Origin of the sequence: Oceanobacillus kimchii X50 (genome assembly GCF_000340475.1) — a bacterium.
Taxonomy (GTDB): Bacteria; Bacillota; Bacilli; order Bacillales; family Amphibacillaceae; genus Oceanobacillus; species Oceanobacillus kimchii.
Genome location: NZ_CM001792.1, coordinates 2,344,611 through 2,402,281 on the forward strand (window position 1 = coordinate 2,344,611; position 57,671 = coordinate 2,402,281).

Here is a 57,671-nt window from a genome sequence, read left to right on the forward strand (position 1 = left end):
AATTTACCACGCATAAAAAGATGTGTCAACAACTTTTTTCGAGGAATTTCGCAAGGTTTATAGTTAATCTTGTCCTCAATTGGTGGATAACCATTGTAGCATCTATACTTAAAGAAGTCAACCCTGTTTATTTAAAATGTATCACTTAAATAAGCGAACTTTTATACTTTACTATAAATATTATTTTTTTACAAGCTTTTTTTAAAAAAACTATTAAAAACGTTAAATACTACAGTTTTTGCTATTGAGGTAGAAATATAAATATGTTTTCTAAAACTCGAATTTGTTCTAAATATAAAAAGATCCCAATTCTGTTTGGGATCTTTTTATATTAGAACAACACTCATTTGTAAAAACAAACGTTTCTAAAGTTATTTAGAAATTGTTTCACCTTTCCATTCTAGCATTCCACCGCTCATATTTTTCACATTAAAGCCTTGCTCTTGTAAAAATTCAGAAGCGTTATAACTTCTTCTTCCAGAGCGACAAATCATTATATATTCTTTATCTTTACTTAAATTCCCATATTCTTGTGTAATATCACCCAGTTTAATATGCTTAGCATTTTCAATGATTCCTTGCGCAACTTCATCATCTTCACGCACATCAACTAGTACTACATTATTTTCATTTTTTATCTTTTCTACTTCTTCCGGAGAAATTTCTTTAATTTCAGCCATGTTAATCCCATCCTTCTTAAAGTCAAGATTTTCTAATTTTAATATTACTTGGTTTAAGAATAGGATGCAATATCTTTGATTAAAATAAGCCTACTTAATAATTAATAAAAGGCGGTGACCACATGCTGTACTTTTTTTCACTTCTATTAACTCTTTCTATGATAAGTCCTGTAGTTGAACAGCCGACAGATCCGATTTCTATTCATTCATATCATGAAGATGTAACCGGTGATGGTCAGAGCGATACAATTGATTTAAAAGGCGAACTATTTGCTCCTGATGGCCAATATTATCAGCATATATGGGCTGATATTACCGATGTAAATAATCATTCTTGGACAATCCCTTATGGCGGAGGTTATGAACCTTCTTTACAATTCGTTGATTTAAACCATGATAACCAAAATGATATTTTTTATCAGAGTGCTACAGGTGGTAGTGGTGGTTTATATACAAGTAAACTCCATACAATCGAAAATAATCAGTTGATAGAAATTCCATTACCAAACAATCAGTCAATAGAAGGAAAGTTTATTGATAATTTCAAGGCATCAATATCTTTACTTCCTGGAGAAGATCCAATTATTATTGATTTATCTGATCGCAAAAAAGAATATATCCGACTCAATATTTATGATGACAAAGGAAATTTATTAGAACCTACTTCATTAATGATAGACCCAGTTGCTATGTTTGAACCTGTAGATCTCAGTGAAAGAAATGGATATGGTTTAAAAAGTTATCAACAAATTAGTGGAGCTTATCATGCAGATGGAATCGGTGTTGTAGAATCACTATGGTATTACGAAAAAGGAAAATGGAAATTATTAAAAACCACATGGAAATCAGATAACGCAACGGAAGAAATACCAGAGGAAAATAAAAATGAATAATCATTAAGAAAAGAAGCATTGGCCAATTACATGCCAATGCTTCTTTTCTTAATTTGCTACTACATTTACAAGCTTTCCTGGCACAACGATAACTTTACGAATAGTTTTTCCTTCTAACCATTTTTGCATGCTTTCGTCATCTAGTGCTGCTTTCTCAAGAGCGTCCTTGCTAATATCAACAGGAACGTGAATCTTAGATCGAACTTTACCCATAATTTGTAGAACAACTTCCACTTCATCTTCCACTAACTTTGATTCATCATATGCTGGCCATGTAGCCTTACTAATCGATTCAGAATGCCCAAGTTTTTGCCAGATTTCTTCACTTAAATGAGGTGCAACTGGCGATAACAATTTAACAAAGCCTTCCGCATAATTTTTAGGGATTTTATTCGCTTTATAGCACTCATTTATAAATACCATCATTTGCGAAATACCTGTGTTGAAATGCATATTCTCAAAGTCATCTGTCACTTTTTTCACAGTCTCATGATAAATCTTATCTAATTCCGTTGATTCATCATCAATAATTTTATCTGTAAGGGCACCATCATCACCTACATACAATCTCCATACACGATCTAAAAATCTACGTGATCCATCTAATCCATTTGTGGACCAAGCAACCGAAGCATCTAGTGGTCCCATAAACATCTCATATAGACGTAGTGTGTCTGCACCATGAGAATCGATTATATCATCAGGATTTACTACATTTCCTTTTGATTTACTCATTTTCTCGTTGCCTTCACCAAGAATCATTCCTTGATTATATAGCTTCTGGAACGGTTCTTTTGTGGAAACAACACCAATGTCAAATAAGAATTTATGCCAGAAACGAGCATACAGCAGATGGAGTACCGCATGTTCTGCTCCCCCAACATAAATATCAATAGGAAGCCATTCCTCTAATGCTTTTGGATCTGCCAATTGCTCTGTATTATTTGGATCAATGTAGCGTAAGAAATACCAGCAGCTCCCTGCCCATTGTGGCATTGTATTTGTTTCACGGCGACCTTTCATACCAGTCTCCGGGTCAACTACATTCACCCAATCAATATTATTTGCTAATGGCGATTCTCCCGTTCCTGAAGGTTTAATCTCAGAAACCTGAGGAAGTGTCAGTGGCAATTCCTCATCCGGAACTGCCGTCATTGTACCGTCTTCCCAATGAATAATCGGAATCGGTTCCCCCCAATAACGTTGACGAGCAAACAACCAGTCACGTAGACGATAAGTTATTTTCTTCTCGCCACTACCTTCAGTTTCAAGCCAATTAATCATTTTTGTAATTGCTTCTTCTTTGCCCAAGCCATTTAAGAAATCAGAATTAACATGTTCACCATCACCAGTATAAGCTTCTTCATCTACATTACCACCAGCAACTACTTCTTTAATAGGTAAAGCAAATGTATTTGCAAATTCATAATCGCGTTCATCATGTGCAGGAACAGCCATAATTGCACCCGTCCCATAACTCATTAATACATAATCCGCCACCCAGATTGGCATTTCTTCTCCATTTACCGGATTAATTGCATAAGCACCGGTAAATACACCTGTCTTATCTTTAGCTAAGTCTGTTCTTTCCAAATCTGATTTGGTCTGTATTTCATCTAAATAGTTGTGAACTGCTTCTTTTTGATCTGTCGTTGTAATTTCTTTTACTAATGGATGTTCCGGTGCGACAACAGCATATGTTGCTCCAAATAATGTATCAGGACGAGTAGTAAATACAGTAAACGTACCTTCATTTCCTTTAATAGAGAAAGTAACTTCTGCACCTTCTGAACGTCCAATCCAATTTCGTTGCATTTCTTTTAGACTATCTGGCCAATCTAATTCATCCAAATCTTCTAGTAAACGATCTGCGTATGCAGTAATTTTTAGCATCCATTGTTTCATTGGCTTACGGATTACAGGGTGCCCGCCTCGTTCACTCTTGCCATCAATCACTTCTTCATTTGCAAGAACAGTACCAAGGGCTGGACACCAATTCACCGCTACTTCATCCATATAGGCTAGATCGTTTTCATATAATTTTTTAAAGATCCATTGCGTCCATTTATAGTAATTTGGATCAGTTGTATTTATTTCTCTATCCCAGTCGTAAGAGAAACCTAATTCTTTTATCTGACGTTTAAACGTATTGATATTTTGATTTGTAAATTCTGCAGGACTATTACCAGTGTCAATTGCATATTGCTCGGCCGGGAGACCAAATGCATCCCAACCCATTGGGTGCATTACTTCATATCCTTGCATACGTTTCATACGGGCTAAAATATCTGTAGCGGTGTATCCCTCCGGATGTCCTACATGTAATCCTTGCCCTGATGGATAAGGAAACATATCTAATGCATAAAACTTTTCCTTATTGGAGAACGTATCAGTTTTAAATGTTTTATTATCTTCCCAATAATTTTGCCATTTCTTTTCTATTTGACGATGTTGAAAACTCATGTGAACCCTTCCTTTCATAGTTAAACTGTGTACACTATAATCGTAAGTAAACTAAAAAAAGCTACTCATCCCTCATAAATAGGGACGAGAAGCTTTTATTTCCCGCGGTACCACCCAAATTAGTGTCTTATTGGACACTCACTTGACATCGATAACGTTGATGAAACGGCAATAGTTACTTAAGTTCACTACTGCAACATCCAAGGTGAGTTCGTATGATTATCATCAACAGTTTTCACCAACCACTGTCTCTCTTTTCCGATGAGTTACACACTACTAGTCCTTATCATAGTCGTTAATTGATTTAATGGAATTATAATTAAAATAATTTACAATGTCAAGAAACGATCGAAATATAATCATAGTATATACATTTTTCTCAAATTGGAAACCTACTTTTATTTATTTATCAATATTAGGCATGCTAAAATATAAGTATTATCAAAGTAAATGGAGGATAATCTTCTTATGTTAAAAGGGATATTACATTTCGCCCATTATTTATTAGAGGAATCGATCGACGAAGGTGAAGTTGTTATCGATGCTACATGTGGTAATGGTAATGACACGTTATTTTTGAGTCGAGTAGTTGGAAAAAGCGGTCATGTTTATGCATTTGATATTCAACAGCAAGCAATTCAGAATACAAAACAAGAATTGGAGAAATATCATAGAGAGAATGTTACTTTAATACACGGTAGTCACTCGCTAATTGATGATAATGTACAGCAAGATGTTATCGGAGGAGCCATTTTTAATTTGGGGTACTTGCCACGTAGTGACAAATCAATTATAACAAAACCCGATTCAACAATAGAAGCTATACAAAAAATATTAGCAAAGCTGAAGAAGGATGGACTCATTGTAATTGTTGTATATTATGGTCATGATGGTGGTGCTAATGAGAAAGAGGCAGTTTTAAAACATGTGGCTAATTTAGATCAAAAATTATATAACGTCTTACAATATGGATTTGTGAACCAAAAAAACAATCCTCCTTTTATTTTAGCTATACAAAAAAGGTGAGATATCACTTTTTCTTAAGGCAGCTGATGATCTCCTCAGGTTCATAAACTGGAGTCCCAGCTTGCCCTTTTTACTATAGAGGTTCTAACCAAACTTATAATAATTATTATGTTAATCTCTTTATCTTCTAACTTGTCGTCCCATAAAATAGTAATATAAACAGCAGGTTCATAAAATGACCAACGGTTAGAATTATAAAAAGAAACAAACCAGAAATTAGAACTTTTTTTAGTTGGTTTTTAATTTGTAATACGATACGTAACAATATATAAAATGAAATCAACATAAAGGGTATCGAAAATAAATATCCAAATACAGTTACCCAACTAAATAAAGGATTTTCTGCCACTTTAATAATCGTTTCGCTTTGCTCTATAAACGCTAAGCGCTGATTATATCCTATAATAAAAATGATAGATAATATGCTGTAGTAAGCAAATGAAACTATCTTTAACCATTTCGCTTCATCATTTGTTAATATATATAAACCTATAAAAAATAATATGCCAATAATCAATTGGATCATCATCCAATACCGCTCCACTTCTATATCTTGAATTTCAACTTTTTTATTGTATCATAAAATAAAATTCAAGAAAGAGGAATTTTTCACTACCAAGTCGTTTTTACTTCCTCTAATTCTTCTAAAGTGATGGCTGAACGTTGCATTGAAGGTGGACAAACCGTATTATATTCTTTAATGCGCTTATTAATTTTTTTTAATTCCTTTTCATTACTGACGTTATGAAGTTGTATGGCAATATCTTTTTGAAGCTTTAACCAATAAGGAAGATAACCAGCATCCTTTGCGATCTTCTGGAAGTTCTGAAATAAATTACGTTTCACATAATCCTTCGGCAAAGGTTTCCCCATTCCCTTTAAATCTTTTCTATCCATTTCACCAGAATCCTTTAAAATATCGCCTATCAAGTCATTATATTTTCTATCCATCTCTTAACTCCTTTTTTCGAATTGGCCAATCGAACCATTCACCATGGGGATGAGTATCAATTTTAAGTTCTTCATTCCTGCTACCATTGATATAACTCTCTACATGCAACTGCCCATCCCAAATATTATTATAAATATGAAAAACATCTCGTCTTTTCCCAATTTTAGAAACACTCTCTAATAAAGTGTGACGTTGTTCAATAGTAAGTTGATTCGCAACATGTGTATGAAAGATACAAAGTAAAGATTCAGTATCACATTCTATCGCAAGTTCTTCTAGACAACTCAAGGCATCCGCTTCTATTAACCTTATTGACTCATCCGACTTATTAAATTGAGCAATAGCTTTATCCAACACTTCTATTCTATGCAGATTCTCTGGCCAAACTAATGATTTTAACCATCTTACATCATCTTCTTCTAATAGATTCAATACATGTAAATCAATACCTACCCTATCCTTGATTGGCAATTCTTTCGATAAAAAAGATGGGATATCTCCTTCTCTTACAAGTGATCTTAGTGTCAATTCAGAATTAATATTTCCAACTTTGTTTTTACTATTATTATATGCATATGCATACTGATCACATAATAGTTGCAATCCAGCACTTGTACCAATTTCAATTAAAGACAATCGGGTGCCTATTTTTTCATAAATATAATGCAATACAGGAAATAAATAAGCGCATCTGTTCACTTCATTTGTTTGTACGTAATTTGTAGTTAGCCGTTGGATGACATCTTGTTTATTATTTATTACAAAATCCTTAAAATAAGGGTAAGAATCATGAGGAACTTTCACCTCTTTTGTAAATTCTGGGTAATAGTTTTTTAGTGGATGATTATTTTGTATATAAAGTAAATCTTTAACTGAAGCAAATAATAAATTCGCTACAGGCTGACCCTCGGGGATAACTGAACAGATATCGATCATTTCAGGATCTTCGGCAATTTGTAAAGATAAAATTGAATAAAGTGGGCTTTTATCTTTTACTTCAATTTCACCAAAATGCTTGAATCTATCCTCTAAATTCATTATTCCATACCTCCAATGTGTAAGTTCGATACATTTATATATTCGTCAATAATTCTTTAACACCTCTATTTAACTTTTTTCGTTACATTTTAAATTTGATATACTTTAAAATATTGCTAGTACACAGGAGGTTTTATTGTGATTGAACAGTATAATAATATCTACCCAACGATTCATCCCACAGCATTCATTGCAAAAGATGCTGTAGTTAATGGAGATGTAATGATTGAAGAAAATGTAAGTATTTGGTTCCATACAGTAATACGTGGTGATGTATCAAAAACAACCATTGGAAAGCGTACGAATATTCAAGACCTCTGCATGCTTCATCAGAGTCCAGGGCAACCACTTGTCATTGAAGATGATGTAACAGTAGGACATCAAGTAACACTTCACTCTGCAATTGTTAGAAAAAAAGCTTTAATCGGAATGGGATCAATCGTACTAGATGGAGCAGAAATTGGCGAGAATGCTTTTTTAGGTGCTGGTAGTCTTGTTCCTCCGGGTAAGAAAATTCCTGCCCATACCCTTGCAATGGGAAGACCTGCTAAGTTTGTACGTGAATTGACAGAAGATGATTATAAAGAGATGGCACGTGTCAGAAACTCTTACGTAGAGAAAGGTCAATACTATAAAAAAAATACAAATATGGGGAAATAATAGGCTTTATTCACTAACGAAATAACTGACACTCTTAAGGATACACTCAAAAAACCAAATATCCTTAAGGAGTGTCGCCTATTTTAATCATTCATGATATCTTTTCTCTTATTTTCTCTTCTATTGTAATTCCTGTTTACTCGCAAAGTATTTTAATTTCTTTAAAGCACGGTAAGATAACGACTTTGTGGTACCATATGGAATGTCTAATTGTTCTGAAATTTCCTTGAAACTGAAAGCGTAATAAAATCGGAGCATAATAATGGTTCTTTCTTTTTCATTTAGACGATCTAATAATTGCTCCACTGTTATCTTTAAGGGAATATCCAAATCATAATAAGCTTTAGTAGACACTTTTTCTGGTTCCATCATGATCATTTTTTTATTTTTCCTGATCGTATCAAGTGCACAATTTATGGTTATTTTCGTTATCCAAGTCTTGAAATATTTTGGGTTTCTTAACTCTGGTAATTTTTCATACGTTCGATAGGCAGTCTCTTGGATTACATCATATGTATCATTAGAGTTCTTAACATATGTATTTGCAATCCGGTATAAATTTTTCTCACAACTATGAAATAAAGTCATAAATGATTCTTGGTTACCTTTCTGTGCTTCTTCTACAAGTTCAATGATACTACCACCTGCTTTGCAATATATAATATAATATTTGTCATAATATCATATTAAGCAGTTATGAATTTTCATAAATCAGTAAACTTACCAGAAGAATTTAACATAATTTCATATTTTTCAGATAAACATATGAAAATTTTCCTCTATATTAAGACAATATTATAAAATTCTATTAAAAATTGACGTTTAGTTGAAAATTAATTATTTATGACAAATGAACGTCACAATGTTACTCGGTTTGATTGCTAATAAAAAAACTACCATCCTACAAAGAGATGATAGTTTTTTAAATCAATAAATCAATTAATTATTTATTTAGTTAATGCAATAAGCTCTTCCGTTTTATCTGTTTTTTCCCATGGGAATAAAATATCTTTTCGACCAAAGTGACCATATGCTGCAGTATTTTTAAAGATAGGTTTTCTTAAATCGAGCATTCGGATAATTCCCGCTGGACGGAGATCAAACAATTCTCGAACAGCTTCTACTAAACGATCTTCACTAACTTTCCCAGTTCCAAATGTATTAACTGCAATGGATACTGGTTGTGCCACACCTATAGCATAAGCTAACTGAACTTCACAAGATTTAGCAAGTCCTGCGGCAACAATATTCTTAGCAACATAGCGCGCAGCATATGCTGCCGAGCGGTCTACTTTTGTAGCATCTTTACCACTAAAAGCACCCCCACCATGTCTAGCGTAACCACCGTATGTGTCTACAATAATTTTTCTTCCGGTTAGCCCTACATCACCTTGTGGACCTCCAATTACAAATCGACCAGTTGGATTAATAAAGTATTTTGTTTTATCATCTAACAATTCATTAGGAACAACTGCTTGAATTACTTTTTCAATCATATCTCTTTCAATTTGTTCATTTTGAATCTCTGAATGATGTTGTGTAGATATAACGATAGTATCAATACGTACAGGTTTGTCATTCTCATCATATTCAACGGTTACTTGTGTCTTACCATCTGGACGAAGGTAATCCACAATCCCTTCTTTTCTTACATCCGCTAATCTTTTAGATAATTGATGTGCTAATGAGATTGGTAATGGCATTAATTCTTCAGTTTCATCACAAGCATATCCAAACATAAGTCCTTGGTCACCAGCACCAATAGCATCAATTTCTTCTTCACTCATTTTACCTTGTCGAGCTTCAAGTGCCTGATTTACTCCCCCTGCAATATCTGCAGACTGTTCATCAATAGCAGTTAATACCGCACAAGTTTCAAAATCAAAGCCATATTTAGCACGTGTATACCCAATATTTTTTACTGTTTCACGAACAAGTGCAGGTATATCTACATAAGTAGAAGTGGAAATTTCTCCTGATACAAGAACAAGTCCTGTAGTTACTGTTGTTTCACATGCAACCCTTGCATTCGGATCTTTTTTTAAAATTTCATCTAAGATAGCATCTGATATTTGGTCAGACATTTTATCTGGATGTCCCTCAGTTACTGACTCTGAAGTAAATAAACGTCGATTTGCAGCCATAAGGCTAAACTCTCCTTTAATATGTTGTTACGGATCTCTTTATAACTTCTATCCTATTCAAAGTGCCAATAAAAGCACCTCGTCCTTTCAAAAACGTGGTACCAAAAAATATATATTGAAAACAAAAAAAACTTCCCTTCAAAACATGAGGAAAGGAAGAATTATGGCCTTTCGCTCTTATTGTTCAAGGAATTATTATCCTTGCATCAGGTTAGCACCTTTTCACCGTAGTGATGGTTGCTGGGCTTCATCGGGGCTGTCCCTCCACCAACTCTGAATAAGAGTATCCGTTCAAGGTTAAGATTAACGAAAGGTGAGTTATCTGTCAACTAATATAGACCCTGTCACATCGAAAAAAATAATGCATAAAATAAATCTCAATAATAGTATGGACTATTAATTTTAATGTGTTATACTAATAATCAGATTTAGGTATATAAAGACCGTTATGAGTTACAAATTAAAACTACTATCACTAACAATAAGGAGATTATACCATGAAAACCGTTGATAAGTCTTATATGAAAGAACTTCAAACAAACCATATCCACCATAATTTATCGGTAGCACAACTTGTTGAAAAAATTCTTTATAGACAAGAAGGAGTACTTACATCTACAGGAGCAATTCGTGCCACTACAGGAACATACACTGGTCGATCTCCGGAAGATAAGTTTATAGTGAAAGATAAGGTTTCTGATCTACATGTCAATTGGGGTAAAGTAAATAAACCAATTCAAGAAGAAGTGTTTAATCAATTATTATCAAAAGTAATCAATTATTTAAATGAAAAACAAGAAATATTTAAATTTCAAGGGTTTGCTGGATCTGATCACACTTATCGGCTTCCTATTCAGGTTATCAATGAATATGCCTGGCACAATTTATTTTCTAGACAGTTATTCATTACTCCAACAGAAGAGGAATTATCCAAACACCAAGCAGAATTTACAGTTATTTCAGCTCCCGGATTTAAGGCCGACCCAGCTATTGATGGAACAAATTCAGAAACATTTATATTAATTTCTTTTAAAAAACGAATTGTACTTATTGGGGGCACCGAATATGCTGGAGAGATTAAAAAGTCAATCTTTTCTGTGATGAATTATTTATTACCACAGCAAGATGTGCTTTCTATGCATTGTTCTGCTAATGTTGGTCAAGAAGGAGACGTTGCATTATTTTTTGGTTTGTCCGGTACTGGTAAAACAACATTGTCTGCAGACCCTTACCGTAAACTAATTGGTGATGACGAACATGGTTGGAGTCCTAATGGCGTATTCAATATTGAGGGCGGATGTTATGCAAAATGTATCAATCTCTCGCAAGAAAAGGAGCCACAAATTTATAATGCGATCCGATACGGTTCGGTCTTAGAGAACGTAATTTTAGATGATAATAGTAGAGAACCTGATTACGATGATACATCATTAACGGAAAACACACGTGCTGCTTATCCGTTAGAGAATATTGATAACATTATTAACCCTAGTGTTGCAGGACATCCAAATACAATTATTTTCTTAACTGCCGATGCATCTGGCACGTTACCTCCAATTAGTAAGCTAACGAAAGAACAAGCGATGTACCATTTTCTAAGCGGATATACAAGCAAGTTAGCAGGAACAGAACGCGGGGTCACAGAACCAACAGCAACTTTCTCTGCTTGTTTCGGCTCTCCATTCTTACCATTAGCTCCATCTAAATATGCAGAAATGCTTGGTAAGAAAATAGATATGTTTGATACAAACGTATTTTTGATTAATACCGGATGGACTGGAGGATCATATGGAGTAGGTGACCGGATAAAACTTTCTTTCACCAGAGCAATGGTCCACTCTGCTTTAGAAGGAGAATTAAATTCAATAGAAACAATTACCGATGAAATTTTCGGGTTACAGATTCCTGCCCATGTCCCTGGAGTTCCTGATGAATTGTTAGTACCTAAACAGACATGGGGTAACAAGGAAGCATACGTGAAAGAAGCACAATCGCTAGCATTAAAATTTCATGAAAACTTTAAGAAATTCACACTAGCTAGTGACACAATCAAGCAAGCTGGTCCTTTCTATAAAGGATAAGCTAAAAGTGTTTACTCATCCCATTTAAGGATTTATATAATGAGTGAAATATTTGTTCGATACATGCGAACAAACCAGTCTCCACATGAGGCTGGTTTTTTTTGATTCGTTTATCTCCGAAGGCTCTGTCCAGTCGGTGTCGCTTATCTGTGAGAAATGCTTTTGACACGGCTAGCATTTCTCACCAGCGACTTCGCAACTTCCCTCCCCTTCCTTCGATAACTCATCATCCTCTATTCTTTCGGTGATTCGTTTATCTTCGAAGGCTCTGTCCAGTTCGGTGTCGCTTATCGGTGAGAAATGCTTTTGACACATATTTATATTTGGGCGCATACACTATTTTGATAAATTTTTTCACATTAGTTGAAGGGAACGGTGGGAATGCGTAAGAAGGGTTTTATAGTTAGTTTTATCGCTGTTCTAATCCTCTTGTCCGCTTGTAATCAAGAAACAACCACAAAAATAAAATTAGCAGAAGTAACAAGATCTATATTCTATGCTCCACAATACGTAGCTTTAGAAAAAGGTTTTTTTCAAGAAGAAGGTTTAGAGGTAGATCTACAAACCACTTGGGGTGGAGATACAACAATGACTGCATTGTTGTCGGATGGGGCTGATATTGCTTTAGTTGGTTCCGAAACATCAATGTATGTATACGCACAAGATTCAAAGGATTATGCAATAAACTTTGCTCAACTTACACAAACAGATGGAACGTTTCTTGTTGCAAAAGAAGCAGATGAAGATTTCTCTTGGGAAGATATAAAGGATAGTACATTTCTTGGCCAACGTGTCGGCGGAATGCCGCAAATGGTAGGAGAATATGTATTAAAAGAGAATGGAATTGATCCTCATGGAGATTTAAGCTTAGAACAAAATATTGACTTTGCAAATATTGCTGGAGCATTTGCATCTGGAGATTATGATTATGTACAGTTATTTGAACCTACTGCTAGCGTATTTGAAGCAGAAGGTCAGGGGCACATAGTTGCTTCATTCGGCGAAGAATCTGGAGTTGTACCGTATACCGTATTTATGACCAAACAAAGTTTTATGGAGGAAGAAGATGATGCGATTGAAGCATTTACTAGAGCAATTTATAAGGCACAACAATGGGTAGATGAACATAGCGCTGAAGAAATAGCAGATGTAGTCGCTCCGTATTTTGAAGAAACCGATATTGAAATGTTAGCTTCATCAATCGATCGCTATAAATCACAAGGTTCTTTTGCCACAGATCCAATTCTTGATGAAAAAGAGTGGAATAATTTACAAGAAATTATGGAAAAATCTGGTGAACTACCAGAAAATGTTCCGTATGAAGATCTTGTGAATACAGATTATGCAGAGCGTGTCATGTCAGAATAAAGAGGAGGAACTATCTTGTCATTTCTGACACTTGAGCATGTAACCCATTATTATTTTTCAAAAGAATCGTATGTAAAGGCATTAGATAATATCTCTTTTACTATGAAAGAAGGAGAATTTGTATCGTTATTAGGTCCTAGTGGTTGTGGAAAATCAACACTGTTATCCATTATTGCAGGCATTATACCTCAGACACAAGGCCAGGTACGCTTGCAGCAAGAAGAATTAATAAAACAAAACCAAGCGATTGGTTATATGCTTCAACAAGATTATCTTTTTCCTTGGAAAACAATAATTGAAAATGTACTAATCGGACCAAAGATTCACAATAATATAACAGATGAAATAAAACAATATGCAAGCACATTACTAAGTGAAGTAGGACTTAAGGATATTGAATCAAAGTACCCTTCTGAATTATCTGGTGGAATGAGGCAACGTGTAGCTTTGGTTCGGACCTTGATTAATGATCCAAAAATCTTATTATTAGATGAACCTTTCTCAGCTTTAGATTATCAAACCAAATTAAAACTAGAAGATCTTGTTTCCAACTTGCTAAAAACCTATAAGAAAACTGCAGTACTCGTTACACATGATATTGGAGAAGCAATCGCAATGAGTGACAGAATCATCTTATTAGATTCCCATCCTGGTTCCATCGCTAAAATATATGATGTTCCATTAGAACTTAGGGATGAAACTCCTTTTAACGTAAGAAAACATCCAAAATACCAATTACTTTTCGATAAAGTTTGGGAGCAACTAGAACAAAAAGATGATTCTTCAACAATAAGGGATGATAATCATGAATGATAAACAACTGTTTTTTAATTACCAACGAGGCTTAAAACGGGAGAGTAAAATCGTATTGACTTGGCAACTATCCATTCTCATTATTTTTATTAGTTTATGGGAAGTTTCAAGCCGATTGTACTGGATAGATCCTTTATTATTTAGTTCCCCTAGTAGAGTTTTTCAATTAATTATTCAACGATTCGCTAATGGTTCACTATTATCTCATATTCAAGTTACCCTGTTAGAAACAATCTTAGGATTTCTAATTGGAACCATAGGAGGAATAGTAATCGCAACCTTATTATGGGCTTCTAGACGCTTTGCAAGAATAATGGATCCTTATCTTGTTATCATGAATGCAATGCCAAAGGTTGCGTTAGGCCCAATTCTCATTGTTGCATTAGGTCCTGGTTACCTTTCCATTATTGCCATGGGATTCATTATTTCCGTTATCGTTACAACACTAGTAGTGTATTCTGCTTTTAATGAGGTCGATCCGAATTATCAAAAAGTAATGCTTAGTTTTGGAGCAACCAGGTGGCAATGCTTTAAAGAAGCTATTTTTCCTTCTGCATTACCCGCAATTATCTCAACGCTTAAAGTAAATGTTGGATTGTCTTGGGTAGGTGTGATTGTAGGGGAATACCTTGTTTCAAAACAAGGGTTAGGTTACCTCATCATCTATGGTTTCCAAGTGTTTGATTTTACTCTAGTGATGTCTAGCTTAGTAATTATCGCTATACTTGCGACGATTATGTATAAATTTGTAGAAAAAATTGAACAGTTACTCATACGAAATAGAAGCGTGTAAGCCATTATGACTTACACGCTTCTATTTATAAAAAGATTGATTTTATCCGCCTCATACAAGTATGAAGTACATCGTCTTTCATAATAAAACTATATCCCTTTCGTTTACGTACATTCTTTGGTATTACTGATAATAAAACTGGACCTTTCGTTTCATAATAAGTCTCCTGTTCAGTTAGCTTATGAATAATAGCAAAATATACATTTTTTATCACTGTATCATTTCTTCCATCCACTTTATATTGGCCAATATAATGTAGTGTTCCTACAGAACCGCCAGTTTCTTCCATAACTTCTCGAACCGCCGCTTGTTCTGCTGTTTCTCCAGGCTCTACCTTTCCACCAGGAAATTCAATCCCTCGTTCCTTATGTGCGGTTAGTAACCACTTATCTTTATAACGACAGATAACCCATACGTGCTTTGGCTCTCTCGAAAATGGATGATCCAAAAATGATAATTGTACTGTATTATTATAGAAATCCTTAAATCTATTCAAATCTTCCACTACTTTCTTTGATTGAAAATTACTGATATGTTACCTTAGAAATTTTCCAATCATGTTGAAACGTGAAATCCACTACCAATGTATATTCTCCCACCATTTCATTATAATTTCGTTGAGTTAATTGGATAGTATTTTCATCTTTTTTAATCATATCATAATCGTTTTCCTCTTGAAACCAAGATGGTGCATCCATGGGAATAATGTACATACCGTCTTGCTTTTCTTCAAAGTAATACGATACAAATTCTGAAGCCAATGTTTCTGTGGTATATTGTTCAAATGCGTGAATAAGTTCATCTTTCGTTTGATAAGCTTGTACTTTATAATTGCTGTCGACTTCTTGTATTAACGTATCCATAAAACCATTCATTTTTTCTGTTATAGTAGAATGATCGAATATTGATGATTCTTTCTCTAATTGAACAGAATTACTATTACTATGATTTTCAGCATTAACTACTTCTTCATGATTAAATGCGGAGAGTATAATTATACCTAAAAATGCAACTACACTAATTGGTAATATATAATACGTTTTTTTGTTCATTTTTTAAATACTCCTCCCATAAGTTAAGTATAAGCACTTAGTAGTCTATACCTTTCTTTCAGATAAGTTAAACCTACAGATTGTTTTTACTGTAGCCCAACTATACGTGGACTACAGTAAAATTTTTTTCTACAAAGTTTTTTGCACATTATAAATGTTTATCTGATAATATTCCCATAGATTGAATATGATTCTTGGTTTTTTCATCACCTAGATCGTATAAAATTTGAAAAGTTTCTGTCATTGTATCGTCGTATATATCATTTGCTTCATCGTTGTGATATGGCATAAAGGGAATATGCGCTCGTTTAAAAGAATCAAAACTTGATTCATGCATATCTTCAAACTTCGATCGTAGTAATGTAATCTCATCTTCTGTTGCATAAATAACAAAATCATCATTATTTTGATAACGAACTTGAGATATTTCACCTTCACCCACACTTATAAAGTATTTTTGTTTATCCAACTCTAACACCTCCTAGTATATAATCTGTGTCTTTTTTGTTTATTCATCCAAATAAAAAAGAGTATCTTACTTATTTAAAGTAAATACTCTCTCACCACTATATATTTCCTAACATTGTCTGGAACTTATTTTCCTAATCTATGGCGTACAAGCTTATTGGTAGCATTTCTAGGAAGTTCATTAATTACATGAATTTCTTTCGGATGTTTATACTTTGCTAAATACTTCTCTAGATGTGTATTAATCACTTTCATATCTATGGGTTTACTACATACAATAAATGCAGCAGGAACCATTCCCCATTCTTCATTCGGAATACCCTTAACCCCTGCTTCTTCAATTCCGTCAATTTGTACTAACACATTTTCTATTTCAGAAGGATAGATATTTTCTCCACCAGAAATAATTAAATCATTTCGCCGATCAACCACATATAAATAACCTTGTTCATCCAAATATCCCATATCTCCAGTGTGCAGCCAATTATTTTCAAATACTTCCTTATTCGTCTCTGTTCGTTTATAGTATCCCTTTGTAACCATTGGACCTTTTACCATAATTTCTCCAATTTGATTTGGTTCGTTTTTATTGTGATCAATTTTAAGCTGAGCGGGAAAAAGTGGTTTGCCCGAAGAACCAATCTTATTTAATGCTTCTTCGGGAGTCAATGTAACGATTTGTGACGATGTTTCTGTCATACCATAGGACTGAAAAACTGGTATGTTTCTTTTCTTTGCTTCTTCTAATAATGACTTAGGAGCTGGACCACCGCCTAGAAGCATACAACGAAAACAATTCGGATAATGATTGTTTCCGAGTCGCTTAACTAAGTGTTGCACCATTACAGTAACAACGGACACAATCGTAACATTGCGATTCATTATGGCATCATGAACCTTTTCTACATCGAACTTTTCTAGTACATAGATTGGCATTCCATAAATCACACTCTTTAACATGGTGGACAAACCACTTACATGAAATAGAGGCAAGGGTATTAACCATTTATCATTCTCATGCAGTCCTAAATTTAGTACAGAACTAGTTGCACTCCACCAATGATTGCCATAAGTTTGCTGAACAGCTTTGGGGAATCCAGTAGTACCAGATGTATACATCATTGTAAATATATCATCTAAACAAATTTCTTCGTTTAAGGTTATACCAATTTGTTTTTCCGATACAGATTCTAAATCTCTATAATTAATTTGTTGAATTGCAAATTCTTTGGACTTGAAAGAACCGGAACTAATAATCATCTTAGCATCAGAATCAAGTAGCTGTTGATTTAGTTCGTTCAATGTCAGCTTAGTATTTAACAAAACGACTACTGTACCCAAGTAACTACATGCATAAACAGCTTGAATCATTTCGACACTATTCGTAGAAAGAATAGCAATGTGATCACCTTTTTGTAAGCCAAGTTTTGCTAACTTTTTCGCATAGGATTGACTTCGATGAAATAATTCAAGGTACGTAATAGAACTCCCATCCTCAAACTCAATCGCCTTTTTATTTGGGGATAGATCTGCTCGTTTTGTTAACCAATGTGGAGTTGTTTCACTCATAACATTCTCTCCAATCTTGTACACTATACGATAAAGAAACCTTTGCTCACAAGGAACAAAGGTTCTTCTAGATACTATTACCTCTTAAGGGAAACGAGGGAATTGTTTAAAGTTAGGTTTTCTTTTTTCTTTAAACGCATCGCGCCCCTCTTTAGCTTCATCCGTTGTATAATACAATAATGTAGCGTCTCCTCCTAGTTGCTGCAGTCCAGCTAGGCCATCTGTATCCGCATTAAATGAAGCTTTTAAGAAACGTAAGGCTGTTGGAGATTTTTCTAGAATTTCCTCACACCATTGGATAGTTTCTTCCTCAAGTTTTTCTAGTGGAACAACCGTATTTACAAGCCCCATTTCATAAGCTTCTTCAGCATTATATTGACGACATAAGTACCAGATTTCACGTGCGCGTTTATGACCAACTAGACGTGCTAAATAACCTGCTCCATATCCCGCATCGAAACTACCCACTTTTGGACCAGTTTGGCCAAAAATAGCATTGTCTGCAGCAATTGTTAAGTCACAAACTACATGTAGTACATGCCCTCCGCCAATAGCGTAACCAGATACCATTGCAATTACAGGTTTTGGTATAGTACGAATTAGTCTTTGTAAATCTAAAACATTCAATCGCGGAATCTCGTCCGTACCAACATAACCTCCATGTCCACGTACAGATTGATCTCCACCTGAACAGAAAGCTTTTTCACCTTCACCAGCTAATACAATAACACCGATAGTAGAATCATCACGCGCATCAATAAATGCATCAATCATCTCTTTTACCGTTAATGGTGTAAATGCATTTCGTTTTTCAGGACGATTAATGGTTACTTTTGCAATACCATTATATTTTTCATAAATTATTTCTTCATAGCTATTTACTTTTTGCCATTCTACAGACATATATATGCTCCTTTCAAGCAACAAAATTATGTAGCAATTGGGTTTCTATTTAGAAACTCTTCTACTATTTTACCAAAGATTTGTGGATTTTCCACATGAACTGCATGACCAACATTTTTACATACTGTTAACTCCGCATTTGGAAGTTTTTCTCTCATTTTATTATTAATTTTTACAAATTTAGAATCTTTTTCTCCTACTACTAACAATACCCTCATAATCATTTGTTCTAAATCGTTCCAAAATGAAGGTTGTGCCCCTGTCCCCATAGAATGAAGTGAATGTACTAACCCTTCTCGTTGATGAGAAAGACGTTCATTTCTAATTTGTTGCTGCTTTTCTTCAGAAAGTTCCTTTTGTGATAAAAATAAGGGAATATCTTGCCAATAATTAACAAATTCTTCTATACCATTTTGTAATATATAGTTTGCCAAATTCTTATCATTTTGCTGTCGCTGGCTTTGCTCTAATTCAGAGGATAAACCAGGGGAAGCACTTTCTAAAATTAATGATTGTACCATATGAGGAAATTCATTAGCAAAATGAATTGCAGTACGTCCTCCCATAGAATAGCCGACTAAGTGGAATTTCATTATATTCATTTTATTTAGCTGTTTTCTAAGTTGCTTACAACATGCCTTCATCGAGGTCAGAGAATACCCCTTCGAACAACCATGCCCTGGAAGATCAAATAAAATTAATTGATAGTCGCTTAAAAAAGTCTTTAATGATCCCCAAGTATGACGTGTTCCTGTAAACCCATGTAACATCACAATCGGTTCACCATCTCCAACTATTTCATAGTACAATTCATTATCTTCCAAACTCATCTAACCATCCTTTAAAATAGCTTTCTTAATCGATTGCCATTTTGCTTGGTGCCATAGAACATTTTGTTCGCGATCTGTTTTTACCTCAATAATTGATAGACCATCAAGTCGATAACTTTCATATAAAGCTACTTTTAATTCTTCCTCTGTATTCACATGATTGTAATTTGCATCATACAGTCTCGCCACCTGTTCAAAGGACAAGTTCATTGGAGTACCAAACAAAGCTTCAAAATGTCGCTTATCCTTAGCTTGAGGCAAGAAGGAAAATATCCCACCACCATTATTATTGATTAACACAATTGTAATTGGTAATGTATAATGTTTTGCAGCAAATAACCCATTCATATCGTGAAATAAAGATAAGTCACCAAGTAATAATGTTACCCTTTCATTATCTGCAGAAGCTCCTACTCCACTTGAAACCATACCATCAATACCGTTAGCGCCACGATTCGCTAATATATTTATTGATTTAGGTGAAGTCATATAAAACGTATCTACATCTCGAATTGCCATGCTATTCCCAACATACAAAGTGCTTCCATCTGGGATTACTTCAGCTAAACCTCGAACAGCCTCTCCTTCAGTTATTTGCTCTTCGTTACCCTCTAAAAGATAATGCTTAGCAATTTGATTCATCTCTTGCCAAGTCTTTAGCCATTCAATAGATACATCTTGATTCTCAGTCATTTGATTAAGTTGTTCACAAAATATAGTTGGTTCTGCAAATAAAAATGTTCCTTGATTAGACGAATGATCTCGTATTCCCTCCGAAGGCTCGATTACGTACTGCGGTATATCCACATTTTCCATAACATAAAATAAATACGCTTTAGAAACTGGCATAGCTCCAAACCGGATAATATAATCGGGCTTTAGTTTATCTCTAATTTCCGGTTCTCTTAAGAACGCATCGTACCCATCAATTACATTGTCCTTATGATGCTTTCCCGTTCTTATCTGTGATAAAGGGTCAGCAACTACAGGAATTCCCCACTTCCCAGCTAATGAAGTGACTGCATCCGCAAACTTAGCATCTGTCTGTGGTCCACATACAAACAATCCTTTTTTGTTTGGACCGAGCTCCTCTAGTAAACTTTGCAATTGCTTTGTAGTTAATTGTTTTGTTCCTTCTTGCATAATATTTTGTCTAGTATAGCTGTTTGTACTCCAAATAGAATCCAAAGAAAAATTAGGTGTTAGCGGTTCGCGTAATGGGAAGTTTAAATGGACAACTCCAGGATTCCCTTCCTCTGCAACGTGTTTCGCATGAGATGCTTTATTACGAACATAATGCAACATCCTATCTGTTGCTTCCGGCAAAGCCATTTCATGAAACCATTTTGTATAGTCACCATACATTTTAATTTGTTCAATTGTTTGAGGAGCTCCGATATGTCTCAGCTCATGCGGACGATCAGCAGTTAATACAAGAAGTGGTACACGACTATAATGCGCTTCCACAATTGCAGGATAATAGTTTGCTGCTGCTGTTCCTGAAGTACATACTACTACCACTGCACGATTTGATTTCTTCGCTAATCCTAAAGCGAAAAAAGCAGCAGAACGCTCATCGACGATAATCCACTCTTTTATGGATGGATGCTCTGTAAATACAAGAGCAAGTGGTGTAGAACGAGATCCAGGAGAAATCACCACATCCGTCACACCACTTTTTGCTAATTCATCTACAAAATTCGCGACATAGCGCGTTAACTTTTCTGTATAATCCATCGTCTATCCTCCTAAAACAGAGAGCATTGGCATCAATTTAATATTTGTTTCTTCATATTCACTCACTGGATCTGAATCTGATACAATTCCGCAGCCTGCAAAAAGTGACGCCTCAGTTCCTTGAATCATGGCAGAACGTATAGCTACGGCAAACTCACCATTATTATTACTATCTAGCCATCCAATAGGAGCACCGTACCAACCTCTGTCTAACCGTTCATTATTTCTAATAAAAGACATGGATTCTTCCCTAGGTGTTCCACCTAAAGCTGGAGTTGGATGAAGTTCCTCTATAATAGAGAAGATACTATTGCTATTCATTAATTTAGCAGTTACAGGTGTATAAAGATGTTGTAATGTCTTATAGATATACACTTGTGGTTCACTAGGAATATCTACATTAGTACAGTATCTTTCAACTGCTTTTCTAATCATTTGAACAACATAGTCATGCTCTTTTCGATTCTTTGGATCTGTAAAAAGATCCTCAGCAATTTTTTGGTCTTCTTTAGTTGTCTTTCCTCTTGGTGCAGTACCTGCGAGACAAGTAGAAAATAATTTATTTCCTTCCACTTTAACAAGTCGTTCAGGAGTAGCCCCTACAAAACAATCGCCGTCAATCTCATATGCAAAAATATAACTATTCGATTGCGTTTCTAATAGTTTTCTTATAATCGAGGGAATATCTGCTCGTTTATCAAAACGTAAACGAATCTCTCTTGCCAATACAATCTTATTGGTAATGGAAGTTTTCATTTCTTCTGTTGCTTTTTGAACAGTATGCATCCATTGTTGTGGATTTACTTCTTTCTTTTCAATCATGTTAATATCTTGTTTTAAAAAATTCGATTCTCCTAATAAATAAGACTCCAATTCTTTGTATTCTTCCATTAATTGAAAGCCATGATCATTTGTATGCAAATACATATTGAAAGTTAAATAACATTGATTGTCTACTATTGTAACCATAACTTGAGGTATCGTTAATTGACCAGCTGGAAAATTACGCCACAAGTGTGTTGATTCTTTTTTTGGATCAAATGCAAAACCACCTAGTCCTACAATTCCAGTTCCTTGCTTTTCAAAAGGATTGTGAATAGTGGCTCTTTTCAACAACTCATTCCAATCATTTTCTATTGATCGAAAACGCTGACCTTCCGCTTGTATGGTAACTGCCTGTCCAGCACCAAGAATGGTTACATCGTTCGAATTACTCGACCAGAAACTTCTTGTTAATTTCCTATCTCCTGCTAATTGCAAAAAAGAGTATATGTTAGGATGGTTAATTTTTTTCGTGTAACTAAACAACTTAGCTTGATCTTCAGATAACATTTCATTAATTGCTTTATCAACAAGAATTGCTAGTTGTTTTTCTTCTATTCCAATCATTCCTATGAACCCCCGACATAATATCGTAAATTAATTATATCCTTCCTTATTTTATGCTCTTTTTACGAGTTTCTCAAGAAAAGCCTATTATTTCGAAAAAATTCCTGATTATAACATACATTGACACCTTCTTAACCTTTCCATAAAATTAATATGATATAGACAAATCAGGAGGCTTATTTCAATGCAATCAAAAGATACATCGAATATGAAAAAATTATTAAATGAACGTGAAGGAATTCACGTTTGGTGGCGACTACTTCGACCACACACGTTGACCGCATCATTTGTCCCAGTTTTTGTTGGAACAATGATTGCATTTAATGAAGGTACCATTAACTGGTTGATTTTCATAGCAATGTTAATAGCTTCTTTATTAATTCAATCAGCTACCAATATGTTTAATGAGTATTATGATTTTGTTCGTGGATTAGATAATGATCAATCTGTTGGGATTGGAGGATCTATTGTACGTGATGGGATAGATCCAAAACATATTCGAAATTTAGCATTCCTATTTTATGGAATATCTGTTTTACTGGGAATATACATTTGTGTGATGTCTAGTTGGTGGGTTGCAATAATTGGTTTAATTTGTATGATAATTGGTTATTTATATACTGGAGGCCCTATTCCAATTTCATATACTCCATTTGGAGAATTATTCTCAGGAGTATTGATGGGATCCGTGATAATTGGTATTACTTACTATATTCAAACGGAGACGATAACTTCGGAAATAATTTGGGTTTCAATACCTATTACTATCTTTATCGGTTGTATCAATTTTGCAAACAATATCCGAGATCGCGAAGGGGACAAACGCGGAGGTAGAAAAACTATTGCAGTCTTGATTGGCAAAGAACGATCCGTTGCACTACTTGGGACATTAATGGCGTTGGCGTATATTATGACCTTATTGTATATCTTTATCGGGTTCCTTCCGATTTGGTCCTTTATCACTTTCTTAAGTGTCCCAAAAGCATATGGAGTCATTAAGAAATTCCAAGGTAAGAAAACATCGATTGAAATGATGCCGGCGATGGGCGCTACTGCAAAAACAAACACAATGTATGGAATGTTATTAGGGCTATCACTACTTATAACAGCATTGTTATAACTTTGAAAGGATGGAACTATGACAAATAAATTAAGTAAAGATAAGTTAAATTATTTTAAAAAGAAATTACAGCAAATGAAAGAGGATTTAGAGGATAGACAAGACAATAATACGAGTTCTGATGAACTCACTAATTTTGATAATCATCCAGCGGATTTGGGTACAGAACAATTTGAACAACAACGAGATGCTGGTCTTAATCTGATGCGAGAAGATCAATTACAAGAAATTGAAGATGCATTGCAAAGGATCGAAGATGGTACGTATGGGATTAGTGAAAAATCAGGTGAACCTATTCCAGAAGAACGATTAGAAGTAATGCCCACTGCCCGTCTTTTAGTATCAGAGGAAGAAGAAAACTATTAAAAAGCACTTCGTTTGTGCCAGAAGTAGTTGGTTCTCCACCGCACATAAATTTCAAAATTCCTTATATATCTAAAAAGCTTCGCTACCATTGTGGTTGCGAAGCTTTTTAATTTATTTTAGAGAAAACCTTGTTTGTTGTTGTTGAACCCAGGCTTGTAATTTTATAAATAATGGAATAAACAATACTGCAATAAATACACCTTTTAACATATTAAATGGTAATACACCTGCTATAACAGATATCCATTTAACTTGATTAGACATTTCCCATCCCATAAACCAACCATAAGCCGGTAAAATCAGATAGTAATTCATAACACTCATTCCAATTGCCATCACAAGCGTACCAATAACTAATCCAGTTAGTAATCCTTTCATACCTTTTACTCGGTGATAAATCATAGAAACTGGAACAACTAACATTACGCCTGCAATAAAGTTTGACATAACTCCAATTGGATCTGCAGATCCGGAAACTGCAAGATACAATAAATTCTTAAAACCAACTACTACAATGCCTGCAATTGGGGAGAAAATCAATGAAGCTATCAAAGCAGGTACATCACTAAAGTCTACTTTTAAATATGGTGTCGGTAAAAATGGTAATGGAAAATTAATAAAAAATAATACCAATGAAATTGTACTTAATAACGCAATGATAATTAACTTTAATAAATTGTTTCTTTTCGATTTTTGCATCTGTGTCTCCTCCATCAATTCATTCGACTCCGATCTTGTGATGAAGGACGATTACCTGTTATGTGTTTCATTAATAAAACCCTAGAGCGGAGCCCTAGGGTTTGAATACATCGTCAAATAATGCACACAAAAAATGTGTAACACAAACATGATCGACATCTTCTCCCATCCAGACTATAACTGTCGGTACTGGAATCTAACCAGATCAACCACAATACGTATGCAGCTCGCGGACTTTACCGCCGGTCGGGAATTACACCCTGCCCCGAAGATTGGAATCGAATATTTATTTGTTAGAAACCATTATACCTTCACATTGAATTTTTAGCAAGTATATTACTATCTTTTGATGAAGTAAGTAACAACGCTAACACAATTGCTGAAATACCAGAAGATAACTTTCCTATTATCATCGCAATCACCATGGATGATTCTATACCTGCAACAAAACCTAAATGGCCACCAAATACAAATGCACCACTCACTGCAAAAGCTACATTCATAACCTTTCCACGTTCATTCATTTGCGTTAATAATGCTAGCATAGGAATCACATGAGCTACAGATGCTATAAGCCCTGCCGTAGAAGCTGAATTTATTTGTAAACTATTACCAATCTTTTGTAAATGTTTCGAAGCAAGTTTTGTAATTACTGCAACAAATGGAAAGGCACCAGCTAACACAATTGCGATTAATCCGACTATTTGGATACCATCTTCTAGAGGAGCTAACCCCGGAATAACTGTGATTTCAGTAATGGTTTCAATACCAATCGCTAATAATCCAATTAACGCAATTGTTGTTACTGTTTTACCTAACCAATGAAATAGTATCATCATATTGTCAGCAAAAAATAGTAGTCCTATTAAAATACAAATTGAAAACACAATTGGAATTACAAGATTTCGAAACATCATAGACCAGTCAAGTCCAGCATAAAATCCTCCAATTAAGCAACCAATAGGGATTGTACTAATTCCAATCATTATCCCCTTCGCAAAATACGAATGATCTTGTTTTGTAATCATACTAAGTGCAACTGGTATGGTAAATGAAATCGTTGGTCCGAGCATAGTACCTAAAAATACCCAAGCAAATAACGCAGCTTCATTGCTTTCAGCCATTTGTTCTGCAAGTGCTTGTCCACCCATATCTAATGCCAATATTGTATTCGCAAATGTAGATGGGTCTGCCCCAATCCATCTGTATAAAGGTGTTACGATCGGAGTCAAAATATTAGCAATTACTGGAGCTAAAGAGACTATTCCTACTATTACTAATGCTAACGTCCCCATAGACATAATTCCTTCTTTAAATTTTTCCCCCAAGCCTAAGCGATTACCAGCTAAATAATCAATACCACCAAGTAATAAAAAAGCTGCTAATATCAACATTATAATTTCATTTATATTCATACCTTTCCCCTTATGTATATCCATATAAAAAATGGTTATTCTTAACCCAGCATACACTATATCAAATATAGATTAAACAATACATTAATAGAATTTTTAAAATAGAAAAAAGTCTGTAGGAAAGAAATTTCTTCCTTTTCTACAGACTTTTACTGTAACAAGCTATTACTATTCTTCTAGATTAATAAATAGTTTTCCTTCAGCTTGTTCTCTTGTTTCATTACCGAAGCTATCTTTTGCAATAACTTCAATAACTGCACCATCTGCAACTGCATTACTCGTAGCAGTCCAATAACCAACATACTTACCTTCTGAAACTTCCATCATTGGAAGTTCAGTTGCATTCGTAAGTCCAAGGTTCGTTAATGGCATATGAATAACATAAGTTGCACGTAAACCTGGATCAGCTTCAAACTCAATTTTCACACTTTCTCCCGCACTGAGATGTACATCTTCTGTTGGAGTTACATTTTCAATTTCAGGAGCAGTGTAATCCACTTCTATAGTGACTGATTCAGTCGTTGTATTTCCAGCCAAGTCAGCGGCAACAACTTCAATTGTATTTTCGCCTTCATCAAGTAAAATACGTTTAGAATAAGCACCATCTTCTACAGATGCTTGCTGCCCATTAACTTCGACATAGTCTAGGTTTTCATCTGCAACAGTACCTTCTACTGTCACTGTTTCACGATTAGTCTTATCCCCATCTGAAGGATTATCAATCGTTAATTCTGGTGATTCAGTATCTAGAGTAACCGTTACAGTATCCGATTCTCCAACAACGACTTCTTCCATAATTGTTTGAGCTTGGAGTTCGTTTGCACCTTCCGTTAAATCAACTGGAATAGAGAACTCTCCACTATCTCCAACTTCTGCAGTACCAACATCTTCTCCATTGTTCAATAGTTGTAAGGTTGTTGTAGGTGAAGCAGTTCCTGCAACAGTTAATTCTGATTCATTTGTAATATAATCTTCTGCAGGAGTAGTAATAATTGGATCATCTACACCGTAAGCTACTCGAGCACGAATCATATAGTTGCCCTCAACTTCAGGTGATGGAGACCATGCTCCTGCCACACTTTGGTAGCTTCTTCCTGCATTTGGGCCATTCTCATCCGTAGCAAGTCCTGGTACATTAGGATTTACTCCAGTTTGAACATATACCATATAGAAGTCCCCTTCTACTTGGATTGCATGTTCAGATAAATCAACTACAGTCCATTCATCAAGGCTTCGAATTGCTTCTGCTTCTACCGGACCTGCAATACGTTCACCAGGAGTGCCATCTGGACCAGTCGCATCCCATACTTCAACTGCAAATTCTGTTCCGCCTGGATTTGGCCAGTCTGTACCGTGGAATTGGAACACACCATCAGTAACAATTGCAGATTCTCTACCTTCATCTAAGGACATTTTTACTGCCCATTTGTTTCCTGCATCATAGTAAGCACGAGCATTCTCAGCAGTTCCATCATCATAACCGATTTCTCCACCTGGAACGGTATAGAATGGTTCTAATGAGATATTTACTTCAGCATCTTGACCATCTAAGTCAACTTCAACTTCTGTTGGATGATATCCTTGAGCTAACACTTTTAACGTGTAATTCCCTTCATAAGCAGAAAGTGAGAAGTTACCATCTGCATCAGTTTCAACTGGTGCAATGTTTGCATCTTCTACTAAAATTACCATAGCACCTTCTACTCCCTCACCGGTATCTTCATCTGTTACAGTACCAGTGATAGTATATTGATCTATTTCTTCTAATGTAAAGTCAGCTGTTGTAGATGCATCATCTTCAATAGATACAGATTGTTCTGCAGAATGAAAGCCATATGCTTCTGCAACTGCAGTATAGTCACCAGCAGCGTGCATAAATGAATAAGAACCGTTTGCTGGATCTGTATTCACTGATCTACCTGATTCTAAAATACTGACTGTCGCATTTATTGGCAATAACGTCGGATTAATTGATTCTTTTTTGTTGTCCTTTTCTACTATTGGCATAGCAGGTGTGACCTTATTCGGATCAACTTTTTCTTTTTTCGTAACATCTTTTTCAACTGCAACGTTAGATTCTTTCTGATCAATTGTTAATGCATTTGATCCTTTCACTTCTTTCAGACCAACTGCATTGGAAACAGAAGCATCAGATAGGCCAACATCATCGATATACCAACCATCACGTGTTACACTTCCATCTGTATCAAGGTTAAATCCAATATATACACGTTGACCACTATACTCTGATAAATCCAACTCTACTTGTTGCCAACCGTCAGATATATTTGTTATACGCAACAATTGAGTCCAGTTCTCTTGGTCTGTAGAAATAAATACATGACCAAAATCCCAGTTATTTTCGATATTAAACCAATGCTGGAACTGTAAATACGATTCACCTTCTGGAAGATCAATAGGCGGCATTAATAATGTGCTATTTTCATTGTTTGTATATTGTCCTTCAGTGTTAGTAGCATATACATAATCTCCAGAGAAAGCTTCTCCAGGTCCAGAAGTCGGTTCTCCTCTGTTCCAGCTAGCATTATCACCAGATACTAGCCATCCAGATGGATTGGATTCGAAATCAGTGAAGTATCCTACACTAATTCCAGGCAATACATCTAGTGAATATTCATCAGTTGTTACTTCATTTCCTCCAAAATCATTAATAACAAAGTGATAAGAGAATGAATCTCCAGTAATACTATCACCCGGTATAGTTACCGCATACTCTCCAGATTTGTAATCACCAGACACTCGTTCTGCGGATAATGTTTCATCTCCAAATGCAACATCTACAGAAGAGACACTGATATTATCTGAAACGTTAATGGTTAATGGTAAATCCATTCCTTCGTACGTTTCTACTGGAGCTTCGTGTTCGTAAGTAGGAGCTTCGTTATCTTCTCCTTCTTTTGTAACTTGTCCTTCAAGTGTACCAAGTCCAGACACTACAGAAGAAACTGCATCATGTGCATTTACAAGACCATATCCATATCCCATATTTGGTGATTCTGGGAAAGCCCCATCTGTAAGTGGCTGTGCTGTATTTATAAGAATTTCCTCTAAATCATCCACTGACAAACTTGGATCTGCTTGTATTAATAAAGCCGCTGCACCTGATACAGCAGGACCAGCCATTGATGTTCCATTCCATCCACCTTCATATCCGCCACCAGGTACAGAGGATCGGATATTTACACCAGGTGCTGAAATGTCAGGTTTAACATCCCCTTCATATGGAGAAGGTCCTTGTAATGAGAAGGATGCTAAGCTATCATTTATATCCGTTGCACCAGTTGCAAATGATTCTGGATAGTTAGCTGGAACTGCAACCGATCCAGGACCACCTGGATTCGTTAACGTAGTATTACCAGCAGAGAATTCAGGGAAGATTTCCGCTGCTCTCCAAGCAATAACAACATCACGATACCATTCATCTAATCCCGGTCCGCCACCCCAAGAATTATTGACAACATCAGGTGCCATTGAAGCATCTCCACCAGGAGCAAGAATCCACTCTGCAGCATCTAGCAAATCAACATCTGTTCCACCAGCTGCAGTAAATGCCTTAACAGCGATCCACTGAGCACCAGGAGCAACACCTACTTGGTTAGCACCATCTGGCTCACTACCAACCATCGTTCCAGTTACATGCGTACCATGGCCTTGGTCGTCATAAGGTATTTCTTGACCAGCAGTGGCATCATACCAACTATACGTATGATCTACTTCACCAGATGCCGAATCATACCCACGATATTTTTCTGCTAATGCAGGGTGATCAAATTGTGCACCAGTATCAATACTAGCTACAACAACACCAGAACCATCAAATCCCATGTTCCATGCAGCTGGAGCACCAACTCTTTCAACGTTCCATTCTACATTAGCCACATCAGATTTTGGTGTTTCTGCATCTTTATCTACAGTCGTATATAATTCACGTGTTTCGTTCGGAAGTACCTTTTCTACTTCAGAAAATGTAGCGATTTTTTCTGCAACCTCTTTCGTTGCTGTTACTGCAATACCATTGACAATATGATAAGATTTGAGATCTTTTGCATTCCCTTTTTCAATTTCTGATTCTAAATATTCAATGACTTCTGCTTGGGAATCAATGGAAGTAGCTTTCAACTCCGAGATTACAGCAGAGCGTTGGATATGTTCCAATTTAGCTGCTGATAAACTCGCTTTTTGTGCAGTACTCCTTGCTTCTTTAGCAACTTTTTTAACGTCTGCCTTCTCATTGAATTTAACAAGGAATGTCACCTTTTCATCATCTTTAAAGTTTTTCATCAATCGGTCACTGACTTTAGCTTCGGTCACTTGATTGGAATCATTTAAAGAAAGACTTGTTTTCCCACTTTCTGCATAAGATAGTCCAGGTGTAATTAGAGATAACGTCATTGCTACTGTAGCAACAAGACTAAATGCTTTTGTCTGACGTTTTTTCTTTTTTCTCAAATCTTTTCCTCCCCTCATTTTTAGAACAAGTTGCATAAAATCGACGGATAATTCTATAAAAAAACAACACTTCCTCCTTTTTCTAAATTGTCGATGATATGCGTATTTGTGTAAGTTGTTCTTGCTGTTAATGCAAGTATAGTAAATGAAAGGAATGATTTTTGTCGATTTGAGTCGAATTAAATCAGAATATTCTAAATTGATAGAAATGTAGGATTTTTTCACTGGAAATTACATAGACTTTATAACTACAATTAGGTAGACAAACCTTATTTCACTTATTATCAGAAAATTTTAGATTACAAAAATGAATCAGAGGTACTAAGTAATGTTACACTTAATTGTAACACTTTTCTAAAAAGTAGAAATTTAATCATAAAGTTACAGAAATCACGATGAAATTCATGACATTTTTAATAGATTATAAATTGACATATAAATTTATAGTTCATTATATTCATAGATAAGAATCAAGGAATATCTTCATATATAGCTATCACATCTCTTTATTTTACAAAACATTACAATTCATTTCTGAAATATATCACTTTTGTTAAAAATTAAAAATACTCCCTCACGTATCACTACGAAAAAGAGTATATTGGTTAGTTTAAGTTTTAATCATTTAATGGATTTAAACTCTCTTTCCCTGAAAGATTAGATAACATGGATACCATTAACTGCACTTCTTCTTCCATATCCTGTTTGCTTGCTGTTTCGACAGGTGAATGCATATAACGTAACGGTAAAGAAACCAATGATACAGGAACACCTTTACCAGTAAGTCGCATTCGATCAGCATCCGTTCCTGTCATACGTGGTGTTAGTTCGTATTGAACTTTTATATTTGCTTCCTTAGCTGCATTTTCCAGCCAAAGATTTATTTTTCGATTAATCGGTGCACCTTTTGCTAAAACAGGTCCCCCTTCTAAATAAACTTCACCATATTTTTCTTTATTCACTTTTGGGTAATCTGTTGCAAAAGTAACATCAACAGCAAGTGCCATCGTTGGCTGAATAGCAGCTGCAGCAAAATAGGCTCCTCCCATATTTGTTTCTTCATTAACTGTACTAACTGCATAAACACCGATAGGAAGATTTTTTTCTGATAAGATACGGATCACTTCTGCTACCATAAATGCTCCTGTACGATTGTCTAATCCTCGCCCCGCAATATATCGATCTTGTAATAGCTCTGGCTCCGTTTTATAGACAGCTAAATCACCTATCTGTACATATTTAGTTGCCTCTTGTTTTGAAGTAAAACCACAATCAATAAATAAATCTTCTAGATCAAAATCACCTTTTAACCCCCCATGATGTTGTGCATTGACACCAATTACCCCTGTTATTATTTTTTGATACCCTAGTACTTCTACTTTCATACCAACCGCTGCTTTTGGATTGATCCCCCCCATTTTATCAATGTAGAGAAATCCATTATCATCAATTCGATTTATAACTAATGCAATCTCATCACAATGCCCCGCTAATAAGACCTTGAATTCCGCTTCCGGATTTAATACAGCAATTGCATTTCCGGCATTATCCGTACGTATTTCGTCAGCATAAGGCTTAACATATTCCATCCATTTCATTTGAATATCCATTTCCATACTAGATGGAGATGGAGTTCTTAGTAAATTCATCAAAAAATCGTACTGTAATTTTTCCATTTATTTGTCCTCCTTAAGTAATGAAAGCACTAATTCCTAGGCACTTTAGTTTACCATCCGTAAATTAATGGGTACACTAACTATATCAAATTATGTAAAAGAGGTGTACATACATGCAATTAAATGACTGGTATAATAAAGGTATGTCAGTAGATGACTATATCGAATCAATGACGATTCATAAGGAAAGTCTCTTACATATCTATGACCATTTTCAGTTACCGGAGAAATTGTCACTTGATAATCAATCCCTTCGTGTCATCGTTTTAACAGAAGATTGGTGTGGCGATGCTATGCTTAATATTCCTGTACTTTTACGTATAGCAGAGAAAAGTGATATGCCCGTACGAATTTTATTACGAGATGATAATCTCGAATTGATGGACCAGTTTTTAACAAACGGAAAATCACGTTCTATACCTATCTTTATTTTTATTGATGAAGACGGGAAAGAAGTAGCTAAATGGGGACCTCGTGCAGAAAAGATACAAGAATTTGTAGATAATGCACGAGAACAACTTCCTCCAAGAGAAGCTACTGACTTCGAAGAAAAACAGAAAGAAATGTATCTTTTCCTAACGAAATCTTATAGAGATAATCAAGATATGTGGAATGCTGTCTACAGCAGTATTAAAAATACCTTAGTTTAGAAACTCCCCCACCCCTCACTGTTATTTTAGAATAAGTATCTAACTAAAACGCACATACTAGAACAAAAGCGCAAGCGCACGTTTAGAAACGTAGCGAGTAAAAAACAGTGAGGTGGATCCTTTATGAATATCCGCTACATAAAACGTATTTATTTTCGTATACCAATTATATTGAAATTATTAATGATTGTATTAATTACAATGAGTTTCTTTGGGATAATTATACATTTTATTGAACCTTTACAATTCCCCACAGCGTTTGACGGAATTTGGTGGGCTTTTGTTACTGCGGCTACGGTAGGTTACGGTGACTATGTTCCGCTCACTCCTACAGGAAGAATCATCGGCATACTATTAATATTAACAGGTGGTGGGCTTATAGCTTTTTATATTTCTTCATTATCCACTACTACATTAAAAAGAGAGCAAGATCTCGAGAATGGTCGCTTAGCATTTCATGGACATGATCACTTCATATTTGTTGGTTGGAATGAACGCACGAGACAACTTATGAAACTCGTCTTAGAGTATTATCCAGGCAGAAGAATCGTCGTAATAGATAAAACCGTAAACAAATTAACGTATAAAGAATATCCAGTACACTTTATCCAAGGTGACGCTACCGAAGACGACACGATCAAAAAAGCAAACATTGCGAATGCTAACTGTGTACTTATCACTGCAGATATCACTAAAGACGAAAAACAAGCAGATACCTATTCTATTATGACTACTATAGCCATGAGAGGGAATCATATGACTCTTCCTATTGTGACAGAAATTTTATCAAAAAAACAAATCGAGAATGCCATACGTGCAGGTGCTACAACGATTATTCGCTCTAATGACTTTATGAGCAGTCTTTTCTTTCATGAATTAGACCATCTCATGCAGGCTACACCTTTTGAAGATATTGATCAGCTTTTAGTACAGCAGCAATTCTCTCATCAAAAATTACCGCTTGATTTAGAGGAAGAGACATTCAGTAAAGTAGTTAATAATTTCTTACACCAAGGTTATCTAGTACTAGGTCTCATAAGAGATGATGCTTATACCATCCATCCAAAACCAGATTTTATTATGGAAGAGAACGATATTCTTATTACGATTACAAATTGGTGATTTCGTCGCCTTTGCCGATTTTTTTAAAGTATGTTATAGTATTTTATTGTGTTCAAAGAATCGAATATATAAGATATAGGAGTTGTTCAGCATGACTAACAAATTAGAAGCTGGTCAGATTATAGAAGGTAAAGTAACAGGAATTCAACCTTATGGAGCATTTGTTTCTGTAGATGAAGAAACACAAGGTTTAGTTCACATCTCTGAAATTACACATGGATATGTAAAAGACATTAACGAACATTTATCTGTAGGAGATGAAGTTAAAGTAAAAGTTATTAACGTAGATGATGAGAGAAATAAAGTATCTCTTTCTATTCGTGCTACAGAAGAAGCGCCAAAAGCTAATACAGAAAAACCTAAAAAGCAAGCTGTTTCCACACAATCAAATGATTCAGCTGGTTTTAATACGTTAAAAGACAAGCTACAAGAATGGATTAATCAATCCGATAACAAATAATGATTTTTAAAGACTCTACACCAATTATGATGTAGAGTCTTTTTATTTGTAAAGGGCTTGTTCTTGATTTCACAAACGGTATCGCTTAAAGTTAAATTATAGAAATAATTGCTTTAACAGAGGAGGAACTACCATGACACATGTATCCTTTAACTATGAAAAGGCATTGTCATTTTTCGAGAAACAAGAAATTACAAATTTAGAACCATTTGTTCACACTGCACATCAAATGATTCATGAACGTATTGGTGCAGGAAAGGACTTCTTAGGTTGGCTTGACTTACCTAGAAATTATAACCGTGAAGAATATAAACGAATAAAGGCTGCAGCTGAAAAGATTAAAAAAGACTCCGACATTTTACTTGTTATTGGAATTGGTGGCTCATATTTAGGCGCTAAAGCAGCACTTGAAATGTTAAATCATTCTTTCCAAAACCTTCTTTCTAAGGACAAACGCCAAGTTCCACAAGTTATTTTTGTTGGTCATCATTTAAGTTCAACCTATATGTCTGAGCTTTTTGATATTCTTAAAGACAAAGATTTCTCCATTAATGTTATCTCAAAGAGTGGAACGACAACGGAGCCTGCAATTGCTTTTCGTATTTTCAAAAAATACCTCGAAGAAAAATATGGTCAAGACGAAGCGAAAAAGCGTATTTATGCAACAACTGACCGTGCCAAAGGTGCTTTAAAAACAACTGCAGATTCTAATGATTTTGAAACGTTTGTAATTCCTGATGATGTTGGAGGGCGATACTCCGTATTAACAGCAGTAGGTTTACTTCCAATCGCTGCTAGTGGCATCAACATCGACGACATGATGGAAGGTGCTAAAGCTGCAATGGAAGACCTTGCTAATCCAGTCGTATCTGAAAATCCAGCATATCAATATGCAGCCGTAAGAAATATTCTTTACCAAAAAGGAAAAGTTACCGAGTTATTAATCAATTATGAGCCGAGCTTACAATACTTCTCTGAGTGGTGGAAACAACTATTTGGAGAAAGTGAAGGAAAAGACCAAAAAGGGATTTATCCTTCATCAGCAAACTTTACTACAGATCTTCATTCACTTGGACAATACATTCAAGAGGGACGTCGTAATATATTCGAAACCATCTTACACGTCAATGAACCAAAAAAAGATTTAACATTAGAAAAAGAAGAATCAGATCTAGATGGATTAAATTACTTAGCTGGTAAGTCAATTCATGAAATTAACGATAAAGCTTTCCAGGGAACACTGCTTGCGCATACGGACGGAGATGTACCAAACTTAATCGTAGAAGTTCCTAGATTAGATGCATATACTTTTGGGTATCTTGTCTATTTCTTTGAAAAAGCATGTGCAATAAGCGGATATATTTTAGGTGTTAATCCGTTTGATCAGCCTGGAGTTGAGGCATATAAAAAGAATATGTTTGCTTTACTAGGAAAACCAGGGTTTGAGGATCAAAAAGAAGAATTAGAAAAGCGTTTGTGATAAGAAAAAGCGAAAATTGACTCAATGATAAAGAGGCTCTTAAGATGGAGCCTCTTTTGTTTTGGTTCTATCATATATTCTATTTATTAACCAGATACCTTCCTGCTTAATTAACTCAATTGAAATCTGAAAAGTCTCCTCTTCAGTATATATATTAGGAAAAGATATGAAATCATAAACCGCTTTATCTTCTTCTTTCTTTAATTCAATAAAATAATAACTATTTCTCCAAATGTCATACCAGTCATAAATCGCTATTTCTAAACCATTCTCCGTCTTTAATTTGTTAACAAGCTTTTCATCTGGCTTCACGGAAGCATACATAAAAAGTGACAATACCTCACTTGCAGACGCATCAGATAGAGCAGTAAGCTGCTTATTCTGTTCAATATAATTTTGATAAATGTCATGCGTCGTATCGACAACCGGCCACTTATCCAAAGATAAAAAGCTATCCTTCGTTAAATTTTGATAGGGTTCTACAAAAATATACCAATACTCCTGATGTGCCAATTCTTCTACAGGAATCCAATTATTTCTCTGTAATTCTTGAACTACTTCATTTACTACACTCCAATAGATAGAATCATGATGGTTGTGAACAAAGAATAGCAGCTCTCTTTGATGCTCTTCAGATAACGGATTTTTTGTATCTATTTCATAAGAGTTAAATTTATCTCTTACAAATAAATAATCTATTAACACATACTGACCGATTAAAGCTAATTCTTGTTGAACGAAAATTGTATGACGATCATCTGGATATGTTGTATAAATTTCTTCTATTCGTAAGAGAATATCTTTTAAATTAATAGGTTCTCCATTGTAATAAGAGTCTAAGTCTTCTTGGATGGATATCACATGTACATATGGCTCAGAACCATCAACATCTTGAATATACTGTATTGCCCAACTTTCATCTACAGTCAAACTAAGACTTGTAGCATCCTCTAATTGCTCGATGATATAACCGTTATCTTTAATTGCATCTATAGCTGATACGATATCTTCTGGTACATCTATTTCATCTATACTTTCTTGGTTATTTATAATTTCTTGTTGGAGGTCCTTATCAAGAGAATGTTTTTTAAACAAACTGCTTAAGTAATGTTCTAGTGAGGTGTGATTACTAACTTGTATGGTATAATAATCTGGATGATTTAGAAATATCGTGTTCTCCTTTCTCTGTTCCTCTGCAAGTTGTTTAGGCGTTGTTAAAAGTGTCATAATCATATCTTTGTACCATTGAATGTCATCTGCATCAGTATCTTCACCTGTAACTAGCTTATCCCTAAACAGAATAACTACATCTTTTGCTTGTTTCACCTGAATAAAGTTATCTACACTTTCTACACCAAGGCTTTGCTTATATTCTTCTTTTTTCCGCTCAAAATACTGTTCCATTTTTTCTTGTTCGGTTATGGTAGGTTGTTGAAAATCATCAAACATTGGAATTGCAAATAATACAAATAATACTAAACCAAATATTACAACAATCTTCGGGATCCAATTTTTCTTCTTTTTTTCATTTTGCCATTTTACAGCATGAAGAAGTTGTTGTGTAGAAGTCTTTTCTGGAAGTTTCTTATACTCTTCATTTAAGGACTTTAGCCATTTATGTATATCATTCATTTCTGTAGTAAACTTCTTTTTTAATGATTCTCTGCCGAGGTTAATTTTATTTTCTACTGCATCTGGTGATATTTGTAAAATAACAGCAATCTCTTCATATGATTTATCATGAATATAATAAAGAATAAGTGCAAATTTATATTTATCTTCTAATTGTTGTATACATTCATGCAGTAGAACGTGAATTTTGTTTTCGAAATAATCAGTCAAAAATTCGTGTTGCTGTTTTAACTTCTCCTCCGAATTACGTTTTCTTTTTTCTTTACGCTTGTAGTTTTTAACAACATTTAATGTAATCTTATATAGCAAAGTTGATAAGTTTGTATCTTGATCTGGATAATTTTTGAAGCTCTTACTGATTTTTAAAAATGCATCCCGTACAACATCTGAAGTTTTATTAGGATGAACACCTAATTGAAAAACAAATCGTTCTACGATCGAACGATATTTCTCTATGAATAACTCGATTCCTATTTCAAATTTATTATTTAAAAAATAACTTATTATCTGTTGATCTTCCAAACAAATCCCCTTTCTAATGTTTAATATACATATATAACGTTATAAGAACCATTTTTGTTCCAAAATTTCTAAAAAAAATTCTACTTTTCTTGTTTATAATTTTGTACATGGGGTAATACTATAACTGTAAGACTTTCTCGTATTCCCCCTGTAGGCAAGGCGCTCGAACGCTTTGCTTTTTTTTTGCCTTTTTCCCCATACTCTTTGTTATAATAGTAACATTACATTTACATAGGTAGGAGGTTTCTCAATGAGTATTTTTGAAGAAGTATTTGATAGAAAGCAAACCAGATCCGTTAAATGGGATATGGTACAAGAAGTTTTTCAATCCAATGATGTATTGCCAATGTGGGTAGCAGACATGGATTTTAAAGCTCCTGAAGAAGTCAATCAGGCATTAATAGAACGTGCAAAACATGGAATTTATGGTTACACAGCAATTGATAGTGATGTAAGTTCTGCTGTTGTCAATTGGTTACACCGTAGGCATGATTGGTCTATTGATCCATCTTGGTTATCTTATAGTCCTGGGGTAGTGAATAGTCTACATATGGCGGTTCAAGCATTTACTGAACCTGGTGACAATATCTTAATTCAAACACCAGTGTATACACCCTTTTATAATTTGATTAAAGAATTAGATAGAGAAATAGTAAAGAACCCGCTTGTTTATGAAAATCAATATTATACTATTGATTTTCATGATCTAGAGAAAAAATTAGCAGATGGAGTAAAAGCATTTATTCTTTGTTCTCCGCATAATCCAGTTGGTCGAGTATGGAAAAAAGAAGAGTTACAAAAAATGGCGGAATTATGTTTGCAGTATGATGTGATGATTTTTTCCGATGAGATTCATGCAGACCTAGTTTTTCCTGGTCAAAAGCATATACCTATTGCTACGTTATCTGAAGAAGTAGCTGATAATACGATTACATGTATGGCACCTTCAAAGACATTTAATTTAGCTGGTTTAGACGCTTCTTATGTGATTACTTCAAATAAAGAAAACCGTCAAAAGTTAGATAAAGCGTTCCATCGTCAAGGTTTTCATAATATGTTAAATACGATGGGAAATACAGCTATGGAAGCAGCCTATCGCCATGGAGATTCCTGGTTAGATGAGTTAGTACAAGTGTTAGAACAACATGCACATTATGTACGTAAAATGTTCGAAGCACATGCACCTGATTTAAAAGTTACGCATGCGGAAGGCACCTATTTGCTATGGGTGGATTGTTCTTCGCTAGGATTAAATAAGCAGGAATTAAAGAAATTTATGGTTGAACAGGCTCGTGTTGGATTAAACGCTGGACAGGATTATGGCATAGAGGGTGACACGTTCATGCGTATTAACATCGCTTGCCCAAGAGCAACATTAGAAGAGGGCATCAAGCGAATTATTTCTGCCGTTCAATCAATGTAATATAACGTAAAAGTTCATTTAATTAGGGGTATTACTGCGCGTTACATGTGGATTAAAAATTAGGGGCTAGTACAAAAGTATTTATTCAAAAGATAATTCGAATAAATAGCTTTTAAAAAGCCCGCTCTAGAAATATACTCCGCTTTTTGCAGATGGCTGGTGAGCCTCGGGATACTTATGAATCGAGGTCTCACCTAGTCTCCCTCTCCCACAGTTTACATGTATTGCAAAAAGCAACATGCACCACAGAGAATGAAAATGGTTATTTTCATGATAGAAGTCTACGTATATTTCTTACGCTTATTCTAGCTTTCATCCGTCTTTTGACCAAAAACTTATTATTATGTCTCTGCCGACTTAATACATTTACTTATTCTTCTTGTTCATCATTTTGCTCCGTTGGATCAGTTGGGGCTTTTTCAGATTCTCCTGATTCCTTTTCTGCATGAATCTCCCCACAAACAATTCTAGTCCCGGAATCTCCACCCGGTTGGCTCATTCCATCGTCTTGACCTTCATGGACAATTAATGCTGTCCCATTATTATTTATTAATGAGTTTTTCCCTTCTTGCAACGTTGCTCCTGAAAGTTCAAGTTCAGCATGTACTAGACCACCAGCATCTGCTTCAATATTTGGCAAATCTCCTAAGTGTGGACCTTCTGGATGCATCATTCCATGTTCCTTACCTTCGGGATTCAGATGATTACCAGCTGTAGTAAAATCTGGGCCTTCGCACCTTCCATATTCATGAACATGTATGGCATGAAATCCTGGTTGAAGCCCTTCTAAGTCCAATTCAATAGCTACAGCATCTTCTTGTTCACTTAATAAAGCTGTTCCTACTCGGTCACCATCTATATTGTACATTTCTACAGTTAGCGATTTCGGATTATGAAGTAAGCACGCAGATAATAACAATGAAAGACTCATTGTTAATCCTAATACTAGAGGACGCATATCATAGACTCCTTTCCTCTTTTATATCAGTATCTGCAATGTTTGATAATCTAAACAAAAATCAGTGAAATGTTTCCATACAATTATTTTGAATGTGATTCTGTCTGTTTCGCTTGTTTTATTTCTTTACTATATTTTTCATTAAACTTCTTTTCATCGTTTCTTGATTTTTTCATCATCAATCGCATGGCAACTACTGCCAAAACAATAAATATCGCTAGAGAAATCACTGCTGGTATATATTCGGTTTTATCTTCTGGAAAATAAAGAAACGGCATTAAAATTATCATTTTCATCAATGTATTCACACCTTTCCCACCTATTATAACAAACATGACTCCGTTTCCAAATATTAGATAACATCGTTCGCATTTTTATCTTATTTTTGGCAAAATGAATAAAGGGAGTGATGTAAATGAGTAACTTTAATAAAGGCGATATTGTCAAAGCACATTATAAATCCGGAACTTATATTGGAATTGTCCAAGAAGATCGTGGACAACAATATCTAGTGGAAGTAAGAGCAGTATTAAAACACCCTCTTCAAGGAGATCTACATAATTATGGTCAAACTGGTGAAGATGTTTTCTTTCATGAGCGGAAAGCACTATCATTTAAAGAAAAAATGAATGTCAAAAAACCAGCTGTTCACGCCTATTCTACAGAAGAAATACCTCATTATGACGAATCATTACAAACAGCAGTTACTACTTATAAAGAAAAGCTAAGCCAAAATCCAACAGCGTTCGATTTACAATGTCTAAGGAAGTTAGAACAACTCGAAGCAACTCATTATAAGAAAAGCCCTCATGACTAAAAGAAACCCTTGTAACGGAATACATCCGTCTACAAGGGTTTTTTTAACATTATATGAAAACAAATTATTCACCAAGATGTTCTTTAATTACTTCTGCTACACCGTTAAGTGCGTCTTCCTCGTCTTTACCATCAGCAGTAACTTCGATTTCTGCGCCTTTTGGAATACCTAAAGACATAACGCCCATTATCGATTTCAAGTTAACTTGCTTGCCTTTGTAAGAAACTTCGATTTCAGAATCGAATTGTCCAGCCTTATTTACTAATAAAGTTGCAGGACGAGCATGAACTCCAGTTTCAGCAGTAATCGTAAATGTTTGTGATTTCATTACATTTCACCCTTCCACACCATATTTTCTCTATGATTGTTTATGCTTGTCTATATACTCAACGTTAAATATTTCACATAAACCTACGTTTATTATATACAAAAATCGTAAAAGATGAAACCGATAACTAAATTTTTATTAATATTAAATTTAATTGTTTTTCAAATACGATTATGATAACTTTAATCTAGAAATAGCAACTATTTCAAGGAGGCAAGAACATGAGTGTACATATTGGAGCAAAACAAGGAGAAATTGCAGATAAAATACTTTTACCAGGAGACCCACTCCGTGCAAAATTTATTGCAGAGACTTTTTTAGAAAAACCAAAATTATATAATGAAGTTCGAGGAATGTATGGCTATACTGGTACCTATAAAGGTGAACGTATATCTGTTCAAGGAACAGGAATGGGCGTACCTTCTATTTCTATCTATGTAAATGAATTAATACAAAGCTATGATGTGAAAAAATTAATTCGAGTAGGTACATGTGGTGCTATTCAGAAGGACGTTAACGTTCGAGACGTCATTTTAGCCCAGGGAGCTACAACAGATTCTCAAATGAACCGACTTATTTTTAACGGAATCGACTATGCACCAATTGCAGATTTTGAACTACTAAAAAATGCATATGACGCCGGAGTAGATAAAGGACTTCAATTACGAGTCGGTAATGTGTTCACAAGCGATACATTCTATCGTGATAATGCACAGCAGGTGAATGAATTACTGGCAAAATATCAAGTACTTGCTATTGAAATGGAATCTACAGCTCTATATACACTAGCAGCTAAATATGGTAGACAAGCACTTTCTGTATTGACGGTTTCCGATCATATTTTAACTGGTGAAGAAACATCTGCAGAAGAAAGACAAACAACATTTAATGAAATGATGGAGATCGCCCTAGACACCATTATAAAATAAACTACTTCGCCCGGCATATGATTGCTGGGTGTTTTTTTACCCAACATTGTCACCCTGAATAAATATAAGGTTGACAAAATTTATGAATCTAACTATAGTAAAACTATCAGAAAGGAGGAACGATAATGCAATCATTTCGAGCGATACATATAACCTATACTTCATTATTTGTATGTCTTATGGTAATTGGTGCCAATATTGCTATTTGGTTTCCATTTTTAACTGTACCAATTGGTGGAGCTTCTGTCCCACTTTCTTTACAAACATTCTTTGCAATTTTAGCTGGTATGATCTTAGGAAAACGACTCGGTGCTTTTGCAATGATTGTATATATATTAATTGGTCTAACCGGATTACCTGTTTTCGCAGGTTTAAAAGGTGGATTCTATCCAATGATTAGCCCAACCGGAGGATTTATTATTTCATTTGTATTTGTCGCTTTTATTGTTGGCTGGATATTAGAAAATAAATCAATCTATTCCACAAAGAACTTGATTGCAGTTGCATGTATTGGATTGGTGATAAACTATACTATAGGTGTTACATATATGTATATAGCTATGAATGAATGGTTAGAGCTTCCAATTTCTTATTTAACTGCATGGATCGGAATGGTTCCTTTTCTAATTAAAGATGGAGTATTAACTATCGCAGCCTCAGTTACAATGATCGCTTTACAAAAACGGATATCTTCCATTCCAGTAATCCAAAACATTTCACGCTAATCGGTTGTTTCTTTATATTCCCAGGTCTGTGTGATAAAATAACAGAAACATTTATACAAATACATGTGCTTTTGCAGGAAGGATGTTTCGTCATACATGACTCTGTTTTCCAACTTCCCTCTTTGGGCTGCTTTATGTGCAATCATTTTTGCACAAGTAATAAAAATACCGATTAAGTTAATTTTCACCAAAGAATTCCAACCCGGTTTGGCATTCAGTACCGGTGGTATGCCTAGTAGTCACTCCGCTGCAGTTACCGCATTAACAACTGCTATTGGCATTACGGAAGGAGTTTCTTCCAGTATATTTGCTCTAGCTTGTATTTTCAGCGTTATTACAATGTTCGATGCGTCAGGAGTACGAAGACAAGCAGGTGAACAAGCTGTAGTTATTAACCAATTAATTCGAGATTTCCAGTTGATTACAACAAGTGCAAAAGATTGGAATAAAAAAGGTGAATCAGAAAAAATGCAAGAATTAAAAGAACTGTTAGGACATCAACCAATTGAAGTATTTTTTGGAGCTTTAACAGGAATTATTTTAGCTTATTCCATTGCACCATTATTCACCTACTAAAAAATAAGGTTGAGACTTTAGTCTAATCAAAAAATAGATCCAAACTTACTGGTATATTTTGAACAACACTATTTAAAGTCTCAACCTTATTTTATTCTAATTGAACTGTTGACGAAAAGCTTGCATTGATTCTTCTTCATTCAGCTCGATGAGTGTTTCTTCTGTCAATGTTCCATCTCCCAATTCAATAACATACACGTCTACTTCTTTCTTTCCCCATTGTTCATATACATCATCTACAGTGTGATAATATAAATCAATTTTATTTCCCGTTATAGCGCTCCCTTTGTCAGCCACAACGCCGAATCCATAATCTGGTATAAATAGAATTGTTCCTATTGGATATACATTTAAATCAGCAGCAATAGTAGAATACAAGTCTCGTTTCACTTGAACACCAGAAAAAGTAATTCCATATTCCGGATGGTCAGCAGTTTTACCTGTTGATTCTATTCCAGCAGTATAACCAGTTGCCATTACCGTATTAACAGGAAATTGTTCTAAATCAATCGCTTCATCTATAGACGAAGGACCTTCAATTTCGTTATTACTTAACAGTGTTTCTTTTGCCTTTGTAACGTTGAGTCCTTTAGGTTTTAGGTTAACATTTTTAAACTGTTCTAAAATACCTTCTGAAGATGGAATAAGTTCAATGGGATTTGCCTTCACATGCTTTGGAATGAATAAATTTGTAACTGATGTTATCTCCAATACAGATAAGCAAATAATAGATAACATCCCTACATGTTTCATCCAATTTTTGATTTTCATGATTAACACCTCTTTGGATGTCATCATTTCCAATCTATTAAAATTTTATTCAAAAAAGTAGTTAAAACATTTGGTAGCCACTTTTTCGTAGAAACTTAATAACGAATCCCGATACGATTGTACCTACAAATCCGGCAATTAAAATTACAATATCTGCGAATGCTATATTAAGTAATCTCGTACCTAAATCATTAAACGCTGTTGCAGTATTGGTGAAGTATTCTGTAATTCCTACATTATCAATTATTAGTATGACAACAATTGGATATAAAAATGCCATCAACCAGGTTTGTCTTAACAGCATATTTAATATGAATGCGATCCCAAAAAAGATAACAAAATATAGAAATACCGAAACAATTAATTGGACCATGCTACTCTCTCTCCCTTTTTCGTCCTATGTACACATACATGAGTCATTTTATAATAAATAAAGTAAAAAGCAAAGGCTTAGCTAACTTACCTTTGCTTTATAAACTAATGAAATATATTAAATTTTCCTTTTTTCATTAATAATTGAATACCGCCTAATTTAAATAAGTACCAATTATCGGCGAACCGCTTTAATACTGCAGCTTTCCATCCAAATAATATTCGGTTAAATATTTCAGCTATTCCATCATCCTTGCCAAGAGAAGTTATCATCCCTGAAATGTCTGGGAGGAAATCTGTCATCTCCTTCCCTTTTATCTTTGCATTAATATTTCGAGCAATAAATTCTCCTTGTTGCATAGCAATTTGCGCAGTTGAAGGTAATACATTACCATTTTGATCATAATGAAGCGAACAGTCACCAATTAAATATATAGAGTCGTCTTCTATAGAACGCAAATCATTCCGAACCTTCACACGACCATGGTCCATAGATAAATTTAAACGCTCTACAATACTATTTGCTTTTGTACCAGCCGTCCATATAACTGATTTAGATAATATTTTATACTCTGATCCAGCCTTTTCATAAATAATACCGTCTTCTGTACAAGCTTTTACAACAGCATCATTTATAATTTCTACCCCTCTAGATTGTAAAGAATTCATAGCATATTGAACAGCAGATTCATCATATCCAGAAAGTACACAGTCTTTGCCTTCCAGTAAAAATACCTTAACTAAGTTTTTTTCGATGTCGTATTCTTTACATATGGTTGGAATATGGTTAATTAATTCACCAGCAAATTCTACACCTGTTAATCCTCCACCTCCAATTACAATATTTAATCGTCCATCTTTTGATTTTTTTTCATTCGTGTATAATGCAAAATTATATTCTACTCTTTCACGAATTAGCCGAGCACTGTTAATATCTTTGATAGAATATGCAAATTCACTTAATCCAGGTATTCCATACGTTGCAGGTTCGAAACCTAGACTAACGATTAAAATATCATAGTAAAGATCGCGATTTTTAAATTTAACTCGTTTTTCTTCTCTTTTTATAGAGACTACTTCATCTAAAATAAGTTTTATTCGATTTCGATCAATTACTTCTTTAATATCAATTTTAGAACGATCGTGATGAAGTGTTCCTGCTGCATTCTCATGTAGCCAAGTCGTCTGATAGTGATAATCATGTTTATTTACTAACGTAATTGTTGCTTCATTGGGATGTATCATTTTTTGCATTTTTGCTGCAGCCATCATTCCCCCATAACCCGCTCCTAAAATTACGATATGCGGTTTATTCATTACACTCACAACTCCCATAAAATTAAATTCCCGTTATATATTTATCATGGTATGTAATCACCGTTATATCCCTCTATAAACCTAATGAAGAACTACATGAGTGCCTAGATAACAACATCAACATCCATAATTTTACTCCTAGTCACTAGTGGAAACCATCTGATAAATTACTGTTACCAAAATAATTTCTAATTGTAATCAAACTGTAATAAATCACTTCATTATACTACATGGTTTGATTCAATTTTTCAACCTTAAAATTACCCATTTTTAAGACTATGACTTGACCTTGATTACTATTCTTCAGTGCGGAAAAATACCAACATAATTCAGTTTATGATACCATTGAAATGGTTATAAATTGTATATAGAAAAGAGGGGACATATGGATAGCAAAGTTCTAGATGTAACAATTATCGGAGCAGGGCCAACTGGTTTATTCACTGCTTTCTATGGTGGTATGCGGCAGGCAAGTGTTAAAATTATTGAGAGCCTTCCTCATATAGGTGGACAACTAACAGCCCTATATCCAGAAAAATATATATATGACATTGCTGGTTTTCCAAAAGTACATGCCCAAGAGTTGATCGACCGACTTGAAGAACAGGCAAAATTATTTGATCCGGAAATTGTACTTGGACAAGCAATCGATAAAGTAGAACGTCTAGAAGACGAGTCATTTCGACTAACCTCTAATACTGGGGAAGTTCATTTAACGAAAACGATTATTATAACGGCAGGAAATGGAGCTTTCCAACCTAGACGCTTAAATATAGGAAAGAGTGAATCGTTTGAAGGAAAAAACCTTCATTATTACGTAAGAGATATGAATCAATATAAAGATAAACGCGTAGTATTATTGGGTGGAGGAGATTCTGCTGTTGATTGGGCGTTAATGTTAGAAAAAATTGCTGCTAAAGTAACACTTGTCCATCGACGGGACCAATTTCGTGCGCATGAACACAGTGTCAATCAATTGAAAGAATCATCTGTAGAAATTTTAACTCCTTATGCTCCTATTAATATTGAATCATCCTATAAAATTGAAAAGATTCAGCTTCAGGAAGTAAAAGGTGAAAAAATTATTGATATAGAAGTCGATGATATTATTTGTAATTACGGATTTATATCAAGTCTAGGTCCAATAAAAGACTGGGGATTGGATATAGAGAAAAATAGCATTGTTGTTAACTCAAAAATGGAAACGAATATTCCAGGTATTTATGCTGCTGGAGATGTCTGCACATATGACGGGAAAGTAAAATTAATAGCAACAGGTTTTGGTGAAGGACCAACAGCAATAAATAATGCGAAAAACTATATTGATCCTAAAGCAAGAATTCAACCAAAACATTCTACTGCAATGTTTTAATAGAAAAAAGCATGGAATATGATGATTCCATGCTTTTTTAAGATAAGGTATTCTCCTGTGTTTCTAGATATTCACTAATAGTTACTAATTCGTACCCTTGATCTACTAGTTGTGGGATTGCAATGCGCATCGCTTGAGCAGTAGCTGGATGTATATCATGTAATAAAACTATTTCACGAGGTTGTATGTTTTCTAACATATTTCCAGCAATTACATCTGCATCTAGAATTCCCCAGTCTAACGTATCGTATGTCCAGAGGATTGACTGTAGTCCTATCCGATCAAATAAAAATTGCGCCTCAGCTGTGGAGAAACCATATGGTGGGCGTACATACTTAACAGGTATACCAAGAAGATCTTCTAATAGCAGTGTACTATCTATTAATTCACGATACACTTCGTAAATCTCTGTTTCCTGAAAATTAGGATGACTCAAGGAATGCACACCTATATCATGCCCCTCTTGGACGATTCTTCGAGTAAGATCGGGATGTTGAATTGCAATATTTCCTAACACAAAAAAAGTGGCTCTCGCCTGATTCTCTGATAAAATGTCTAATATTTCATTTGTTGGTCCAGGTTGAGGTCCATCATCAAATGTTAAAGCGATCATTCGGTCTTGCCTCTGAAACATCATGCCTTCTAATCTCCTGTATTAATATATTCTATGCTTTTCACCCAGCCTTAGTGCAATTAAGAGAGTAATTGAGTTAACAAAGAAAAAAGGCGCAAGCACCCGTTTAGCAACGTAGCGAGCGCTCCCTGTTTTTCAAGGGTGGTTCCTTATTTCTTCCTTTAGAGTTAAAGAATAACGGTGAAGTGACGAACCCATAAAGACTTTCACCCCCAAAGGGTATAAGTGCGACCACACCTCATAAATTACATTCGGCAAGTCTTCTTTATGTAGGGCGATTTCATGAAGTCGCAGTTGCTGGACGATGGAGCCGGTCGTGGATATTCAGTTATTATTCATAAACAAATTTATATTTCCTAGACAAAAAAACGATTTTCTCAACGCAAGCGATAAGAAAATCGTTTATATATGTTTTAAAATTAACAATCACCTGGTGTTCCAACTTTGTCTTTCGTACGGAAGGAGGATCCACAACCACAAGAAACAATGGCATTTGGATTATCAATACTAAATCCACCACCCATTAAATTTTCTTTGTAATCAATCGTGGTACCTTCAATAATTGGAATATCCTGATTAAAAAAAACGACTGAAATACCATTAATATTTTGAACAACATCTAATTCTTCATTAATATCTTCATCAAAACCTAAGGAATAAGACAAACCACTGCATCCTCCACCTTTTATTCCAAAACGAAGATGCGATTGATCAGATTCGTCTTTTTTCATTTCCTTAATTTGCTCGCTCGCACTATCTGTTAAATTTATAATCATGACGAACCTCCTTAAATAGTTCCTTATTTTTAGTATACACATGTTCTACAGAGTTTCAACCGTTTGAATTATTCATTTACCTTTGTAATAAAATAGACCAGATGCAATTACCTCTGCTGGACCAGTCATCCAAACATGGTTATCTTCTTTCCATTCAATATTCAAATCTCCCCCAGCAAGATGAACAACAATCGGGTGTGACTTCGTTACTTTTTCATTTAGTGTCGCGGCAACCACGGCAGCACATGCACCCGTACCACATGCCTGAGTTATACCAGATCCTCGCTCCCATACACGAAAATTGATTTCAGTCGACGAAACAACTTCGATAAATTCTACATTTATACTTTCTGGAAAACGCATATCTTTTTCTATTGTTGGTCCAAGAGTTTCCAGTGGAGCTTCAGCAATATCATTCACAAAAAACACTGCATGTGGATTTCCCATTGAAACTGCAGTAACATATTGCGTTTCCCCAGCTACAACAAATGGTTCATTTACTACTTTTGAATCGTTATTCCCCATCATTGGAATTTCATTTCTTGCTAATATAGGTTCTCCCATATCGATTGTTACTTGATCTACTTTATTATTATCTACAGACACTTCTGCTTCAACAATATTAGCTTTTGTTTGTATGTGAAACTTCCGATTTTGAACAATTCCATTTTCATAAGCATATTTTGCTGTACATCGTAGTCCGTTTCCACAGCTTTTACCTTCTGATCCATCCTTGTTAAAAATTCGCATGCCCACATCTGCAGCAGTAGTTGGATGAATCAAAATCATCCCATCCGAGCCAATTCCTGTATAAATATCTGACATATGGATGGCTAAATCAGAATAAAGTTTTTCATCAATTTCATAATTAAATAAGTCAATATAAACATAATTATTTCCTAGACCATGCATCTTTGTAAAAGGTATTTGCATCCCTAATCTCCTGCTTTCTTTTTCAATAATTAATTAACAAGTGGTAATCCTAGATCATCTAAAGTTCGATATATAGGCTTTAGTGTTGGGATACCTTCTGCAACGATTTTATCATTAATAAAAATGATTGGATAAAACATATCCTCTTCTATCATTTCTTTTATAAATTCTTGATGTATGAGTTCTTTTTGTGGTTCATTAATATCGATATACGAATAATCCACCATACCAACATCATATTTTCTACCAATTGCTGCTTGAAGCCATTCATACGTATCTTTTGATCCGGGTGCACCTACACAACTAGCACATATTTGTTTACTACCATATACGGTAATCATAATCTTCTTGCTCGTCATTTCGTCTCCCCCACTTTACATGTTTACCTATATCTTTTATTTTACAAAATTGTTCTATAAAGATAAAATAAAAGTAGTTGCTAATTGAAAATAATTTTCAAATAGATTTTTTGTATCATTCCATTTATAATAAACATATGGGAAAGGAGTAGATGAAAATGCAAGAACAAGTACAAGAAGTATTGAATAAACTCCGTCCATTTTTATTGCGCGACGGTGGCGATGTTGAACTAATTGATGTAGATGAAGACGGTGTTGTATTACTTCGTTTAATGGGAGCATGTGGTAACTGTCCTAGTTCTACAATCACATTAAAAGCTGGTATAGAACGTGCTTTAATGGCAGAGGTTCCTGGTGTACGTGAAATTGAACAAGTATTTTAATTCCATTTATCATATGTAAAAATGATCTCTGTGAGTTATACAGAGATCATTTTTGTGTTAGTTATTAACAGGTGTAATTGCTTTTTTATTAGCAGTGACTTCTACTATATTTTTCATACACAGATGTACCATTTCTGTACGTGTCTCATTACTGGCAGAACCTATATGCGGTAGACAAACAACATTATGCATATTAACTAGTGGATGGTCTGCACGAATCGGTTCCTCATAAAAAACATCCAATCCTGCCGCTTTTATTTCGCCTTTGTTTAAAGCGTTAATCAACGCTTCTTCATTAACCACTTTGCCTCGAGATATGTTGATAAAAATTGCTGTCGACTTCATTTTTTTAAATGCAGAATGATTAAATAATTCTTCTGTTTCTTCAGTTAAAGGAACTACAGTGACGACAAAATCCGACGTTTCGAGTAACTCTTCAAAACTAACATAGGAAGCCTGTAATTTTTCTTCAGCTTCTGGTTTCCTTGTTCGGTTATGGTATTGAATTTTCATATTAAATCCAGTTGCTCTTTTTGCTAACGCTTCTCCAATTCTACCCATCCCTACAATTCCTAAAGTTTTATGGTGAATATCTGTACCCGCTAATAAGAAAGGAGCCCACTGTTTCCAATTGTCTTCCTTAACATAAGCATTCGCTTCTGTAATTTTTCTTGCGGTGGCTGCTAATAATGAAAAACCTAAATCAGCTGTTGTTTCTGAAAGCACATCAGGCGTATTCGTAACTGTAATACTATGATTTTTAGCTGCCTCGATATCTATATTGTCATATCCAACAGCCATATTCGCTACTACTTTTAAATTTTTTGCTTCTGCTAATAAAGATGCATCAATACGATCCCCTAATACTGTAAATAATGCGTCTACTTCTTTTGCTTGACTTCTTAGTATTTTTTCTGGAACAGGCTCTTCTTCCTTATCCCACATACGAATGTCTAACATTTCTTCATAATCTTTCACTAGTTCATTTGATAATTTTCTCGTAACAAATACCTTAGGCTTGCCCATTAAAACATCTCTCCATTTTATTTATTTACAGCCAGTTTACCACAGGTATTTGCCAATCAGAAGTATTCACTCCTACAATTTGATAAAATTCTCGAAGCTGTTTTTCATAACTTTCTTGAATGGTTTGCATTTTAATTAGCATCGACGTATCTCTTGAAGTAAACCCTTCTTCCAGTAAATCGTATAAATGAATAGGAAATAGGAGTCTCGCATAGATAATGCGCCAACCAAAAATAGACAATGGTTGATAAGATTGATAATCATGGAGAAATCGTATCATGTTATCTTTGTTTTGATGATTAACAAAACACCATCGAATATATTCTGCTATATCTCTAGTCGGATGATCAAAAACGAAACCATCCGTCCATAATACTTGGTTTCCTTGGGGATTCCAGCGAACAAAGCAACATGTACCTTGATCTGTTTCCAGTATGCGTTGCTCTTTTTCACTTTCTTGCAAATATTGAATTGCATTTTCACTAACACCTACAATGTAAGGTACTATATCCATTAATTCTCTATAATAGTCACCCCGTTGTTCCTTTGCTTGTTTTTGGATTTCTTCTTCAAAGAAGGTAAGTTTCTCGATCCATAACTCTTTCCATTTTCCATAACTAGATATCGTCTTAGGTTCATATTGAAAAGAAGAGCCAATTTGATGCATACTACCTAATTGAATTCCTGGATCTTTCGTATTTCTAATACTACTCACATCTAATTCTAGAACCATCCAATTATCATCACCATAGGAAGTGAACCAATCTCCATTTGAATTGGCAATGGGATAAGCAACATTTGCAACACCATTCTCTTTGAGATGATAAGCTAATGTCGCTTGTTCCATTAATATTGTTTCCCTGTTCTTTCCTGAAATGGTAAAATAAATATATTCTCCTTTTGTATATCCTTCTCGATTATCAATGGTGCGTTTACCTTCAGATTGAATGGAATACAAACTACTTAACATTTCCGTAAGTGGCACAATCATCTCCCCCTTTACTCGTATACAATAATTATATGAATCGTTATTGGATACATTAACTATAAAAGAGAAAGGTGATAATTATGGCAAATTATACAAAGAAAAGTGAACTCGAAGTAAAAGCTAGACAATTACTGACTGAACGCGGTGTTGAACTTGATGATATTGCGGAGTTAGTATATTACTTACAATCAAAATATCATGAAAATTTAACGTTGGAAGTATGTCGTCACAATGTTGATCGAGTTTTAACAAAGAGAGAAGTACAAAATGCGATTCTTACAGGAATTGAACTAGACATGCTGGCCGAACAAAAAAAATTAGTTGAACCGCTTCAAAAAACAATTGAAATCGATGAAGGACTTTATGGAATTGATGAAGTAATTGCTCTTTCCATTGTGAATGTGTATGGTTCCATTGGCCTTACCAACTTTGGATATATCGATAAACAAAAACCAGGTATCCTACAAAAGCTAAATGATAAATCAAGTGGTCAAATTCACACATTCTTAGATGATATTGTTGGTGCAATTGCAGCTGCTGCATCTAGTCGATTAGCTCATAGCGATGCTGAAGATGAACATACAGAATTGGATAATTAACCTATAATAAGCAAATGGCAAAGATTTCTTGTTATGAACTAATAAAGAGACTAGGATAAAAAGGTTTGTCGGATGTCTTACCGTCAGAATCTTTTACCCTAGTCTCTTCTTCATTAAATATTACCCATATGTCGTTATATGTATGGAATCCATTCTTTTAAAGTTTTTACAGTATAAGTTGGTTGGTCATTGAATGTTAGTAACTGTTCTTTCGTTGTTACTCCTGTTTCTACATGTAACGTATCCATATTTGCACGTATTCCAGCCTGAATATCGGTATGATAATTATCTCCTATCATGATAACTTGTTCACTTGACATACCTATGGATTTTAAAGCTTGTTGCATAATGATTGAATCTGGTTTACCGACAAATAACGGTTCCACTTCTGTACTTGTAGAAATAAGGGCGGTAATAGCTCCATTTCCAGGTCCCATTCCTTTCTCAGTTGGAATAGCATGGTCTCTATTAGTTGAGAGAAATGTTGCACCATTACGAATCGCCAAGCAGGCGCCCTCCAATTTTTTATACGTAATCGAACGATCTAACCCCACAATGACATAGTCACTATTTATGTCATTCGTCAACTCTACACCTATTTCATTTAAAGCCCGTTTTAGACCTTCTTCTCCAATGCAATAACAAGTCACTTTTCTTCCTGAATGCTTAGATTGAATATACCCTGCTATCGCTTTACTACTTGTTATAATTTGAGAAGCTGAAGCACGAATTTGCATATCTTGAAGATATTTAGCTACATCTTCCGCAGTTTTTGTAGAATTATTCGTAACAAAAACATAAGGGGTGTTTTCCTGATATAACTTTTCAATGAATTCCTTTGCTCCATCTATTTCTTCATTTCCTCGGTACATTGTACCGTCTAAATCAATTAAATAGCCTAAATATTTCTGCATTCCATTTTCCTCCAAAATCCAACCATGTCAAGTATTACTAATGTTGATTTTCCATTTGCAGCATATACCACCATCTGTTATTAAAGAATGTACAGTTATTTTCCCTTCTGAAAATAAATCGGACAACATTCGCTCTTCATGTTTACATATCGATGGATATTTAACAGCAGCCTCTTTAAAGGGACAATGATAATTAATTAATAGAGTAGAACCATCTGTACTGATAAACCTTTCAAACATATATCCTTTTTTATTTTGTTTCTCCATAAAGATATGCAATTTCTCTTCCGTTTTTGTCTTCCCCAAATCATTCTTTAGCATTTGTTCGAATCGATCTATTTGTTTCTTTAATATTGCATTTACAGCATCTTTCCCATATATATCTTCTATATCTTCTAACAATTGCACAGAAAGTTGTTGGTATTGATTCGGAAAGTATTCATGTCCTTTTTCAGCTAATTGGTACGTATGATACGGCCTACCTATTTCTTGTTTATGTTGAATGATATTTACAAATTTTTGACTAACTAATCCTTTTAAGTGTTTTCTTATTGCAATTTCCGAAATAGAAAAATGTTGCATAATTTCATCAATAGATAATTCATGATTTTTCTTTAAAAGTTCTAACAGCTGTTCTTTCACAGGTGTTTGTTTCTTCATCAAAATTACCCCTTTGGATTAGAAAAAGCATTAGCAACTCCTAATTCATTTTGTAAATAGGATTGAATATATTTACTGAACTGAGATATTTCTCCTAAATGAATATTCAGCAATTTGAATATCTGATTATGATCAACTTCTTTATAGTTATTTACAATCTCTTTTCTTATTTCAATAATCTTTTTATAAGCATGTTCATGTTCCGCTTCTAACACATTTTCATCCAATAATATATCAATAATGTCTTCATAGCTACCAGGATCACGCATAATAAATCCATCTATCATCATATTTCCGACATCTAAAATACTCTCTATAACTATATGTATCATTCTTTCTTTTGCCATCTTATCTAAAAACGTGGTACTTGAAGAATGCTTTCTTAATTCAACTATCACTTTGTCCATGTATGTAAGAATTTCTTCAATTTTTTGTTGATCCACAAAATACATTTATAATTACCTCCAAGATGAGTAAATTGAGTATATAAGGATATCATATCATATTCTATAGGTGGATTTGTAAAAACGTGATATATTAAAAGTAATAACAATACATCAGCGAGGAGTAACCACATTATGGATGATACACAAATAATCCAAATGGATGCGACGCAGCTTTCAAAAGCTATTTTAAGTTCGGAAATTACAAGTTTGGAAGCAGTTGCTGTATTTATCAAACATATTCATGAAGTAAACCCAATTATAAATGCCGTTGTAGAAGAACGGTTTATTGAAGCTATCGAAGAGGCAAAGGAGTATGACAATTTATTAAAGAACGGACAAAAACTTGGGCCATTACACGGCGTTCCAATAAGTATCAAGGAGTCTCTTCACGTTATGGGACTTAAAACGACTGGAGGATTAGAACATAGACAAGATTTAATCGCAATTGAGGATGCAGCTGTAGTAAAGAAATTAAAGGCAGCTGGTGCGATTATTTTAGGAAAAACCAATACTCCAGCACTGTGTTTTTGCCAAGAGACGGACAATAAATTATATGGCCGAACAAATAATCCGTGGGATATTTCTATGTCAGCAGGTGGATCAAGCGGTGGTGAAGGTGCATTATTAGCAGTCGGAGGAGCAGCGGTTGGTATTGGTTCAGATGTTGGGGGATCCATTCGTTTCCCAGCCCATTTTAACGGTGTAATTGGTTTTAAACCCGGCAAAGATCAAATATCTACTGATGGTCATTTCCCTAGTATACAACATGAACTACAAGCACGTATGTTGACGATTGGTCCAATGGGGAAATCCGTACAAGATATGAGGTTACTATACGAAATACTAAGTAACTCCAATGTACATACACAAAAATTAAAGGATTTTAAACTGGAAATCTTACCTGGCAATTCCGGATATCCTTTATCAAATGAAACCGTTGATTTATTAAATCAATTAGAATATTTTCTAGAAAAATCTTTTCCAACTAAACGGATGGTTCCTCCATACTTTAAAGGCAGTGCATTAATTTGGCAAGAAATCATGTCCATTAATGGTAGTAAACTAGTAGAAGATGAAGCATTTAACAATGATCGTTCAGGAGTATATACTTCTTTTTTTAAAGAAAAATTAACACAAAGAACATCGGTTCATCCGTATTTATCCCGGGCAATTATTGGTGCTAAAATGTTTAAGCCATCTCGTAAAAGAGTGCAAGAAATCATAACGATCATAGAGCAGGGCGATGAAATGATAGAAACATACTTAGATAATCGGCTCCTCATATTCCCAGTGTATCATGAAACCGCATTACCTCATGGAAAAGTATTTAAAGAAATCTTTTCAATGCGTAAAACTTATCTACAATTTATGCCATATGTTGCCTATGCGAATGTGTGGGGACTTCCATCGTTGACAATTCCTATTGGTGAATCTAACAATGGGCTTCCAATTAGCATTCAAATAATGAGTAAGTCTGGAAATGAAGATGCCATCTTTCGGTTAGCCAAATTAATTGAGAAAAAATATCGTGGATTTAAAATAGCACCAATGCCGAATTTAAAATAGTGTAGTCTTCCTTCATATTTTTCAAGGGTATGCGCATACTGAAAAATATAGGGGGAGTGTTTTAATGAAAAAACAAAAATATGAAGAAATTTCTAATGTTAAAAAGCAAAAAGAGCGTCTTATACCAGAAGAATTTCCTGAGGGGGCTTACGGTTCAGATATAAATCAAAATGAACCTGTTCAAGGAAAATCAGAACCGTGGCAAGAAGGTCAATATCGTGATAGTGCATTTGTCTATCCAGATCGAGAGAACCATGAAAAAACAGAGCGTCGAGTTCCTGGTTCACATCCATTAGAAGATGAATCTGAAGAATAAAGCGTGGGGACA

The 57,671-nt window shown here is 34.8% G+C and carries 58 protein-coding genes, 2 riboswitches and 1 other annotated feature; of the genes, 23 read left to right on the plus strand and 35 right to left on the minus strand.

Features of this window, described 5'->3' with window-relative positions; translation table 11 throughout:
- Positions 1-371: 371 nt before the first annotated feature.
- Complete coding sequence (locus C794_RS12205; protein ID WP_017797419.1) at positions 372-680, minus strand: rhodanese-like domain-containing protein; 309 nt, start codon at positions 678-680, stop codon at positions 372-374.
- Positions 681-802: 122 nt separating this feature from the next.
- Between C794_RS12205 and C794_RS12210 the strand changes: the two genes are divergently transcribed.
- Positions 803-1,573 carry a hypothetical protein gene (locus C794_RS12210; protein ID WP_017797420.1) on the plus strand — a complete coding sequence of 257 codons (771 nt, stop codon included), beginning with the start codon at positions 803-805 and terminating at the stop codon, positions 1,571-1,573.
- Positions 1,574-1,621: 48 nt separating this feature from the next.
- On the opposite strand, the gene leuS is transcribed toward C794_RS12210, so the two are convergent.
- Positions 1,622-4,036, minus strand: coding sequence for a leucine--tRNA ligase (gene leuS / locus C794_RS12215; RefSeq protein ID WP_017797421.1), 2,415 nt, complete (start codon positions 4,034-4,036; stop codon positions 1,622-1,624).
- A 77-nt stretch (positions 4,037-4,113) separates the two neighbouring features.
- Positions 4,114-4,335, minus strand: a binding site (T-box leader).
- Positions 4,336-4,504: 169 nt separating this feature from the next.
- Here leuS and mnmM point away from each other — a divergent pair.
- Positions 4,505-5,062 carry a tRNA 5-(aminomethyl)-2-thiouridylate-methyltransferase MnmM gene (mnmM, locus tag C794_RS12220; protein ID WP_017797422.1) on the plus strand — a complete coding sequence of 186 codons (558 nt, stop codon included), beginning with the start codon at positions 4,505-4,507 and terminating at the stop codon, positions 5,060-5,062.
- A gap of 127 nt (positions 5,063-5,189) precedes the next feature.
- Here mnmM and C794_RS12225 read toward each other — a convergent pair whose 3' ends face one another.
- From C794_RS12225 to C794_RS12235, 3 genes are all read right to left on the minus strand, one after another.
- On the minus strand, positions 5,190-5,591 hold the full coding sequence (locus C794_RS12225; RefSeq protein WP_017797423.1) for a hypothetical protein: 402 nt from the start codon (positions 5,589-5,591) through the stop codon (positions 5,190-5,192).
- Between the two features lie 83 nt (positions 5,592-5,674).
- The gene (locus C794_RS12230) at positions 5,675-6,013 is read right to left on the minus strand and encodes a DnaJ family domain-containing protein (RefSeq protein ID WP_017797424.1); all 339 of its coding nucleotides are present in this window, start codon (positions 6,011-6,013) and stop codon (positions 5,675-5,677) included.
- Positions 6,006-7,052 carry a DUF2332 domain-containing protein gene (locus C794_RS12235; protein ID WP_017797425.1) on the minus strand — a complete coding sequence of 349 codons (1,047 nt, stop codon included), beginning with the start codon at positions 7,050-7,052 and terminating at the stop codon, positions 6,006-6,008. The genes C794_RS12230 and C794_RS12235 overlap by 8 nt, the downstream gene beginning before the upstream one ends.
- Positions 7,053-7,190: 138 nt before the next feature.
- Here C794_RS12235 and C794_RS12240 point away from each other — a divergent pair, with 138 nt between their 5' ends.
- On the plus strand, positions 7,191-7,712 hold the full coding sequence (locus tag C794_RS12240) for a gamma carbonic anhydrase (RefSeq protein ID WP_017797426.1): 522 nt from the start codon (positions 7,191-7,193) through the stop codon (positions 7,710-7,712).
- Positions 7,713-7,832: 120 nt separating this feature from the next.
- Here the strand turns inward: C794_RS12240 and C794_RS12245 are convergent, their stop codons facing one another.
- Together C794_RS12245 and metK are read right to left on the minus strand one after the other, a co-directional pair.
- Entirely contained in the window at positions 7,833-8,300 is a 468-nt protein-coding gene (locus C794_RS12245; protein WP_017797427.1) for a sigma-70 family RNA polymerase sigma factor, read from the minus strand.
- Positions 8,301-8,659: 359 nt separating this feature from the next.
- On the minus strand, positions 8,660-9,856 hold the full coding sequence (gene metK, locus C794_RS12250; protein ID WP_017797428.1) for a methionine adenosyltransferase: 1,197 nt from the start codon (positions 9,854-9,856) through the stop codon (positions 8,660-8,662).
- Positions 9,857-10,030: 174 nt separating this feature from the next.
- A riboswitch (SAM riboswitch) is annotated at positions 10,031-10,140 on the minus strand.
- Between the two features lie 213 nt (positions 10,141-10,353).
- Between metK and pckA the strand changes: the two genes are divergently transcribed.
- The 4 genes from pckA to C794_RS12275 all read left to right on the plus strand — a co-directional run bounded on the left by pckA (position 10,354) and on the right by C794_RS12275 (position 14,911).
- Positions 10,354-11,937: a phosphoenolpyruvate carboxykinase (ATP) gene (gene pckA / locus C794_RS12255; protein WP_017797429.1), complete on the plus strand. Its 1,584-nt coding sequence runs from the start codon at positions 10,354-10,356 to the stop codon at positions 11,935-11,937.
- 381 nt (positions 11,938-12,318) lie between these two features.
- A complete protein-coding gene (locus C794_RS12265; RefSeq protein WP_017797431.1) occupies positions 12,319-13,305 on the plus strand; it encodes an ABC transporter substrate-binding protein in 987 nt (328 codons plus the stop codon).
- A 15-nt stretch (positions 13,306-13,320) separates the two neighbouring features.
- Entirely contained in the window at positions 13,321-14,118 is a 798-nt protein-coding gene (locus tag C794_RS12270; RefSeq protein ID WP_017797432.1) for an ABC transporter ATP-binding protein, read from the plus strand.
- The gene (locus C794_RS12275; protein WP_017797433.1) at positions 14,111-14,911 is read left to right on the plus strand and encodes an ABC transporter permease; all 801 of its coding nucleotides are present in this window, start codon (positions 14,111-14,113) and stop codon (positions 14,909-14,911) included. Before C794_RS12270 ends, C794_RS12275 begins: the two co-directional genes overlap by 8 nt.
- 25 nt (positions 14,912-14,936) lie before the next feature.
- On the opposite strand, the gene ytkD is transcribed toward C794_RS12275, so the two are convergent.
- The 8 genes from ytkD to C794_RS12315 form a co-directional block, all read right to left on the minus strand.
- Positions 14,937-15,407 (minus strand): RNA deprotection pyrophosphohydrolase, encoded by a 471-nt coding sequence (gene ytkD / locus C794_RS12280; RefSeq protein WP_017797434.1) that lies wholly within the window; start codon positions 15,405-15,407, stop codon positions 14,937-14,939.
- A gap of 28 nt (positions 15,408-15,435) precedes the next feature.
- Positions 15,436-15,963, minus strand: a complete 528-nt coding sequence (locus C794_RS12285; RefSeq protein ID WP_017797435.1) for a hypothetical protein — start codon at positions 15,961-15,963, stop codon at positions 15,436-15,438.
- A 148-nt stretch (positions 15,964-16,111) separates the two neighbouring features.
- The gene (locus C794_RS12290; protein ID WP_017797436.1) at positions 16,112-16,432 is read right to left on the minus strand and encodes a hypothetical protein; all 321 of its coding nucleotides are present in this window, start codon (positions 16,430-16,432) and stop codon (positions 16,112-16,114) included.
- Between the two features lie 125 nt (positions 16,433-16,557).
- Entirely contained in the window at positions 16,558-18,000 is a 1,443-nt protein-coding gene (locus C794_RS12295) for an o-succinylbenzoate--CoA ligase (protein ID WP_017797437.1), read from the minus strand.
- 84 nt (positions 18,001-18,084) lie between these two features.
- A complete protein-coding gene (gene menB, locus C794_RS12300) occupies positions 18,085-18,903 on the minus strand; it encodes a 1,4-dihydroxy-2-naphthoyl-CoA synthase (RefSeq protein ID WP_017797438.1) in 819 nt (272 codons plus the stop codon).
- Between the two features lie 26 nt (positions 18,904-18,929).
- The gene (gene menH, locus C794_RS12305; protein ID WP_017797439.1) at positions 18,930-19,733 is read right to left on the minus strand and encodes a 2-succinyl-6-hydroxy-2,4-cyclohexadiene-1-carboxylate synthase; all 804 of its coding nucleotides are present in this window, start codon (positions 19,731-19,733) and stop codon (positions 18,930-18,932) included.
- Positions 19,734-21,470, minus strand: a complete 1,737-nt coding sequence (gene menD, locus C794_RS12310) for a 2-succinyl-5-enolpyruvyl-6-hydroxy-3-cyclohexene-1-carboxylic-acid synthase (protein ID WP_017797440.1) — start codon at positions 21,468-21,470, stop codon at positions 19,734-19,736.
- A 3-nt stretch (positions 21,471-21,473) separates the two neighbouring features.
- Positions 21,474-22,859, minus strand: coding sequence for an isochorismate synthase (locus C794_RS12315; RefSeq protein ID WP_017797441.1), 1,386 nt, complete (start codon positions 22,857-22,859; stop codon positions 21,474-21,476).
- A 184-nt stretch (positions 22,860-23,043) separates the two neighbouring features.
- Here C794_RS12315 and C794_RS12320 point away from each other — a divergent pair, with 184 nt between their 5' ends.
- Complete coding sequence (locus tag C794_RS12320) at positions 23,044-23,979, plus strand: 1,4-dihydroxy-2-naphthoate polyprenyltransferase (RefSeq protein ID WP_017797442.1); 936 nt, start codon at positions 23,044-23,046, stop codon at positions 23,977-23,979.
- Between the two features lie 18 nt (positions 23,980-23,997).
- Positions 23,998-24,345 (plus strand): TraR/DksA C4-type zinc finger protein, encoded by a 348-nt coding sequence (locus C794_RS12325; RefSeq protein WP_017797443.1) that lies wholly within the window; start codon positions 23,998-24,000, stop codon positions 24,343-24,345.
- 111 nt (positions 24,346-24,456) lie between these two features.
- On the opposite strand, the gene C794_RS12330 is transcribed toward C794_RS12325, so the two are convergent.
- From C794_RS12330 to C794_RS12345, 4 genes are all read right to left on the minus strand, one after another.
- Positions 24,457-25,044, minus strand: coding sequence for an ECF transporter S component (locus tag C794_RS12330; protein ID WP_017797444.1), 588 nt, complete (start codon positions 25,042-25,044; stop codon positions 24,457-24,459).
- 153 nt (positions 25,045-25,197) lie between these two features.
- Positions 25,198-25,321: riboswitch (FMN riboswitch) on the minus strand.
- Between the two features lie 34 nt (positions 25,322-25,355).
- Positions 25,356-26,459, minus strand: a complete 1,104-nt coding sequence (eutH, locus tag C794_RS12335) for an ethanolamine utilization protein EutH (RefSeq protein WP_017797445.1) — start codon at positions 26,457-26,459, stop codon at positions 25,356-25,358.
- Between the two features lie 168 nt (positions 26,460-26,627).
- On the minus strand, positions 26,628-30,947 hold the full coding sequence (locus C794_RS12340; protein ID WP_039819789.1) for a S8 family peptidase: 4,320 nt from the start codon (positions 30,945-30,947) through the stop codon (positions 26,628-26,630).
- 599 nt (positions 30,948-31,546) lie between these two features.
- A complete protein-coding gene (locus C794_RS12345) occupies positions 31,547-32,605 on the minus strand; it encodes a M20/M25/M40 family metallo-hydrolase (protein ID WP_017797447.1) in 1,059 nt (352 codons plus the stop codon).
- A 113-nt stretch (positions 32,606-32,718) separates the two neighbouring features.
- Here C794_RS12345 and C794_RS12350 point away from each other — a divergent pair, with 113 nt between their 5' ends.
- The 4 genes from C794_RS12350 to C794_RS12365 all read left to right on the plus strand — a co-directional run bounded on the left by C794_RS12350 (position 32,719) and on the right by C794_RS12365 (position 36,317).
- The gene (locus tag C794_RS12350; RefSeq protein ID WP_017797448.1) at positions 32,719-33,255 is read left to right on the plus strand and encodes a thioredoxin family protein; all 537 of its coding nucleotides are present in this window, start codon (positions 32,719-32,721) and stop codon (positions 33,253-33,255) included.
- A 123-nt stretch (positions 33,256-33,378) separates the two neighbouring features.
- Positions 33,379-34,377 carry a potassium channel family protein gene (locus tag C794_RS12355; protein ID WP_017797449.1) on the plus strand — a complete coding sequence of 333 codons (999 nt, stop codon included), beginning with the start codon at positions 33,379-33,381 and terminating at the stop codon, positions 34,375-34,377.
- Positions 34,378-34,468: 91 nt separating this feature from the next.
- The gene (gene yugI, locus C794_RS12360; protein ID WP_017797450.1) at positions 34,469-34,837 is read left to right on the plus strand and encodes a S1 domain-containing post-transcriptional regulator GSP13; all 369 of its coding nucleotides are present in this window, start codon (positions 34,469-34,471) and stop codon (positions 34,835-34,837) included.
- Between the two features lie 133 nt (positions 34,838-34,970).
- A complete protein-coding gene (locus C794_RS12365) occupies positions 34,971-36,317 on the plus strand; it encodes a glucose-6-phosphate isomerase (RefSeq protein ID WP_017797451.1) in 1,347 nt (448 codons plus the stop codon).
- Between the two features lie 39 nt (positions 36,318-36,356).
- On the opposite strand, the gene C794_RS12370 is transcribed toward C794_RS12365, so the two are convergent.
- Entirely contained in the window at positions 36,357-38,471 is a 2,115-nt protein-coding gene (locus tag C794_RS12370) for an RNA polymerase sigma factor (RefSeq protein WP_017797452.1), read from the minus strand.
- Positions 38,472-38,721: 250 nt separating this feature from the next.
- On the opposite strand from C794_RS12370, the gene C794_RS12375 reads away from it, so the two are divergent.
- Positions 38,722-39,894 (plus strand): MalY/PatB family protein, encoded by a 1,173-nt coding sequence (locus C794_RS12375; protein WP_017797453.1) that lies wholly within the window; start codon positions 38,722-38,724, stop codon positions 39,892-39,894.
- Positions 39,895-40,264: 370 nt separating this feature from the next.
- Here C794_RS12375 and C794_RS12380 read toward each other — a convergent pair whose 3' ends face one another.
- Together C794_RS12380 and C794_RS12385 are read right to left on the minus strand one after the other, a co-directional pair.
- Positions 40,265-40,852: a superoxide dismutase family protein gene (locus C794_RS12380; protein ID WP_017797454.1), complete on the minus strand. Its 588-nt coding sequence runs from the start codon at positions 40,850-40,852 to the stop codon at positions 40,265-40,267.
- Between the two features lie 83 nt (positions 40,853-40,935).
- Positions 40,936-41,160, minus strand: coding sequence for a hypothetical protein (locus C794_RS12385; RefSeq protein WP_139136353.1), 225 nt, complete (start codon positions 41,158-41,160; stop codon positions 40,936-40,938).
- A 107-nt stretch (positions 41,161-41,267) separates the two neighbouring features.
- On the opposite strand from C794_RS12385, the gene kapB reads away from it, so the two are divergent.
- Positions 41,268-41,669, plus strand: a complete 402-nt coding sequence (kapB, locus tag C794_RS12390; protein ID WP_017797456.1) for a kinase-associated lipoprotein KapB — start codon at positions 41,268-41,270, stop codon at positions 41,667-41,669.
- A 64-nt stretch (positions 41,670-41,733) separates the two neighbouring features.
- On the opposite strand, the gene C794_RS12395 is transcribed toward kapB, so the two are convergent.
- Positions 41,734-41,997 (minus strand): phosphocarrier protein HPr, encoded by a 264-nt coding sequence (locus C794_RS12395; RefSeq protein WP_017797457.1) that lies wholly within the window; start codon positions 41,995-41,997, stop codon positions 41,734-41,736.
- A gap of 221 nt (positions 41,998-42,218) precedes the next feature.
- Between C794_RS12395 and deoD the strand changes: the two genes are divergently transcribed.
- The 3 genes from deoD (at position 42,219) to C794_RS12410 (ending at position 44,227) form a co-directional block, all read left to right on the plus strand.
- Positions 42,219-42,926 (plus strand): purine-nucleoside phosphorylase, encoded by a 708-nt coding sequence (deoD, locus tag C794_RS12400; protein ID WP_017797458.1) that lies wholly within the window; start codon positions 42,219-42,221, stop codon positions 42,924-42,926.
- A gap of 125 nt (positions 42,927-43,051) precedes the next feature.
- Positions 43,052-43,651, plus strand: coding sequence for a biotin transporter BioY (locus C794_RS12405; RefSeq protein WP_017797459.1), 600 nt, complete (start codon positions 43,052-43,054; stop codon positions 43,649-43,651).
- Positions 43,652-43,747: 96 nt separating this feature from the next.
- Positions 43,748-44,227 (plus strand): divergent PAP2 family protein, encoded by a 480-nt coding sequence (locus C794_RS12410; RefSeq protein ID WP_017797460.1) that lies wholly within the window; start codon positions 43,748-43,750, stop codon positions 44,225-44,227.
- A gap of 96 nt (positions 44,228-44,323) precedes the next feature.
- Here the strand turns inward: C794_RS12410 and C794_RS12415 are convergent, their stop codons facing one another.
- From C794_RS12415 to C794_RS12425, 3 genes are all read right to left on the minus strand, one after another.
- Positions 44,324-44,998: a 3D domain-containing protein gene (locus C794_RS12415; protein WP_017797461.1), complete on the minus strand. Its 675-nt coding sequence runs from the start codon at positions 44,996-44,998 to the stop codon at positions 44,324-44,326.
- A gap of 61 nt (positions 44,999-45,059) precedes the next feature.
- On the minus strand, positions 45,060-45,371 hold the full coding sequence (locus tag C794_RS12420) for a YuiB family protein (protein WP_017797462.1): 312 nt from the start codon (positions 45,369-45,371) through the stop codon (positions 45,060-45,062).
- 104 nt (positions 45,372-45,475) lie between these two features.
- Positions 45,476-46,687, minus strand: coding sequence for an NAD(P)/FAD-dependent oxidoreductase (locus C794_RS12425; RefSeq protein WP_017797463.1), 1,212 nt, complete (start codon positions 46,685-46,687; stop codon positions 45,476-45,478).
- 385 nt (positions 46,688-47,072) lie between these two features.
- Between C794_RS12425 and C794_RS12430 the strand changes: the two genes are divergently transcribed.
- Entirely contained in the window at positions 47,073-48,059 is a 987-nt protein-coding gene (locus C794_RS12430) for an NAD(P)/FAD-dependent oxidoreductase (RefSeq protein WP_017797464.1), read from the plus strand.
- A 37-nt stretch (positions 48,060-48,096) separates the two neighbouring features.
- Here the strand turns inward: C794_RS12430 and C794_RS19835 are convergent, their stop codons facing one another.
- From C794_RS19835 to C794_RS12450, 4 genes are all read right to left on the minus strand, one after another.
- Complete coding sequence (locus C794_RS19835; RefSeq protein ID WP_017797465.1) at positions 48,097-48,696, minus strand: polysaccharide deacetylase family protein; 600 nt, start codon at positions 48,694-48,696, stop codon at positions 48,097-48,099.
- 416 nt (positions 48,697-49,112) lie between these two features.
- Positions 49,113-49,469 carry a HesB/IscA family protein gene (locus C794_RS12440; protein WP_017797466.1) on the minus strand — a complete coding sequence of 119 codons (357 nt, stop codon included), beginning with the start codon at positions 49,467-49,469 and terminating at the stop codon, positions 49,113-49,115.
- 72 nt (positions 49,470-49,541) lie between these two features.
- The gene (dapF, locus tag C794_RS12445; protein ID WP_017797467.1) at positions 49,542-50,402 is read right to left on the minus strand and encodes a diaminopimelate epimerase; all 861 of its coding nucleotides are present in this window, start codon (positions 50,400-50,402) and stop codon (positions 49,542-49,544) included.
- Positions 50,403-50,431: 29 nt separating this feature from the next.
- On the minus strand, positions 50,432-50,761 hold the full coding sequence (locus C794_RS12450; protein WP_017797468.1) for a YuzD family protein: 330 nt from the start codon (positions 50,759-50,761) through the stop codon (positions 50,432-50,434).
- A 158-nt stretch (positions 50,762-50,919) separates the two neighbouring features.
- Between C794_RS12450 and C794_RS12455 the strand changes: the two genes are divergently transcribed.
- Positions 50,920-51,144 carry a NifU family protein gene (locus C794_RS12455; RefSeq protein WP_017797469.1) on the plus strand — a complete coding sequence of 75 codons (225 nt, stop codon included), beginning with the start codon at positions 50,920-50,922 and terminating at the stop codon, positions 51,142-51,144.
- A gap of 57 nt (positions 51,145-51,201) precedes the next feature.
- Here the strand turns inward: C794_RS12455 and C794_RS12460 are convergent, their stop codons facing one another.
- Together C794_RS12460 and C794_RS12465 are read right to left on the minus strand one after the other, a co-directional pair.
- Positions 51,202-52,170 carry a 2-hydroxyacid dehydrogenase gene (locus C794_RS12460; protein WP_017797470.1) on the minus strand — a complete coding sequence of 323 codons (969 nt, stop codon included), beginning with the start codon at positions 52,168-52,170 and terminating at the stop codon, positions 51,202-51,204.
- A gap of 25 nt (positions 52,171-52,195) precedes the next feature.
- Entirely contained in the window at positions 52,196-53,155 is a 960-nt protein-coding gene (locus C794_RS12465) for a protein kinase family protein (RefSeq protein ID WP_017797471.1), read from the minus strand.
- An 83-nt stretch (positions 53,156-53,238) separates the two neighbouring features.
- On the opposite strand from C794_RS12465, the gene C794_RS12470 reads away from it, so the two are divergent.
- Positions 53,239-53,757: a phosphatidylglycerophosphatase A family protein gene (locus tag C794_RS12470; RefSeq protein ID WP_017797472.1), complete on the plus strand. Its 519-nt coding sequence runs from the start codon at positions 53,239-53,241 to the stop codon at positions 53,755-53,757.
- 134 nt (positions 53,758-53,891) lie between these two features.
- Here C794_RS12470 and C794_RS12475 read toward each other — a convergent pair whose 3' ends face one another.
- Genes C794_RS12475 through C794_RS12485 form a run of 3 tightly spaced genes read right to left on the minus strand, consistent with a single transcriptional unit; the run spans position 53,892 to position 55,783 of the window.
- Positions 53,892-54,671 (minus strand): TIGR01457 family HAD-type hydrolase, encoded by a 780-nt coding sequence (locus C794_RS12475; RefSeq protein WP_017797473.1) that lies wholly within the window; start codon positions 54,669-54,671, stop codon positions 53,892-53,894.
- A gap of 27 nt (positions 54,672-54,698) precedes the next feature.
- Positions 54,699-55,331 (minus strand): helix-turn-helix transcriptional regulator, encoded by a 633-nt coding sequence (locus C794_RS12480; RefSeq protein WP_017797474.1) that lies wholly within the window; start codon positions 55,329-55,331, stop codon positions 54,699-54,701.
- A gap of 5 nt (positions 55,332-55,336) precedes the next feature.
- Positions 55,337-55,783, minus strand: coding sequence for a DUF86 domain-containing protein (locus C794_RS12485; RefSeq protein ID WP_017797475.1), 447 nt, complete (start codon positions 55,781-55,783; stop codon positions 55,337-55,339).
- Positions 55,784-55,909: 126 nt separating this feature from the next.
- Between C794_RS12485 and C794_RS12490 the strand changes: the two genes are divergently transcribed.
- Both C794_RS12490 and C794_RS12495 read left to right on the plus strand, forming a co-directional pair.
- Positions 55,910-57,343 (plus strand): amidase, encoded by a 1,434-nt coding sequence (locus tag C794_RS12490; RefSeq protein ID WP_017797476.1) that lies wholly within the window; start codon positions 55,910-55,912, stop codon positions 57,341-57,343.
- Between the two features lie 64 nt (positions 57,344-57,407).
- Entirely contained in the window at positions 57,408-57,659 is a 252-nt protein-coding gene (locus tag C794_RS12495; protein WP_017797477.1) for a hypothetical protein, read from the plus strand.
- The last annotated feature ends 12 nt before the right edge of the window (positions 57,660-57,671 follow it).

Excerpts from the sequence above, each read along its gene's own strand:
- C794_RS12470 (WP_017797472.1), top strand. The coding sequence starts at position 53,239 with ATGGCAAATTATACAAAGAAAAGTGAACTCGAAGTAAAAGCTAGACAA.
- C794_RS12475 (WP_017797473.1), bottom strand. The coding sequence starts at position 54,671 with ATGCAGAAATATTTAGGCTATTTAATTGATTTAGACGGTACAATGTAC.
- C794_RS12405 (WP_017797459.1), top strand. The coding sequence starts at position 43,052 with ATGCAATCATTTCGAGCGATACATATAACCTATACTTCATTATTTGTA.
- C794_RS12230 (WP_017797424.1), bottom strand. The coding sequence starts at position 6,013 with ATGGATAGAAAATATAATGACTTGATAGGCGATATTTTAAAGGATTCT.
- C794_RS19835 (WP_017797465.1), bottom strand. The coding sequence starts at position 48,696 with ATGATGTTTCAGAGGCAAGACCGAATGATCGCTTTAACATTTGATGAT.
- C794_RS12235 (WP_017797425.1), bottom strand. The coding sequence starts at position 7,052 with ATGAATTTAGAGGATAGATTCAAGCATTTTGGTGAAATTGAAGTAAAA.
- C794_RS12365 (WP_017797451.1), top strand. The coding sequence starts at position 34,971 with ATGACACATGTATCCTTTAACTATGAAAAGGCATTGTCATTTTTCGAG.
- C794_RS12345 (WP_017797447.1), bottom strand. The coding sequence starts at position 32,605 with ATGGAAAAATTACAGTACGATTTTTTGATGAATTTACTAAGAACTCCA.
- mnmM (WP_017797422.1), top strand. The coding sequence starts at position 4,505 with ATGTTAAAAGGGATATTACATTTCGCCCATTATTTATTAGAGGAATCG.
- C794_RS12490 (WP_017797476.1), top strand. The coding sequence starts at position 55,910 with ATGGATGATACACAAATAATCCAAATGGATGCGACGCAGCTTTCAAAA.
- C794_RS12480 (WP_017797474.1), bottom strand. The coding sequence starts at position 55,331 with ATGAAGAAACAAACACCTGTGAAAGAACAGCTGTTAGAACTTTTAAAG.
- C794_RS12340 (WP_039819789.1), bottom strand. The coding sequence starts at position 30,947 with ATGAGGGGAGGAAAAGATTTGAGAAAAAAGAAAAAACGTCAGACAAAA.
- C794_RS12455 (WP_017797469.1), top strand. The coding sequence starts at position 50,920 with ATGCAAGAACAAGTACAAGAAGTATTGAATAAACTCCGTCCATTTTTA.
- C794_RS12415 (WP_017797461.1), bottom strand. The coding sequence starts at position 44,998 with ATGAAAATCAAAAATTGGATGAAACATGTAGGGATGTTATCTATTATT.
- eutH (WP_017797445.1), bottom strand. The coding sequence starts at position 26,459 with ATGAATATAAATGAAATTATAATGTTGATATTAGCAGCTTTTTTATTA.
- C794_RS12265 (WP_017797431.1), top strand. The coding sequence starts at position 12,319 with ATGCGTAAGAAGGGTTTTATAGTTAGTTTTATCGCTGTTCTAATCCTC.
- C794_RS12410 (WP_017797460.1), top strand. The coding sequence starts at position 43,748 with ATGACTCTGTTTTCCAACTTCCCTCTTTGGGCTGCTTTATGTGCAATC.
- C794_RS12460 (WP_017797470.1), bottom strand. The coding sequence starts at position 52,170 with ATGGGCAAGCCTAAGGTATTTGTTACGAGAAAATTATCAAATGAACTA.
- pckA (WP_017797429.1), top strand. The coding sequence starts at position 10,354 with ATGAAAACCGTTGATAAGTCTTATATGAAAGAACTTCAAACAAACCAT.
- C794_RS12225 (WP_017797423.1), bottom strand. The coding sequence starts at position 5,591 with ATGATGATCCAATTGATTATTGGCATATTATTTTTTATAGGTTTATAT.
- C794_RS12425 (WP_017797463.1), bottom strand. The coding sequence starts at position 46,687 with ATGAATAAACCGCATATCGTAATTTTAGGAGCGGGTTATGGGGGAATG.
- menB (WP_017797438.1), bottom strand. The coding sequence starts at position 18,903 with ATGTCTGTAGAATGGCAAAAAGTAAATAGCTATGAAGAAATAATTTAT.
- C794_RS12440 (WP_017797466.1), bottom strand. The coding sequence starts at position 49,469 with ATGATTATAAATTTAACAGATAGTGCGAGCGAGCAAATTAAGGAAATG.
- C794_RS12295 (WP_017797437.1), bottom strand. The coding sequence starts at position 18,000 with ATGAGTGAAACAACTCCACATTGGTTAACAAAACGAGCAGATCTATCC.
- C794_RS12245 (WP_017797427.1), bottom strand. The coding sequence starts at position 8,300 with ATGACTTTATTTCATAGTTGTGAGAAAAATTTATACCGGATTGCAAAT.
- C794_RS12420 (WP_017797462.1), bottom strand. The coding sequence starts at position 45,371 with ATGGTCCAATTAATTGTTTCGGTATTTCTATATTTTGTTATCTTTTTT.
- kapB (WP_017797456.1), top strand. The coding sequence starts at position 41,268 with ATGAGTAACTTTAATAAAGGCGATATTGTCAAAGCACATTATAAATCC.
- C794_RS12320 (WP_017797442.1), top strand. The coding sequence starts at position 23,044 with ATGCAATCAAAAGATACATCGAATATGAAAAAATTATTAAATGAACGT.
- C794_RS12375 (WP_017797453.1), top strand. The coding sequence starts at position 38,722 with ATGAGTATTTTTGAAGAAGTATTTGATAGAAAGCAAACCAGATCCGTT.
- C794_RS12495 (WP_017797477.1), top strand. The coding sequence starts at position 57,408 with ATGAAAAAACAAAAATATGAAGAAATTTCTAATGTTAAAAAGCAAAAA.
- C794_RS12355 (WP_017797449.1), top strand. The coding sequence starts at position 33,379 with ATGAATATCCGCTACATAAAACGTATTTATTTTCGTATACCAATTATA.
- C794_RS12330 (WP_017797444.1), bottom strand. The coding sequence starts at position 25,044 with ATGCAAAAATCGAAAAGAAACAATTTATTAAAGTTAATTATCATTGCG.
- C794_RS12395 (WP_017797457.1), bottom strand. The coding sequence starts at position 41,997 with ATGAAATCACAAACATTTACGATTACTGCTGAAACTGGAGTTCATGCT.
- C794_RS12205 (WP_017797419.1), bottom strand. The coding sequence starts at position 680 with ATGGCTGAAATTAAAGAAATTTCTCCGGAAGAAGTAGAAAAGATAAAA.
- C794_RS12430 (WP_017797464.1), top strand. The coding sequence starts at position 47,073 with ATGGATAGCAAAGTTCTAGATGTAACAATTATCGGAGCAGGGCCAACT.
- yugI (WP_017797450.1), top strand. The coding sequence starts at position 34,469 with ATGACTAACAAATTAGAAGCTGGTCAGATTATAGAAGGTAAAGTAACA.
- dapF (WP_017797467.1), bottom strand. The coding sequence starts at position 50,402 with ATGCAAATACCTTTTACAAAGATGCATGGTCTAGGAAATAATTATGTT.
- metK (WP_017797428.1), bottom strand. The coding sequence starts at position 9,856 with ATGGCTGCAAATCGACGTTTATTTACTTCAGAGTCAGTAACTGAGGGA.
- C794_RS12275 (WP_017797433.1), top strand. The coding sequence starts at position 14,111 with ATGAATGATAAACAACTGTTTTTTAATTACCAACGAGGCTTAAAACGG.
- C794_RS12485 (WP_017797475.1), bottom strand. The coding sequence starts at position 55,783 with ATGTATTTTGTGGATCAACAAAAAATTGAAGAAATTCTTACATACATG.
- C794_RS12450 (WP_017797468.1), bottom strand. The coding sequence starts at position 50,761 with ATGACGAGCAAGAAGATTATGATTACCGTATATGGTAGTAAACAAATA.
- C794_RS12380 (WP_017797454.1), bottom strand. The coding sequence starts at position 40,852 with ATGCGTCCTCTAGTATTAGGATTAACAATGAGTCTTTCATTGTTATTA.
- C794_RS12315 (WP_017797441.1), bottom strand. The coding sequence starts at position 22,859 with ATGATTGGAATAGAAGAAAAACAACTAGCAATTCTTGTTGATAAAGCA.
- C794_RS12285 (WP_017797435.1), bottom strand. The coding sequence starts at position 15,963 with ATGAACAAAAAAACGTATTATATATTACCAATTAGTGTAGTTGCATTT.
- deoD (WP_017797458.1), top strand. The coding sequence starts at position 42,219 with ATGAGTGTACATATTGGAGCAAAACAAGGAGAAATTGCAGATAAAATA.
- leuS (WP_017797421.1), bottom strand. The coding sequence starts at position 4,036 with ATGAGTTTTCAACATCGTCAAATAGAAAAGAAATGGCAAAATTATTGG.
- menH (WP_017797439.1), bottom strand. The coding sequence starts at position 19,733 with ATGAGTTTGGAAGATAATGAATTGTACTATGAAATAGTTGGAGATGGT.
- menD (WP_017797440.1), bottom strand. The coding sequence starts at position 21,470 with ATGGATTATACAGAAAAGTTAACGCGCTATGTCGCGAATTTTGTAGAT.
- C794_RS12210 (WP_017797420.1), top strand. The coding sequence starts at position 803 with ATGCTGTACTTTTTTTCACTTCTATTAACTCTTTCTATGATAAGTCCT.
- C794_RS12325 (WP_017797443.1), top strand. The coding sequence starts at position 23,998 with ATGACAAATAAATTAAGTAAAGATAAGTTAAATTATTTTAAAAAGAAA.
- C794_RS12350 (WP_017797448.1), top strand. The coding sequence starts at position 32,719 with ATGCAATTAAATGACTGGTATAATAAAGGTATGTCAGTAGATGACTAT.